Raw genomic sequence first — 57,671 nt, forward strand, 5'->3', positions numbered from 1 at the left:
GGTACGGTTCTAAAAATTTCAGCTTCTACCCGTTTTGGAATTGTTAAAGTCACACCACCTCTTTGTGCATCGACTTGTATGCCGCTGGCAAAATAATCTTCAAAACATTGTGCATCAAATTTTTTAAATAAACGGTTATGCCGCAAAGCTTGATAGGCTTCTGCATGGCTAGCCCAATGATCTCGACGCTTCATGGTCACGGCGGCAGGTGTGAGTTGATCTACATATTTCAGTTTAAATTTTTGTAAAATTTCAAATAATGCCGACTTCGATCCAATCACAAAAGGTGGATCCATAATAATCAATTGAGAAAATAAATCTGGACGCTGATAGGCACACATCAGGGTTAATAATGAACCAAAAGAATGCCCTAAACCAATCACTTGTTGCTTTGGAAACTGCTGCTCAATGTCCTGAATCACTTGATGAATCAAATAGGTCCACTTATAGGTCACAGGAAATTCTGCTTGCATACCAATCAGTGGAATTGCCTTTAAATGATAATCTGCTTCAAAACATTGAAAAAACTTTTGATAACTGGCAGAAGGAATACCATTGGCATGGGTAAAATGAATTGCAGCTTTAGTCATTTAAAATACGCTTAAAAGAAGAATATCGGGTCTGTGACTTGATCTATGCGTACGCGCTTACAGATTCAACACTTGGCACATCAATCATAGATAAAAGATCAACAGCCTTTAAACTACGCATACCACTGGGTTTTGCAAATGACCGGAATGCTGAAAAAGATGAATTATGAGTCATTTTAATGACACATAAGCACTGGTTGCTACTTTGTTTAAGTCTGTGATGTGAAAAATCTCGCACAAAATTTTTATTGCGATATTAAAAAAGCACCCGCTAAACTGCTCCGTAAAAATGAGGCGCAATGCCCAACTTAAAACGTGCAATTTAGAAGATGCCAAATATTTAAAAAAGTGATTGATTAAAACCGACTCAATACAAATACACCGTCTAGACACCTGTATTGAATGCACTCTTTATGGCTTTACCACCACCATCACCTGAATTGCTTCAGGCGTGACCGACAAACCATCTAATAATGCAACACCTTCTTTTTGCAATTTCTGTAAACGTGTAATTTCATCTTCACGAATACTTGGGTTAAATTGCTTCAAATAGCTTAAACGGTCAATTTCATATTGCCATTTTTTGCTATATACATCTTTAGCTTGTTGCTTAAATTCAGGCAATGCAGCTTTAGCCAACTCCAAAGCCTGTGTATAACGCGCTTCAATCGCGTCACGGCGTGCTTTCACCACTTGACGACAACTGTTGCCATCTAAATGATGTAAATAAGGTTTTAAAATTTCAGGGGCAATTTTTTGCGATAAATCCTGCCCTTTTTCGCTCAATAAGACACGAATGAGTTGCTGTGGCAAGCTTGATGGCAAATTCAGGGCTTTAGGTGCAATGACATCCACTTTGAACCAGACTTCGAGCAACACAGAACCTTGTGGCAAAGCGGCAGATTTTAATACCGCAACGTTGGTGCTACCAAAACCTTGTGTATTGATCATTTCCATCACGCTTTCTGTGAATGGATGCTCTAGGGTCAAATACTGTGCATCTTCACGAATTTGCGCCTGATCCCGATAGAACGTCGCGGTCATGCCTTCTTCGTCTAAGGTCAAACCTTGCACTTGCATTTGATCAGTTGGTTTAATAATCACCGTGCCATTGCTTTGTTCATCGAAGTCAATATTGGTCGATGCCATAAAGCGCTTCATAAACATAGGCAACGTGGTATTGTCGTCGTAATCTTCTAAAGCTTGTACAATTTCCTGCGCCACCACAGGACGGCAAGAGTTGTATTCCAACAAACGATCTCGACCCGCTTGAAGTTCTGCTTCCAAAGCTTCACGCTGCACACTGACTGCTTCCAGTAAATCTTCAAACTGTTGTCCTAAATCTGCCAATAAGCAGTCTTTTAAATCGACAATAAAGTTTTCCTGCAAGGTTTGTGCAGTGGGTGAAATATTGCTGAAAATATTGAGTGCTTCGTTATACCAACGGAACATACGCTCTTGCGCAGTCCCAACCAAATACGGCACATGAATTTGAATACGGTTTTCTTGACCAATACGGTCTAAACGACCGATACGTTGTTCTAACACGTCGGGATTGGCAGGTAAGTCAAACAAAATCAGGTCTGAAGCAAACTGGAAGTTACGCCCTTCTGAACCAATTTCGGAACACAATAAAATTTGTGCACCATAAGAATCTTCTGCGAAATATGCTGCCGCTTGGTCACGTTCTAACAAGCTCATGCCTTCATGGAACATTGCAGTACGAATACCTGCATGTAGGCGCAGCGCATTTTCAAGGGCTTCTACCACAGGGCCGCTACGCGCAATTAAAAGCACTTTTTTATGTTTTAAGTCGCTACGCAAACGCTCCATTAACCACATTACACGCGGGTCAGTTTCCATCCAACTGCCATCGAGCTGTGCTTCTTCTGGCCACATTTGTTCACGTAATTTACCATCTTTAGACCAGTTTTCTGGCGCAGGTAACGGCGCAGGCTGACAATCACGACCTGGGAAACCTTGAATTGCTTCACGGGTATTACGGAACAAAATACGCCCTGTACCATGACGGTCTAATAATTCGTGGATGGCACGGAAACGCTGCTCTGGGTTATCTTCAATGCGATGTCCCAACAAGCCTTCCAGTGCAACCAAATGGCTTTCTTCCAATGCGGCATCTGACATTAAGACTTCGGCAATTTTTGCCGTATGTTGATATTGCGCTTCTTCATCCAAGAAACGGTCTAGTGAACTAAAACGCTGCGGATCGAGTAAACGTAAACGCGCAAAATGGCTTTCTACACCCAGTTGCTCAGGCGTTGCTGTAAGCAATAACACCCCTGCGGTTTGTTCGGCTAATTCTTCGACCAGATCATAACGGTCATTACCACCTTCTTCTTCGCTCCACATTAAGTGATGCGCTTCATCGACCACCAGCAAATCAAAACCTGCTTCTAGGGCTTGTTCGCGTAAGTCATCGTGGTCAATCATTAAATCGACTGAAGCAATGATGCATTGTTCGGTCAAGAATGGATTCAGGTCAGGATCGTGTTCTTTAATAGATGCCGTACGGGTTAAATCAAACAAAGAGAATTGCAGATTGAAACGGCGACGCATTTCAATCATCCACTGATATTGCAGCGAATCAGGTACCAAAATCAGGATACGTTCCGCACGTCCTGTTTTGAGTTGCTGATGGATGATCAAACCTGCTTCAATGGTTTTACCTAAACCAACTTCATCTGCCAATAAGACACGTGGCGCAAAACGCTTACCGACTTCATGTGCAATATAAAGTTGATGTGGAATCAAACCTACACGCGAACCCACCAAGCCGCGCAGTGGGCTACTTTGCATATTGGCTTGCATCAACAAGGCTTCAATACGCAAGTCGTACCATTCTTTATAGTCAATTTGGCTGGCAAGCAAGCGGTCTAATGGTTTTGAAAGTTGGATACTTGCACCAATACGGGTTTCATTCAGTGATTTCTTTTCTTCACTGCCATCTTGCAAACGACGCACCACGTTATAACGCAATACGCCATGGCGGTCTTCGACCGATTCAACCGTCCACGCATTGCCTTCTTGGTCTTGAACTTCATCATTTACATTAAAAATGATACGCGATAAAGGTGCGTTATTGCGTGCATAGACACGGGTTTCATCACTTTTAGGGAATAAAATGCTGACCGATCGCTCATCTACATCAATCAGAACACCAAGTCCTAATTCCGTTTCTGTGTCTGATAACCAACGTTGACCAATAGCAAACTGCTGCAATTTTTCCACCTTTATTTAGAAGTTAGGACGTATAAATTTTTGCGCAAAACCTGCTGAGTATTTGAGCAAAAATTCAGGGCGTATAGCAATATATTTTGACATAAAGCGCACTAAAAAGAGAGCCTAAAGCACAGGCTTTGCGTAATCTTTTTCGCTTAAAATGGGACTGGGCAAGTAAACTGTACACGTTGCTCAGTTTGTGGATGCAGAAAACTTAATTCTGCTGCATGTAAACACAAACGAGGCATGAGTTGTTGCTGTTCGGGCGTGGCATACAAAGTATCACCAATAATTGGATGACCTAAATATTGCATGTGTACTCGCAGTTGATGCGAACGACCTGTGATAGGCGTCAGTTGCACACGAGTCACAATTTGCCCCTGCAATTCAAATTGCTCCAATGCACGCCAATGCGTTAACGCAGGTTTGTTATGGGTTGCATCGGCAATGTGTAATGGAGGATGTGCAGGATCATAGACCACAGGCACATCTACAGTGCCTTCACCTTGCAGTTGCCCTGCCACCAATGCCTGATAGGTTTTATCGGTTTGGCGTTCTTGAAACTGACGCGAAATTTGTTTTTGCGCCCATTTCGTGAGTGCAAATACCAAAATACCCGAAGTATCACGATCTAAGCGATGAATCAGCAAAGTGCGCGGCTCAATTTTAACTAGACGACTCATCACACAATCTTGCAAATCTGCTGTTTTACCTGGAACGGTGAGTATGCCAGCGGGTTTATGTATCACCATAAACTCATCGTCACGATGAATCAGGTGTTCGCTTAGAAAATTACTCAATTTCAATTCCGGGCCGATCGTGAAAACAAGGCGGCAATAATAAAAAGCCTGACACAGAATTACAATGCAAAATACATCAATTCCCGATGAATTTTCCGATTTACATTCCTGAATCAGACAATCTGCTGAATTTTAAATCAGCCTGCTTTTAGAAATGTGGGTTTTATAGCATGCAGGAGGCTTTGTTGCATAAATATTTTTTAAGATACTGTTTTAAAGGTTTTTAAAATTTGGATAGAAAAATACAATGAAATCATAGTGCAAGATAGTTGCACAACAAAGCCGTTCTGAAGCTATATCTTTGATGGCGGGAGCAAATGAAGTAATAGGATTCATATTTAGTTTGACCAGGCTATTTTAGTGTTTAACAAGACGCTGATCTAAGCCTTTGATATTAAATTGAAGAGTATGTCTTCAATTTAACCTAAAGCATAGATATTTTGGAGATATCTATGCCTTTTAGGACAGTGTTAAGCAGAGGTCAAATTACGCCTTCATTTCCGCAAATGTTTCTTTTGCAGCTTGAATGGTGTAGGCAATATCTTCATCACTATGCGCAGATGAAATAAAGCCTGCTTCAAAAGCAGATGGCGCCAAGTTCACACCACGTTGCAACATTCCGTGGAAGAATTTACGGAAAGCATCGACATCGCAATTCAGCATAGAATCAAAACTGGTGATGTCATCTTGGTCAGTAAAATACAAACCAAACATAGCACCGACTTGTTGCGTCTTGAACGGGATACCTGCTTCATCTGACGCAGCTTGTAAGCCTGCCAACAATTTTTCCAGTTGCGCAGTTAAATTTTCATAAAAACCTTCGGCACGTAAATGTTTAAACATTTCAATGCCCGCACGCATCGCCAACGGGTTACCAGACAAAGTACCTGCTTGATACACCTTACCTAATGGCGCAATACATTCCATGATTTCGCGTTTACCACCAAATGCACCTACTGGTAAGCCAGCACCAATAATTTTACCGAGTGTGGTCAAGTCTGGTTTAACATTATAATGCGCCTGAGCACCGCCTAAGCCAACACGGAAACCTGTCATTACTTCATCAATAATAAAGACTGAGCCGCGTTCATCGCAGACATCACGAATTGCTTGCAGGAAACCATCAATTGGTTTAACCAAGTTCATGTTGCCCGCAACTGGCTCAACAATCACCCCTGCAATTTCAGCACCAAACTTTGTAAAACATTCTTTTAAGGTGGCGATATCGTTATACGGTAAAGTCAGCGTATGTTTAGCAAAATCGGCAGGAACACCCGCAGAAGTCGCTTCACCTTCACCACTGGTTAAAAGTCCAGAGCCTGCTTTGACCAACAGCGAATCTGAGTGTCCATGATAGCAACCTTCAAATTTGACGATTTTGTCACGACCTGTATAACCACGCGCCAAACGAATTGCGGTCATGGTGGCTTCTGTACCTGAGTTGGTCATGCGAACCAACTCAATTGAAGGCATAATTTCGCAAATAATATCGGCCAAAGTCGTTTCATGCACCGTTGGCGCACCAAAACTCAAACCATCTTCAGCTGCAGCTTGCACCGCCTGAATAATAGCAGGATGGGCATGACCTAAAATCATTGGTCCCCAAGAACCTACATAGTCGACATAGCGTTTGCCATCGACATCGTACAAATAAGCACCTTTGGCTTTTTCAATAAATACAGGGGTTCCGCCTACCCCGTTAAATGCGCGTACAGGTGAATTGACACCACCTGGAATATGCTTATTGGCTTGTTTAAACAATTGTTCTTGCTTTGGAGATAAGCTCATGGAGGCACTCAACTCAAAAAATAAAATAAAAAATTAGCTGTCTGCTTTAAGTGTCTGCTTTGAAAAGTGCAGACCAATCATAAACACGCTGTGCAACAGTATGCATCGGACGTCTTAATATATCACTAATCACTGCACATAAATCTGCACCTGCTTCAATGACAGGCTGACTGTTTTCAACAGTTAAACCACCAATCGCGCAAATTGGCACATTGAGTTGTTGCTTCGCCAGTGTGAGCGTGTCTAATGTAAGTGTACTTGCCTCAGGTTTAGTTTCAGTTGCATAGACTGCACCAAAAGCAACGTAGTTTGCACCATCGGCAATGGCTTGCTCTGCCAATTCAATCGAGTTATTACAACTGCGACCAATCAATACATCTTGTGGTAAACGTGCAACCGCTTCAACAATAGAGCCATCTTCTTGACCCAAATGTACGCCAACACCATATTTCACTGCAGTTTCAAGATCATCATTAATCACAAATGGCACTTTGTATTGATCACACATCGATTTCATATATTCAATTTCGTATGCCTGCTGAGCTTGAGGCACATTTTTACGGCGATATTGCAACACCGCGACTTCATAAGTTGCCATCGCCCCTTCTAATTTTGCCAAAAGCAGTTCGATAGGATCATCATTGGTAATCAAATATAAACCGCGCATAATCTCAGCCACAAATAATACAAGGTCTGTATTATTACACATTCAGGCGGCATGTGTCAGAACCTCAGGCTCAACAAGTTTTTTTATATAGGCTCTATAAGCTTCTATTTTGTTTGGGTTTTATTGAGTCAAAAACTTAAAAATACCAAATTCTAGTGATAGCGCTAAAAGATAGATTTAGCTTTAATTGAACTGCGCAAAACAAGAACTGCAACCAGTTCAATAAGATATGGATTTTAAAATCCATACGGGTGACTACAGCGAATAACGACATATTTAGGTCGCCCATTTAGACACATGATCATTTGTGCCAGAGCGCATGTGGGGATGCGACAAATGATCATGTGTCTATATTTTTTCATGCCGCTCTATCAGTAACCTGCTTGCTCTATATCCTTGCTTAAAGATGAATGATTTCTGATTTAACACCATTCTGAATATAATTTTTCACATAAAAAAAGCCTAGAGAAAGGTCACTCTAGGCTTGGAAAGTCACAAACTTTTATCAATAAATTTGATGACACATTATTAGAATATTCACTCTATCATTTCAACAAAAAATTAATTTTATTTGTACATTTTTTATGAAAATAATCACATATCGTTTAGTTTTTGCCTAAACGGTATAACTAAGCGCTCAATTCAACTTGGAATTTTATCTTTAGCACGATCTTGCAAACTTAAATGACCACGCAAAACATCGGCAAACATCCGCCAGTCTGAAATAAAACTATACACAGGCTGTTTAAAACTGGCAGGTTTATTTTTTTCAAAAACAAAGTGCCCGACCCATGCACAAGCATAGCCTGCCAGCAAACCATAGAGTACATATTTGGCTTTTTTATGGCGTATGGCTTTACTCACACAATATAAACCGATACTACTGCCAACAACGTGCAAACGACGGCTCATAATGTTGCGGTGTTCAGTTAAATAAAAGCGATAAAATGTTGAATAATCCTGAATTGGCAATTCAAACTTGGGATCTGGTGTCGGCTCAAATTCGGGGTTTAATGCTGCGTTCATGTTCATCATCCTGATGTTTATAGGTTTGAATTATTTTTGCTACGCTCAACGACACTTTAAACTAAGCCAAAAAAAAACCAAACTCAAGGGTCTGTTGACACTTCGTCTATGTTTGCGACAACGCATATTTTTCAGCTGATATAAGGCATGAGACAGGAAATTTAGTCGTTCTAAATAACTGACTCATAACGCAATAGCAGCAAAAAATATGCTTGTCCTGAAAGGCTGTGGCTAAAACTTTCTCAGATTGCGTTATGAAACTTGGCAATAGTCTCGCTATTCCCTACGTTTCATGCCTGATCTGCTCAGTTTTAGCCTACAGCGCAAGCCATTTAGGAAATGCCAACAGACCCTAAAAAAGCCAAGGTCAAGCCTTACTTCTTGGCATATTTTAGTTACAATCAAACGCACTTTTGCAAAACCTTAGTTCTGCAATTTTCACAAATTTATAATACCAATTTGTTTGCCGCTGCTTTGGCGCAACATGCTTTACGTTCAGGATATTTTTCATGGTCGAAGTTGAATTAAAATTTCAAATTCCAGTCGCACGTCGTACTGCACTACTCAAAACTTTAGACCCGAAAAAATCGACTCAAATTCCATTAAAAGCACGCTATTTTGATACATCTGCGCACAGCTTGGCGCATCATGGCATGGCGTTAAGACTGCGTTTAGAAGGTGAGCAATGGGTACAAACTTTAAAAGCGGCAGGTCAAAGTCATTTTCATAGTTTTGAACATAACCATCCACTTGCGCCAACTGAAAATCCAGATACTCCACCACAACTTGATCTGCAAATTTATCAAAGTATTCCCGAAGCACAACAATTGCTAAATCAAGCTTTGGGACAAAATTGGGATCAGTTGCAACTACAATTTGAAACCGATATTCAACGTACCTCACGACTAATGACCGTTGAAGATACTGACATTGAAATCAGTTTAGATGTTGGTCACATTCGTTGTGCAGATGCTGAAGTTGAAGTACATGAAGTTGAGTTTGAACTGAAACAAGGTTCAATTCAGCAATTGCTGGCTTTTAGTTTTGAATGGGTGAAAAAATTTCATTTATGGCTGGATGTGCGCAATAAAGCAGAAATTGGACATTTGCTTTCTGTGCAGCAAAAAGTCAGCCCTGCGGCTCAGAGCAAAGAATTTCAATTCAGTAAAAAAGACCATGCCGACCAAAATTTACGCCTGTTAATTGCACAACAATTACAGCATTTATTGCCCAATATTGCCGCAATTTCTGCTCAAGTTGCCGAACAAAGTCATATTGATCAGGCGCAGTTCGCTTTGCAACATTTACAACTAACACTATCCTTATTTAAAGATTGGTCGAAGCATTTAGGCGATAAATGGGCAATGCAAATTGCAGCATTTAAACAACATTTTGATCACTTACAGCACTTAGAACACATGCAAGCCACACTCGGCGCGTTTTTACAGAACCCGACGACTGCAGAAAACCTAAAAAAAGATACCTTGTACGCCCAAGAAAAATTGGTCAATTTAGTCCGTTCAACGCAAAATGTGCATCACTATTTAGAATTATTGATGTTTAGTTTAGCCGCGAGCGATCACTCGGGTTTAGACTTAAAAACTGCCGCACAAAACACGTTGCAACAGCAATATAAGCAGTTGCATGAACAATTACAGCACAGTGATATTCACGATTTTGAAAGTTTAGATCAACTGGCTTTGCGTATTCAGGAGCTAAAATTCAGCTTCCCAATTTTGACGAATATTTATGATGTAAAAAATTTGCAGAAATATAGCAAATCATTGAATGATGCTCAGCTTGCAGCTCAGGAATATCAAGTGTTGGCATCCTCTGCAGGATATATTCAACAAACTGAATTGGAAGCGAGCGACTGGTTTGTTTTGGGTTGGCTAACAGCAAAACAGGAAGTGTATGCACAGCGTTTATTGGAAGCGACTGAACAATTTATGGTGAGCCGTAAATTCTTAAAATAAGTTCCCTTAATATCCTCAAAACACTCGCTAAAAATACTGCAAGACAACGGCAGCCTTTTGAATATTCCTTCGGCTGCTTTGAATTAAAAACTGAATACAAATTATTTTCTTTTTCAAGCTTTTGTTCACAGCTCTCCCCTTGTTCATTTATAGATTTACACTATAGTTAATAGAACGTATCTTTTTTCATCGAGGGAATTCCCGATGTCTGAAATAGAGTTGAAATTTCAAATTCCACATAATTATCGTGCGGCATTCGAAATAGCATTTAAAAAGAACAAACTAGTTCAACAACAACATTTATGGGCTAAATATTATGATAGTCCTGACCAGCACTTAGCCAAACAACGCATTGCCCTGCGTCAGCGTTTAGAGGGAGATATTTGGCGACAAACTTTAAAAGCGCCTAGTCCACAACATTATGAACGCTTTGAGCTTGAACATGAGTTAGGACATGATGCGCCTGAATTGTGTGATTTGGCATGTTATGAAAATCATAAACAAGCTCGGAAGATTTTAAAAAAGGCTTTGGATGGTTCAAAAGTCAATTTAACTCTGCAGTTTGAAACCGATGTTTTACGCTACAGTCAATTGGCACATTATAAAAACAGCCAAATTGAAGTTGCTTTTGATTTAGGTGAAATCCGACAAGGTAAAAATTCGATTGAAATTTACGAAGTTGAGTTTGAACTGAAACAAGGTGAAATTGCAGATTTAATTGCCTATATTCAGCCGTGGATTAAAAAATATCATTTATGGCTCGACACACGTAGTAAATCGCAGCGTGGCAATATGCTGTATAACAATGAAACCATGATTCCTGTACAGCAGCAAAGTGCTTTACAATTGCAACACCCCGAAAATATGCATGAGTTGTTGACACAAATTACTCAGAATTGTTTGGCACACTTGCTACCCAATGCAGCTGCGATTGCCAGTCAAGATTATGCCAGTGGGCATGTGCATCAAGCGCGTGTTGCCATTCGACGTTTACGCAGTGCCTTAAAAATTTTTGCTGAATATGATGCGTTGGCAAATAACAATTGGGAAAGTCAATTGGCGACACTTTTTCAGCAGTTAGATTCGACCCGCGATCAAGATGCTTTGCGCGAAAGTCTGATTCCGCAACTTGAAAATGCAGGCTCACCTATTACCGAACTACCACCTGCAGCATCTGAAAACATTGCGATTGATGCAATTTTCCGCTCACCGACCACAACCTTATTACTGTTACAACTTATGAGTTTTGCACATTCGGCTGCGATTGCAGATGCAGAATCAAAACCATTCAAAAAAGTATTACGTAAACGCTTGCAGAAAATGCATCAACAAATTTGTGATGATACAGGTCATTTCCAAACCTTGGATGTGGAATCTAAACACCGCACGCGTAAGCGTGTAAAACGTTTACGCTATACCGTGGAGTTTGTGAGTAGTTTATTTGCAGAAGATGACGTCAAAACGTATTTAAAAACCCTAAAACCATTACAGGAAACTTTAGGGCATTTTAATGATTTAATGGTGGCACAAGGTCTATATGAAAGCCATGCTCAAACTGAACCGAAAACATGGTTTGTATTGGGTTGGATTGCGTCGGAAGAACGTCATATTTCCATACAGATTGAACAGGATTTACAGCAGTTTGCTGAAAGTCAGCCTTTTTGGTCGTAGTTGAAGTTTGATCATCAATCAATGATCACATTTAAGCTCAACAGGGATTCATTTCATGTTGAGCTTATTTTTTATATCTTAGATTAGTATTTAATCTGCAAATTCCAAACTTTCTAAAAGATTAACGATATTTACCAAATACTTTCCATGTTTGGTTATCTGCCAAAGGGTCTTGATAACTGTCACTACGCTGCTTACGTGGCTTATCTCGGGCATCGACCAGTTCAAAATATGGTTCGACACTTAATACAATACCATTCACATAAAAACGGGTGCGCGTGTAGTCACTTTGCCCATGCTGAAACACATAAGTACGCAAATCAATAAACTCACGATGTGCCACCAGTGCTGCATTGTCATCACTGTCTAACCAACGCTGCATGAGCTGAATTTCCTGCGGTTCAAATTGCCCACATTTTTCGATCAGGCTGGCAATCCCCCGAAAAGTTTTCGATTCTTTGGCGCGGGTTTTATTCACTCGAATCCGATCGACATGAAAATAAAATAAGGGCAAGTTCAAATGACTGGGTAAATGCACCGCATCAATGACTGCATCTTGCATAAAAGGCTGAAATAAATCCTGTGCACGTTCAATCAACCCTGTCCATTGTTTATAGTATTCTGCTACTTCTGCGCGTGTTCCATAATAAATCGGCAAGCCTTCAACATGGGCAAGTTGCACGGGTGGCCAAATATTTTGACGTAATAAAGCAATGTCGCTTTTTAAACTTTGTACCGCAATCGCATCTTGCATCAACCACTCCAATTTTGCTTAGGCTATTTTTAGCTTAAGGCAAAGGTTTTGTTTCTGCAAGGCTTTGCCTATAATGAAACATTCAGATTTTTAGCTTAGGAAAAATTCATGGTTCAAAAGATTGAAGCAACCGATGTAACCGAAGAAGAAGCATTAAATGCGGCTTTTTTTGAACGTGCCGATGAATTTATTAAACAGGCCAATGGCTTCTGTCATTTTGAAAAAGGCTCCACAGTAAAACCTGCCGAAATTCGTGGTCAGGTGAGTGCTGCCATGTTATTTGCTACTGCACGTTTTAATACTTGGGTGGCAGCCAATAATTTTAAAGATGGCAATGAAATGCGCGATGCCAAAGACCAAGTTATGTCATATATCTTGCAGCAATTTCAAATGATGCTTGAAGATAACTATGATGAATATTGCGAACAGTTTGAAAACTATTTGCGCTTCCGTCACAACGAAGAATTTCATACCCATAAACATGATCACGACCACTCGCACGATCATTAATTTTGCATATAAACAAAGCCCTACGGGGCTTTTTTATTGCGGCTAATTTTCAAACTTGTAGATTTCGATAAATAACCCTTCCCTTTTGTAACATGATGGCTTTGAATAGTGAAATAATAGCGTCATAAAAACAGGATCATTATGCAGAATCTAGGATTTGCACTCATTGATGCACATATTCATCAGTGGGATCCGTATAACACGCCACACAGCGCACGACTTGCTGTTAAGCTTTTGGGCAAGCATCCCAATTTGCTAGATAAAACCATCCGCCTGATAAAACCGAAAACACTCATTGAAACTTTGGGACGCACCGAGCACGTCACATCGCCCTATTTACCTGAGCATTATGCCCGCGACTTAGGTTTTTATACGGCTGAAAAAGTTGTGCATATTGAAGCCAATTGGCACAACCATAAAGGCAAAGGTGTAGTTGGTGAAACCGAATTTATAGAAAGTCTGGATTTTAAAAATAATGGTTTGGCTTTGGGCGCGATTGTCGCCACTGCAGACCCGCGCGATTCTAATTTTAAGAAAATTCTAAAATTACATCACAAAGCCTCTCCAAACTTCCGTGGAATTCGTAAAATGGCAGCCGTGCATGAAGATCACGGGATTTTCTCTTGGGCAGACGAACCACATTTATATCGGAACAAAAAGTTTCTAAAAGGTTTTGAAGCTTTAGCGCAATATAATTTAAGTTTTGATGCATGGACGTATTCGACCCAATTGGGCGATGTCTTGGCGCTGGCTAAACAATTTCCAGAAACTTCTATTGTACTTGACCATTTGGGCACACCTGCAGGGCTGTTCGGGCAAGTTGGCACACATACAGGCGTGACCAAAACAGCACGGGAAAACATTCTGTTTCGTTGGCAAGAAGATATTGCCGAGTTGGCACACTGTCCAAATGTTTACAGCAAAATTTCAGGGTTATTTATGCCTGTTTTAGGACATCAATTTCACTTGCAAAAACGTGAAGCCTCAAAACAGGAAATTATAGATTTAACTGCACCACTGATTCAGCATGCCTTACAAAGCTTTGGAATATATCGGTTGATGTTTGCTTCCAATTTTCCAATGGATCGAGTGAGCACGTCTTTGGTCAATTTAATTGATGCGACTAGTGATATTGTTGCGGCCTATCATCCAAATGCTTTGCAGCAAGTGTTTCATCATAATGCCAAACAGTTTTATCGTTTATAAAGCTTTAGCCAATTGAGCATAGATAGCAAACTTGAAGACAAAAAACGCATCGAAATGGATGCGTTTTTTGTATCTGCTCAAAATTAAATTGAATCTTTATTTAGACTGCGGCTTTAACGGCAGCACCTCAACATTGGCTTGACCATATTGATCGGCGGCTACTTCAAGCAAATGTTCTAAGCGTAAATATTTCTGAATCACAGCATCTACATCGGCTTTGCTGAGTTTTGCTAACGCTTGATCACGTCGCTCACGGTAACGTAAATCACGACCTTGTTCTAATTGTGGCACTAACATACGGTGGATACTGCGTTCATCTTCCAAGGCAGTCACACGTTTTTTCAAAATATCGGCTTTTGCAGCTTCAACTTCTTGCAAGCTGACACCATCACGGCGCAATTCCTGCAACACTTTATGCACCGCCTGTGACACTTGAGCCGACTTGCCTGCACTGTATTGCGCAGAAATACTGAGCGCACCCGATTGTTCAAATTCACTTAAACTCAAACCACTACTAAAACCATAAACCAATGCATTTTTTTCACGTAATTCTTGCGCCAAACGTGAAGACAATTGCGATTCGCCCAAAATATAACTCAGCACCATCATGGCAGGTGTGTCAGGATGATTTACGCCCAAAGGCAAGGTCAATAAACTTTGATAACTGCCAAATTCGCGCTGTTCTGCCAATACATGCAACTTTTTCGCAGGATATGCCGTATAGGCTGAATCTAAGCGTTGATACACTTCCGTATTACGCGATTGCCCCAAACGCTGAACTAAAGTTTTTTTAATTTGTTTCGGATCAAACTCACCTGTAATGGCAATCTGTGCATAATTCATGGCGAAAAATTGACGATATAACTGCTGCACCTGCGCTTGGGTTGCAGCTTGCAGTTGTTGCTTCGCAAATCCAGGTTCGAAGTGATAGCGTAAATCGCCCTGCGGGTAAATTTCAATTAAACGCGCCATAGTCAAAGCAGCCACAGTTTCAGGCTCGGTATAAGGTCGTTCTAAACTGGATAAACTTTGAGAACGAATTAAATCAAACTGACTTTGCTCAAAACTTGGGTTTTGCATGACATCTAAAACAAAATTAAAAAACGCATTAAACTTTTCTTTTTTTGCCACAATTTGAATATGAATCGCATTAGCATCGGCTTGTGCAAAAGCCGAACCACCTGCAGCAATTGACTGATCGGCGATGTCTTGCAAACTATGCTCTTGAGATGCACGCAGCAACAAATACGCGGTTAAATCTAAAATTTCGCCCTGCTTAAATAAAGATTGTGCCGTACCAAAATTTACCGAAATAGTGGCATAGGTTTTATCATCACGCGTTGCAGTTGGAAATAATGCATACTTGGCACCATTTTTTAAGCTGCCACGCTGAATCTTTTTTTCATTTTGAATCAAAGCTTGTTTGGATTTTTGCACATAGTCTGTCACTTCTTGCTGATAACTTTGCACGTCTTTCAACGGTGCAACAGGTGCATCTTGCTGATCTAAAGTTTTTGCTGTTTCAGCCGCTTTCTTTGCTGTAAGTGCCTGTTTTTGATCTTCAGGGGTGGGTTGAATATCCCCTATTATGCGATGTTCTGCAGTAAAAAATTGTTTTAAATGCTGATTAAGAGTATCTACATTTAACTGCTGAATATCTTGTAAATCTTGCCAGTATTGTGTCCAATTCCCCTGATAAGCCACAGCATAATCACTCAAGCGACCACCCAAAGCCACTGCATCATTCATGACACTGTCAGCCTGATTTTGAATCAAGTTTTTAACACGTTGTAACTCGGCATCATCAAAGTTTTTTGCCTGTTCGATGCTTTGATTCAAGCCAGTTTGTACTTGCTTGGCATCATGATTGGGTGCATACAAAGCCCCCATCAACACCAAATTAAAATCTTGATCTAACCATGTGCTAGACTGCACCATGGTACTTTTGCCTGTTTCTACCAGTGCTTGATACAAATGCCCACTCGGTTGCAATGTATGTAAATATGGTGACAGCACCAAAGCGGTTTTGATCTTTTCGTCATTGCCATTTAAATACAGATTAAACTTGGCCAGTTGACTGCCCTTTTGTACCACAAAATTTCGTTGCTGAATTTTGTTACTGTCTAATCGAGGCACTTGTACTTGTTTGGGAATTTGTCGTGCTGCAATTGGACTAAAATGTTGATCAATTTGTTTTAACACCGCTGCCTGATCAAACTTGCCTGTCATCACTAAAATAGCATTATTAGGCGCGTACCATGTGCGGTAAAATTGATTTAACTCCTGCATTTTAATGGATTGCAGTTCGTTTAAATCGCCAATGGGTAAGCGTCCGAAATACTGATTACCATAGGCCGATTTCCACACCTGATCTAACAAGACTGAAAACGGTTGATCCATACGCACTTCGCGTTCACGCTTTACAATCGCAATTTCGGCAGGCACATATTTTTCCTGCATGACCAATTTATCCATGCGTTCCGCTTCAAGATAAATCATCTCATTGACGGCGCGAGTTTCAGGACGAATGATGTTGGTGTATTTAGTCGAGTAATAGTCGGTGCTGGCATTGTGCATTAAACTATATTGATCTAAACGGCGCTGAAACTCCTCGGCAGGTACGTTTTCTGTACCTTTAAATGCCAAATGTTCCAACAAGTGTGCCAAACCACCTTTGCCTTGTGGATCATTCAATGAACCCGTTAAATACACCATATTCATAAAGACTTTATTTTCTTTCTGATTGGGTGCCAAAATGACTTTTAAGCCATTATCAAGTTGATATTCTTGTATTTCTTGCTGAGATTTTACTAAAACTGGCTGGGCGAAAACCACGCCATTGAATGCCAGTACACATAAAGATAAAGTGAGGGTTTTAAAACGTAGCAACTTCTTTTTCCCGATTGATTTCATTCTATTTTTGATTTGCCATCGAAAATGGCAATTTTCAACTTGAGCTTAACAGCATACCAAGCTGCGATTAAATCAACCGTAAAAATTTGCAAAATATATGATTTAAACCAAGCAAAACTTGCAAACTACTCTCATCTCAGCTTTTTTCCAATAAAGAAAGATGAAAACTCAATATGACAAAAATAAAGCAATGATCAATCGTAAATTTGACTATGCATTTGATCATTTTTAAAGGATGAAAGAAATCTAATGCAGGACATAGTTTAAATCATGATTTCGCCCTGCAAATATAGCTGTGCATAACCTGAAATTTCGATACGACCATTAGGCAACATCTTGCAATACAGTATGCCACCTCGGGCTGAAGCCTGATAAGCCACAAGTTCAGTTTGCTGCAATTTTTCTGCCCAAAGTGGTGCAATTGCAGTATGAATTGAGCCTGTAACAGGGTCTTCTGCAATGCCCATAGCGGGTGCGAAATAACGCGACACACAGTCATACTGTGCATTTTTAGAAGCAGTAATCGCAACATCATCACTCGACTGTGCTGTGATAGCTGTACGCAATTGTCCCAATTGTTTTAATAATTCAAGATTCGGCTGTTCATCTAGCACATCTTGTACCGATTCATACTCCACAATATAAGCTTGCGCATTGATATAGACATTTTTAAATGGTTTAGTCAAAGCTTGGCGTAAAATATCGGGATAATCTTCAACTTTCTGGGCAGCGCGTATCGGGAAATTCATGCAAATTTTGCCATCTTGCTGTTGCTGAACTGTAAAAATCCCCAAATTTTTCACATGAAATTGAATTGTATTTGCCTCTGTATAATCCTTAAATAAAACAAAGCTGCTGGCAAGTGTGGCATGTCCGCAAAAATCGACTTCTGTTATGGGGGTAAACCAGCGGATTTCAAAGTTTTCTGCATCTATCATTTTGACAAAAGCGGTTTCGGACAGATTATTTTCCAATGCGATATTTTGCATTAAATCATCAGCTAACCATGTTTTACTCACAAGCACGGCGGCGGGATTGCCTTTAAACAATTCATGGCTGAAAGCATCAACTTGGTAAATTTTCATGATTAAATGGTTTGTCCTAAAAATAATGACGGCTACCTAATATGAATAGGCTTGAAACATAAATGCTAAAAATATGTCATATTTATAAAATATTAGAGCTGAGGTTAGCGTGAACTTGCTAGTAAATATAGATAAGGATTCACAGCCCCATGCCCGCGTAGATAAATGCCATAATGCAAATGTGGCGGCGTGTTTTGGGCATTGCCTGACGTGCCAACAAAACCAATAACTTCACCAGCTTCAACCCAGTCTCCCACATGAATATGTTCGGCATAATCATCAAGGTGTGCATAATAATGTTGGCTTAATGCAGGCCCAGTAATCCAAATGACTTTTCCACCTAAGCGGTCTAAACCAATTTTATGCACAACGCCATCTGTCGCCGCAATGACGGCTGTACCACGCACCGCAAAAATATCAGTCCCCTGATGCTTTCGCCCTTCACTGCGTGCTGCCCCCCAGGTATCTTGTATTTGAGCAAAATTTACACCTTTCACTGGAATTTGTAGTGGAGTCACTGCGAATTCAGTTTGTTGCAATTTCCAGTATAAATACGGGGTTTGAATTCCTGCAGACTTGCCAGACACGGGTGGCTGACATGCACTAAGCAAAGCCAGCATTGAAAAGCTAAAGAAGAGTATAAAGCACCAATGACCTTGTTGCATAACATCCTAATTTATATTCATACACGTTTATCTTAATTTTATGCATTATAGATGCCTAGTCTGTTTCTGTAGTTTAATGCACACACACAAAAATAATTGTCTTTAAGCAATACTTTCCCCTATTCTTATCGCATAATAGACCCATCTTAAACACACTGTATTTGCGATTTAATTGGAAATCGCCCGTTTTTCCTTTTAAATACTCTCAATTTTCCCAATTTGTTGAATTTAAAGAAGCACTTCTTATGAAAATCGTCATCTTAAATAAACCATATGACGTTCTCTCTCAATTCCGTGAAGATGAAAAACATCTCACCATGTCGGCTTTTGTAGATGATCCAGACTTACGTTTAGCTGGGCGTTTAGATATGGATTCGGAAGGCTTGGTATTTTTGACTGATCATGGCGGCTTGAATCAGTTTATTACCAATCCAGCCAATAAAAAATACAAAACCTATTTGGTTCAAGTCGATGGTGATGTCACTGAAGATGCCTTAGCACAATTGCGTAAAGGCGTAGAACTGAAAGATGGAATAACTTTACCTGCGCAAGCGTATAAAGTCGATGAGCCTGAATGGTTGTGGGAGCGTGATCCTCCTGTACGTTTCCGTGCTTCTGTACCTACTTCGTGGATTGAAATTTCAATTTGTGAAGGTCGCAACCGCCAAGTACGTCGTATGACGGCTGCGGTTGGTTTTCCAACTTTGCGTTTAATTCGTACCAAAATTGGTTCAATTGATTTGGTGCAATTGGGTTTACAGCCTGGTGAAACCAAAGAAATTGAACCGTTGTTGTATCCTGATTTTAAAGATGTGCCTGCTGCTGAACCGTATCGCTCGCGTTCTTATGTGAAAAAACCTGGTGGTACGGGTGGCAAGCCAATCCATCAAAAGAAAAATAAAGATGGCACTACCAAGAAAAAATCAGGTACGCCACGTATTTGGCAAATGGAAGAAAGTGAGAAACCTCGTCGTAAGACCAATGGTACTACACGCCCTAATACCAAAAGCCGTGGACGTCGGGCACGTTAATGAGTTGGTGAGTCAAAACTCAACTTGTTCAAGATACAAAAATGGATGCCGAAGCATCCATTTTTTTATAGCTGAACTTTAAATTAAACTTTAACTCAGCCTTTTAACCACTGTTCTACTTTTGCCTGATCTGTAACGCTTAATGCCACTTCTGGCAATTCAATCTGCGCAGCATTCAGTTCAAAAGTCATCAACTCATCACGGCGGAATGCATGAACAGTATAAGCTGCATCCTGTTTGGCATATTGCTCAAGTGATTTTACAGATGCCTTTAAGCCATCAATCGCAACAATCACATCAAGCGCAGAAAGTCCTGCTTTTGCCGCAGCACCTTCACGATGGGCAGCTTGTACCAACACCCCTTCAGGTTTATCTGCCAATTTTAAACCAAACGGCAAAGACTTATCCTGTTTTAGCTGATAATCAACGCCAAATTCAGGCAATAACTGATCGAGCGGCAATTCATCAGTCGTGTTAATTAAATGATGGATTTGCTCCGACCAATCATCTCCTGTCAATTCTTTACATAATTCAAAGATAGTGCGCTCATGCACTTGAATGCCCTGTTGCGCATTAGCGTACAATTTCTGCATTAAGGCATCTAAGCTTGAACCACGTAAACGCAAGCCCAAATCTAAACATAAAGCCACCAAACAGCCTTTGTTATAGTAGCTGGTTCCTGCATTGTTCGAGTTTTCATCTTGACGATAGAACTTAACCCAAGCATCAAAACTAGATTCTGCTACCGTTTGAATCGCACGACCCGGATTTTGCAAATAACGATCAATTTGTGCTTTGAGCAACTCCAAATAAGCCGCCAGATCAATTACACCACTACGCAGCAATAACAAATCATCGTAATAAGACGTAAAGCCTTCAAAAATCCATAACAGCGATGTATAACCTTCCTGATTCAGATCATAATTCACAAAGCTTTCAGGACGAATGAATTTCACCAACCAACTATGAAAATACTCATGGCTGCACAGACCTAAAAAGCGCTGATAATCTTTAGAAGGTTGTTCAGGTTCGTTAGCTTTCGGCAAATCATCACGAGGTGTAATTAAACTGGTACTGTTTGGATGCTCTAAACCGCCATAGCTATTGCCTGTTGCCATGGTCATAAAGGTATAGTTTTCAAATGGCGCAGAACCAAACATGGTAATTTGTGTAGCACAAATTTTTTCAATATCTTGCTGCATACGCGCAGCGTTCATTGCATGTTTGCCCGAAACCACAAATTCGTGTGGAATATCTGCTGCGGTAAAACTAAAACGGGTTTGTTCTGCCAATTCAAACGGTGCATCAATCAGTTCGGCATAGTTTTTGGCTTTTAAGGTATAACGCCCTTTCACCAAACTTTTTGCTGCCAAACCTGTCGCAAGCTGAAAATGCTTCAGCTCGTCTGGTAAAAATAATTCAACTTCAATAGCTTTATCTTCTTGCCCATCTAAGCCCAAACAGGCACAGGCAGGATTGACGTATAAACGGGTTTGATCGACATAAGCGCCACGCACTGACAAATCATAAGCGTAGACATCATATTCCACCGTAATCAATTCATGATCGGTGTTAAATAAGCGCCATTTATTCTTTTCAAATTTCTGAATTTTGAGGATACGCCCCGCTTCATCATAAGCACGTACCGACTCAAGATGTTTGGAAAATTCACGAATTAAATAGCTGCCTGGAATCCAAGTGGGTAGAGATAAAACCTGAGTAGGATTAGCCAAAAAACGCACGGTGACATGCATAAGATGCTGACGATAATCGTCAAATTCGATTTGATAATGCAACATAATGGGCAATACAAAATGTATAAATAAGAACTTGGCCACAAGCTTAACATTTTTTTAGCATTTGATGCGTCAAGACGAGATTTGTCTGCATTTATGGCTAGCCAACTGCGCAAAAAAGGCATAGCATTCCCTAGTCTATTGACATTGTTTTTGCTGCTTAAAACCATTGTGACACCAATGGATTGGTGTAAATAAGGAACTTCTTTGAAACGTGTTATCTATCTGATTGCGCTGCTCTGTTGGCTATACAGCGCAATCACGCATGCCGCATTATTGAATATTCAAGCTGAAAGTGTCGAAGCCGAAGCATGGGCAATTTTAGACCCACAATCTGGGCAAGTGATTGCAGAGCACAATAGTCACGTACAACGTGCACCTGCTTCACTCACTAAAATGATGGTGGCTTATATTGTGCTCAAAGATATTCAGGCAGGTAAATTAGACCGAGATGAAATCTTGACCGCAACACCTGTGGTGCAGCAAGTGATGTGGGATGAATCACAAATGTATCTAAAAGCAGGTGAGCAGATTTCGATAGATCAGCTATTGGCAGGCTTAATTATTATGTCTGCTAACGATGCTGCACTCACTTTAGGTGAACGTGTTGCAGGTGGTGTGCCGCAGTTTATTGCCCGAATGAATCAGGAAGCGCAAGCTTTGGGCATGCAAGATACACATTTTCAGAATCCGTCTGGTGTGACTATGCCTAGTCATTATTCTTCTGCGGCAGATATGGCACGTTTAGCACAAGCGATAGTGACTGAAACACCCGATTATTTGGCTTATTCAAAACAAACTAGTTTTACCTACAATCAGCACTTTCACCGTGCGACCAATATATTATTAAAACAAGACCCAAGTGTAGATGGGTTAAAAACAGGCTTCACCAAAGCTGCAGGCTACAACCTTGCCTTAACTGCAAACCGCCCAACATTGGATAGTGCTGCACCTGAGCGTCGTTTAGTGGTGGTGGTGATGGGAACCAAGAGTGCGCAAAAACGTGCTGAAGTGGCACATCAATTATTAAATTTAGCTTATAGCTATACCCGTAATGAAGTCGCGATTAAACCCAAACAAATGATTGCAGAATTGCCTGTGGTGAAATCGACCTTACGCATGTTTAAGATTGAAAGCAGTCAGCCAAAGTTTGTAACGACATCACTGTATGAACAGCCACATGCAATTAACTTGGCGCAGTTTGATCAAAGCACTCAACGTCTACAACTTACGAATGCACAAGGTGGATTAGAAACACTTGAACCTGCACAGCGTACACAAACGCATGTCAATATTGAGTTGTCTGAAAAATTGCTGACTGCGCCATTGGCACAGGTCATGAAACTGGCCACCGTACACGTTTATCAAAATAATCAATTGATTAATAGCTTTGCGATTGAGGAACAGGTCAACATTGTTGAAGCCAATATTTTTGAAAGAATCATGATGTGGTTTGGTAGTTTGTTTAATTTCTTTAGTCATCAACCTGTAGAAGATGAGAAAACTTCACTCGGTTAGAAGCCGAGGATCCTCAAGAATTAAATATCACCAAGATGGGCAATGTCCCATCTTTTTTATTGTCATCGACACATCATACAAAGGGCTTAAAATGAGCCTGCAATAAAATCTGCAAATTTATAGGTATGACGCATAAATTTGCATTGAAATTATAAAAATTGCCCCGATTAACTAAAAAATGTCATAAAAAACTCGGAAAAGTGAAGAATTTGCAGAAATGTCTATAACAAATTCCACGTTTCACTTTATGATGTACCCTTAAAAAATTGAATGGATCAATAACATGACTGCTATTGCAAATGACCTCGTGGTTTCTTTCCACTACACATTGACTAACGCAGAGGGTGAAACTCTCGACAAATCTCAAGGTGAACCACTTGCCTATTTGCATGGTGCAGGTAACATCATCCCTGGTTTAGAAAAAGCGTTAGAAGGTAAAACAGTAGGTGAAAAATTTACTGTAAACGTACCTGCAGCTGAAGGTTATGGCGAATACAACCCAGACTTAGTACAAGAAGTTCCTGCACAAATGTTCCAAGGTGTAGACAACATCCAAGCGGGCATGCAGTTCCAAGCGCAAACTGATGATGGCGTTCAAATCGTAACTGTAAAAGCAGTTGAAGGTGACAACGTAATTGTTGATGCAAACTTCCCACTTGCTGGTCAAGATTTAACGTTTGAAGTAGAAATCGTTGAAATCCGTGAAGCTTCTCAAGAAGAATTAGATCACGGTCACGTACACGGTGCGGGTGGTCATCACCACTAAGATCAGTATTGATCGAAGCAAAAGGCAAAGTATTTTTACTTTGCCTTTTTTGTTTGTCATTCTAAAATTCAGGATAAGCACATGACTGAAAGATCCTTTCAGGCAGACTATTGCGGAAAGATCATTACAGGAAAAATCAACACAGCACATTGTCGTTTTATTGGACAATTAAACCCTTCGCATTTAAGACAATTTTACCCAGTCATGCTTATAATGAAGTCACCTTTCTAGCGCTCACATCAAGCATTCTTCCCATGCAAAACTATAATTTAGTTTGGTTCCGACAAGATTTAAGAATTTCAGATCACACCGCACTTTGGCATGCTAGCCAAGCAGGAGCTTGTATTGGCGTGGTGGTTCTTTCGCCTCAGCAATATCGTTTACATCACGATGCGCCCATTAAAATTGACTTTTACTTGCGTCAATTAAATGCACTAAAAGACGAACTCGCACAACTCAATATCCCACTGATTGTTCAAATCACGCCATCTTGGGCTGACATTGCACAAACGCTGCTCCAACTATGCCATACATTGAAGGACTCTCATCCGATTCAAAATATTTATGCCAATATTGAATTGGGAGTGAATGAGCTAAAACGTGATCTTGAAGTTCAACAAACCTTGAACCAACACGGTCAGGACTTGGTGTTGTACCATGACCGCACGCTTTTTCCCGTGGGTACGGTGCGCAATCAGAGCATGAAACCGTATCAGGTATTCAGCGCATTTAAAAAATATGCCTATCAACAGTTGAATGTCAGTATTCCGCGTTGCTTTCCTCAGCCGCAACCACAACTCCCCATCCAACTTCCTGAACAATATCTCTCTACAGTACCAAGTTTAGAACACTTAGGTTTCGACCCGCTTCCAACGGCACAACAAAATTTATGGGCAGTCACGGAACAACATGCACAGCACTTGTTAGATGATTTTACACGTGAAAAAATGCAGGATTATCAGCAACAGCGTGATTTTCCTGCGTTGTCTGGTACCAGCCAATTATCTGCGTATTTAAACTGTGGCATTCTCTCCATTCGGCAATGTCTGGCTGCGGTTTTTGCGCATTCACAAGGGCATTTTCATCTCGAAAATGCAGGACAACAAACTTGGTTAGATGAATTACTTTGGCGTGAGTTTTATCAACATATTTTGTTTGATTATCCCAAAGTTTCCAAGCACCGTCCTTTTAAAGATCAGACCGCACAGGTGGCGTGGCGCAATGATCCTGCAGGTTTAGCAGCATGGCAGCACGGAAAAACAGGCATTCCCATTGTGGATGCAGGCATGCAACAACTTTTGCAAACGGGCTGGATGCATAATCGAGTCAGAATGATTTGCGCGATGTTTTTGTGTAAAAACTTATTGATTGACTGGCGCTTGGGCGAACAGTGGTTTATGCAACATTTAATTGATGGTGATTTGGCTGCCAATAACGGTGGCTGGCAATGGTGTGCCTCGACTGGTACAGATGCAGTGCCCTATTTTAGGATTTTCAACCCTGTGAGCCAATCACAAAAGTTTGACCCCAATGGTGATTATATTCGCACATGGCTACCTAAACTGGCTCATTTAGATGCCAAAAATATTCATGAACCATATGCGAAAAATCCAAATCTAAAACTGGATTATCCGCATCCAATTGTAGATTTAAAACTTAGCCGATTACGTGCCATAGAAGCCTTTAAACAGCTTTAAGAGTACAAACAGGAGATTGGTCAGTCTCGCCCCCATCTGCCATAGGTTAGCATGATGGGAGATTCAACGATTAAACCGACAGTTAGGCGGCTTGCTCGTCACGTTTAAAGACCAATTCGCCTTTTAAAGAACTGTCTGCATCGAAATAATAACCTTCACTATTGAATGCTTTTAAGTCTTCTGCGCGTTCTAATTTATTCTCGATGATAAAACGTGCCATCAAACCACGGGCTTTTTTGGCATAAAAACTGATGACTTTATATTTACCATTTTTCTGATCTAAAAATACAGGTTTAATAATTTCAGCCTGAATTTTTGCTTCCTGCACCGACTTATAATATTCATCGGAAGCTAGATTAACTAATAATGCCGACTGGTTATGTTTTAAATCTTGGTTAATTAAATTGGTGATGATATCGCCCCAGAAACGATACAAATTTTCACCGCGCGCATTATGCAACTTAGTGCCCATTTCCAAACGATACGGCATCATTAAATCTAAAGGACGCAATAAGCCATATAAGCCAGAAAGCATACGCAGGTGTTGTTGAGCAAACTCAATCTCTGCAGCAGATAAACTATAAGCATCTAAGCCTGTGTACACATCACCTTTAAAGGCAAACATGGCCTGACGTGCATTGGCAAGATCAAACTCTGCTTGCCAGTCACGAAAACGCTCGACATTCAAAGTGGCAATTTTTTCACTGACACTCATTAAACTGGCAATTTCTGTAGCAGAAAGTTTACGTGCTACATCAATTAACTCTTGTGAATGTTGAAGTAATCTAGGTTGAGTATATTCATCGCTTGGTAATGCAGTTTCATAATCTAAAGTCTTGGCTGGAGAAATTAAAGCGAGCATAAACCACCTAAATAAAAAATACTGCGCTCACTATAGCAGCAGCTTTCAACAAACTCCAATGCGTGTTTTTGTTTAACCCTATCGGAAAAACACGTTGCGTTGTATTGCTAGAAGATGATCTCTTAGATCAATCCAACGTGGAGGCTGAGGTGCTTTTATTTCAGTGTCTGCTTTAAAAAAACATTGATTCACTCTGATCAGTTGAGCTTATTTTTTTTATAGTACTTGCAACATTTCTCTAGGCAATAAAAAACCCACTTAACTCTCCCAAATTAAGCGGGTTAAATAAAAATTATTTTGTTGTATTGTTCTTGCTGCTTAATATACGGTTGCGATGTGTCATTTAGATGACATTTCAATTAAAAAATGAATAGGATCTGTTGACATTTGCTGTATAAAAAAATAGCGAGATAGTAAAATTCAATCGCCAAACCAAATTCACTACTCGCTATACCTCGTACAATGTTGAATGATCAACACTGGTCTAAGTTAAAAGCTATTCTCGCAATTTTAATATTTATCTCAAATCAAATTTGAGAAATTTTTTTGAGGCAATCCTATATCGTATTAGAACAGGACGCCCTTCAAGAGATTTACCCGAGGTTTTTGGTAATCCAAACTCAATTTTTAAAAAGTACAATCGCTGGTCTAATAAAGATAAGATAATGAAAATATTTAAAATATTCTCAGAGAACGCTGATCGTGAATGGATATTTATTGATGCTACTCATGTTAGAGCACACCAACATTCAGCAGAAATCCCTAATCAGGATATTTCAAAAAGTGTTGGGGGTAATAATTCTAAAATTCACTTAGCTGTTGACTCTCACGGTAACCCGATCGAATTTATTATTTCAGATGGAACCACCCATGATGTCAAAGTTGCCCCTATTTTAGTCGAACAATTAGATTTAACTGACACTGAAATAGTCTGTATGGATAAAGGCTATGATTCTGAAATATTAAGAGAGCAGATTAAAAATTAAAGTGCTAAAGCGAATATACCGAAGAAATCAAACACGAAATCAAGTAATGATCATATGGACTGGTATTTATATAAAATCAGACACTTAGTTGAGAATGCTTTTTGCCGTTTGAAGCAATTCCGAGGAATTGCTACACGGTTTGATAAACTAAAGCGAAACTTTCGAAGCGCAGTTGCCTTAGCTTGTATTTATCTGTGGCTGCCTTTATGAAATGTCAACAGACCCTATTTTTAATTTAAAAATCAAGTATAAATTTTAAACATCCAACGTCTTTGCAGCTTGGTTTAACCTTTCCATTCAAACTCACTAAAAGATTGGTCTTCTTTCAGAGTATTTTCTACCGCTTGCGCCAATTGATTTAATAAACTTTGCTCGGTAATTCGTTCTAGCCAGTCTTGTTCCTCATTTGGGTATGAAGTAATTTCACAAACAAGATGCCCATCTTCACCACGGCTTTGACAGTTTACTGCCAAAGGCAGCGCATGTTGATCTACACTTACAGCGACTTGTGCACCACTCTGCGGCAACGTTTGAAAGCCATAATGAGATAAGTTTTGTGAAAGTAAATTCGCCACATAATTCTGTGCCAGAGTGCAATCTTGTAACTCTTGTTTATTTTCACAATTCGCCATAAATTTTAATTTGCGCATGCTCGAACCCAAAGGCTTTTTTCTTGTATGGGTTTAGCATAAGCAATAAAACGCAAACAGCCAAGCAAAAGCTTGGCTGTTTCAGCATAAAGTCTAGGCTTTGCGACTCTTCATCGCAGCCCCTATCGTTTTGGCTTATTCTGTCACTTGAATATTCAGACCTGCCACACCTGCAAGCTCAGTAAAGGTAGGGAAACTTGTTGCTACTGTTTCTGTACCTACAATTTTAATTTCACCAGAAGTACGCAAGCCTGCCATAGAGAAACTCATGGCGATACGATGGTCATGATGTGATTCAATCTCGCCGCCTGTAAATATCGCTGACCAGTCGCCTGCTTTGCCTTTACCCTGAATGATGATGCCATCGTCAGTTGGTGTGCAGTCAATGCCCATGGTTTTTAAACCATCTGCCATCACTTGAATACGGTCTGATTCTTTTACGCGCAATTCTGCAGCACCTGTCAGTACAGTTTGACCTTCAGCACAAGCTGCAGCAATGAACAATGCAGGAAATTCATCAATTGCCAATGGCACTTGATCTTCAGGAACATGAATCCCTTTTAAAGTACGTGAACCACGAATACGAATATCTGCAATTGGTTCACCGCCTGCAATACGTTCATTTTCCACGCTCAGGTCTGCACCCATTTGTTTCAGAATTTCAATCACACCTGTACGGGTTGGGTTAATGCCCACCGCTTCTAAGGTTACATCTGAATTTTCTGTAATGGCTGCACCCACCATGAAGAATGCCGCAGATGAAATATCAGAAGGTACTTGAATATCTGTACCCACCAATTTACCGCCGCCTTGCAATGAAATACGGTTACCTTCAGTTTTCACTTCATAACCAAATGCTCGTAACATACGTTCGGTATGGTCACGCGTTGGTTCAGGCTCAGTCACTGAAGTTTCACCTTCTGCCCAAAGCCCTGCCAATAAAATACCAGATTTCACCTGTGCAGATGCCATTGGCAAATCATAGTGAATACCTTTCAGCGCTTGCGCACCTGTAATCGATACTGGCGGTGTGCCACGTTCACCCGTCGTTTGAATTTGTGCACCCATTTCACGCAATGGTTTAGCAATACGTTCCATTGGACGCTTGGTCAGTGACGCATCACCTGTCATAACAGAATCAAACTGCTGTGCAGATAACATGCCTGCCAACAAACGCATAGATGTGCCTGAGTTACCCATATAAATTGGGCCTGCAGGTGCTTTTAAACCTTGCATACCTACGCCATAAATGGTGACCTCACCATTTTTAGGGCCTTCAATGCTCACACCCATATCACGAAATGCTTGCAAAGTCGCCAATGCATCTTCACCTTCAAGGAAACCTGTCACATGCGTAGTGCCTTCGGCAATTGCACCAAACATAATTGAACGATGTGACACAGATTTGTCACCCGGTACGGTAAATTTACCTTGGAAAGTCTTAGCACCTGGCAAAATCGTAAATTGTTGTGTCACGTTATTGTTCTCCATAAAAGGTTTCTTGGCGAGCATATGATTAAAATGCTGTCGTGCCGCTTGTGCATGTCCAAGCAAGCCCATTAAAGCATGCGAGTCTTCTTGTTCAATCAGTTGGCGAATAATCGCGAGTTGACTTTCAAAGCCATCCACCGCTTTTAACAATGCAGTTTTATTGGCCAAGAAAATGTCATGCCACATTTGTGGATCGCTGGCAGCAATACGTGAGAAGTCACGAAAGCCACCTGCAGCATAGCGGAAAATGTCTAAATTATCTTCCCGATTTGCCAATTGTTCGACCAAATTAAAGGCCATTAAATGTGGAAGATGACTGGTATACGCCAATACCTCATCATGTTTTTCCACATCCATGCAAATTACTTCGGCTTTGGCGCTTTCCCACATTTGAATCAGTTTATTGACTGCCCACGGCGCACTGCTTGGCAATGGTGTCAAAATGACTTTGTGATTGGCAAATAAATCAACCTTGCCTGCATGCACGCCTGTATGCTCTGCCCCAGCAATTGGATGCCCGGGTACAAAACCTGCAGGTAAATGTTCTCCAAAAACCGCTTTGGCTGCAGCCACGACACTGCCTTTGGTGCTGCCTACATCGGTCAGAATTACATTATCTGCCAAATGTGGCTGAATTAATCGCAAGACTTTTTCTGTGGCTTGCACAGGTAGCGCCAACACCACTAAATCTGCGCCTTGTACCGCATCTACAGGATTGTTAAAGCCTTGTTCAATTAATCCTAATTCCAAAGCATCTTGCAGCGTTTTTTCAGAACGGGTCGATGCCACAATATGCCGACTTAAGTTTTCTGCCAGCATTACACGTGCCAAACTCGAGCCTATTAGCCCGAGTCCGATAAATGCAACTTTTTCAAACAATGGTTGCGCCATGTTTTATGCCTTCGCTTCCTTGCCCAATACTTTGGCTAATGCACGCAAGAACTTGGCATTTTCTGCTTCTGTGCCAATTGAAACACGTAAATGGGTCGTAATACCCACAGGACGTACAATTACACCTTCTTTCAATAAGGCATTAAAAGTTTGACCCGGATCGGCTTCTACATCTACCAAAATAAAGTTAGCACGTGAAGGCACATAATTCAGACCCAATGCTTTAAAGCCTGCTTCCAATTGCGCCATGCCTGCTTTGTTGGCAATACGTGATTTTTCGATAAAATCTTCGTCTTTTAATGCCGCAACCGCAGCCACCATTGCCAAGTGATTGACGTTAAATGGTTGACGAATACGGTTTAAATAATCGGTCACTTCTGCAGAAGCTAAAGCAAAACCAACGCGCAGCGCCGCCAAACCATAGCACTTAGATAAAGTACGGCTCACGATTAAGTTTGGATATTGCTCAAGGAATTTAAGGCTATTGAAGTTCTCTGGAAAATATTCCACATAGGCTTCATCTAATACCACAATCACCCGTGCAGGAACTTTTTGCATAAAGGCTTCAAATTCAGCCTCTTCAAACCATGTGCCTGTTGGGTTATTTGGGTTGGCAATAAAGATTAACTTGGTGTTGTCTTGAATTGCTGCCGCCATAGCATCCAAGTCATGTGAAAAACCTTTGGCAGGCACTTCAATCGCTTGAGCATTAATCGCTTGCGTTACCAAAGCATATACTGCAAAGGCATGTTGGCTGTACAACACTGAATCTTGATCTGAAACGAATGCGCGAGCAAACATTTCTAGCAAATCGTTTGAACCATTGCCCAAAGTAATACGGTCATGCGCAAAGCCAAATTGTTTTTGAATTTGGTCTTTTAAAATAAAACCACCACCATCTGGATAGCGACCAATTTCAGCAATTTCTGCTGCAACGGCTTCTTTGACTTTGTCTGAACAGCCCAATGGGTTTTCATTTGAAGCAAGTTTGACGATATCTGTAATCCCCAACTCACGCTCAAGTTCACTGATTGGTTTACCTGGTTGATAAGGCTTTAACTTCGAGATGCCTTCATTGGCTGGGACAAACGACATTTTACACTTCCAGTTGACTAGGTGGTGAATGTGGCGCGCATGACAAACATGCACACCACTAAATTAAATACGGTTATAACACGGCAGCAGGATAAGAACCCAAGACACGAATTTCTTTCACCAATGGACGGATTTCTTCAATCGCTGCACGTACATTGTCTTGCTCGACATGCCCTTCTAGGTCAATGAAGAATACATAGGCCCATTTTTCAGGCAAGGCAGGACGTGTTTCAATACTGGTCAAGCTAATATTGTGCTTCGCAAATGGTGCAAGAATCTCAAGCAATGCCCCTGCGCGGTCATGTGCAGACACCAACAATGAAGTTTTATCATTGCCACTTGGTGGAACTTTCTCACGACCAATCACCAAGAAACGTGTGGTATTTTCTGGGTTATCTTCAATATTGCTATGTAAAATTTCGAGTTCGTAAATATTGGCCGCAATTTCAGAAGCAATTGCAGCAGAATGCCATTCATTACGAATACGGCGCGCTGCTTCTGCATTGGAGCTGAGTGCCACACGTTCTACACCCGGATAATGCACATCTAACCATTTACGGCATTGTGCCAAAGTTTGCTGATGCGCATAAATTTGTTTAATGCTGTCTTTACGAGTGTTTTCTGACACAAGGAATTGGTGATGAATACGCAATTCTACTTCACCAATCACATTTAATGGCGATGATTTAAAGCAATCTAAAGTATGGTTCACCACACCTTCAGATGAGTTTTCGACAGGCACTAAACCATAGTGCGCACTACCTGCTTCCACTTCACGGAAGACTTCATCAATAGTAGGCAAAGGACGCACAATCGCGTCTTGACCAAAATGTTTAAGTACTGCGGAATGCGTATAAGTACCAATTGGCCCTAAAAACGCAATACTTTGTGGCGCTTCAAGTGCCAAACATGCCGACATAATTTCACGGAATAAACGTGCCATGGTCACATCAGACAACGGCCCTTCGTTGCGTTCCATAACATTACGTAAAACTTGCGCTTCACGTTCAGGACGGTAAAACAACGGGCTCTCTTCTGCTGCAAATTTTGCTTTCGCCACCGCTTCAGCAAGTCGTGCTCGACGGTTAATCAGCTGCTGAATCTGTTGATCTACAGAGTCAATATCTTCACGGATTTTAGCGAGATCAAGAGAAGTCGTTGTGTTCTGATCGTCTTGGATCATTGTTATGTCGCCCTTCATAAACATTTTGCAAATAGTATAACAATAGTTAGCTTTCAAATGTTGCGCAATACAACTTTCAGTGTTTCAGATTTAAAAACATACAGTTGATCAAAGCATCACCAATCTATACATTTAAGCCGCAACTTTGCACAACGTACCGCTTAAAACTGGGCAACTATGCTTTTCTTTTTTGCATCTCTAATTCTAAGCGGTGTAATTTTATTTTTAAGTGTAATTATCAATCAGCTCATTGCTTTTAAGTCTGATCAAATTCATAAAAAAAGAGCCAGCACTGGGCTGACTCTGGAGATGATCCTTGATCTTTATTCAATTGGACTTTTAGGCATTGTTTTAACGCCCCAATAAACCACGCGCGACAATTTCTTTCATAATTTCATTGGTTCCACCGTAAATTCGCTGGATTCGCGCATCGACAAAGAAACGAGAAATCGGGTATTCCGTCATATAGCCATAACCGCCAAACAGTTGCAGCAATTGATCGGCAATTTTCATTTGCATATCTGTCGCAAAGCTTTTTAAAGCGGCTGCAGTTTCGACGTCCAGTTTGCCCTGCATATACAATTCGACGTTTTGATTATAAAAAGCAGCGGTTGCCAATTCATCAATCTTAGCCTGTGCCAATACAAAACGGGTATTCTGGAACTGACCAATGGCTTGTCCAAACGCCTGACGCTCTTGCACATATTGTGTGGTCACATCAATTGAACCACGAATAGCACCCAATGCAGTAGCTGCAATCGCAGTACGTTCACGTGGCAATTCTTGCATTAAATAGGCAAAACCATGCCCTGCCTGTCCTAACAATTGATTTTTCGGCACTTTGACATTGTCAAAGAATAGCTCTGACGTGTCTTGTGAATGCAAACCAATTTTTTCCAAATTGGTGCCTTTTTTAAAGCCTTCTAAATGAGTATCGACCAACATGAGCGACACGCCTTTGGCACGTGCTTGCGGATCTGTTTTTACTGCCAAAACCACTAAGTCTGCATGCTGACCGTTAGAAATAAAGGTTTTAGAACCATTCAGTACATAATGATCATCTTGCAAAATGGCGTTGGTACGCATGGCTTGTAAGTCTGAACCCGCACCTGGCTCGGTCATGCCAATTGCACCAACCACTTCACCCGACACCATTTTAGGCAGCCAGTATTGTTTTTGTTCTTCTGTACCAATATGCAAAATGTACGGCGCAGCGATTTCAGAGTGACAGGAAATACCTGTAGAGAGTGCGCTATAACCTGCACGTGCCGACTCTTCGACCAACATTAGGGAATAATGCGTTGGAACACCATAGCCGCCATATTCTTCAGGCACATCAATACATAAAAAGCCATTTTCACCTAACAGATTCCACACGCTGCGCGGCATGATGCCCTCACGTTCCCACGCAGCATAATGCGGTGCAATATGCTCCTGCATAAAACGTCGAAAGTTATCTCTAAATAATTCTAAATCAGCATCATAAGCCAGCATATCCAATCCTTTATTTTTCAATTGTTGTTTTCAATAGTATCCATGCTATGCATTTTTATACAGGCTGTCATGTGTTATCCCTACAGATTGTCTTACTTTACAGTCAAACTTTAGTCGTCATTTCAGATATGCAATGAAACTTGTGGCAGCTCGTACAAGCTGAAGCTGTGAATAGTGCTGCAAACTGTTGCCGAAGTTTATACACTAGTATACTAACTAAAGATGTGTGTGAACTCGCTTATGCCAAATACAAACCCCAATAAAAGAAATATTTATAAAGATGCAGAACATCCATTCGCACAATTTATTCGAATTATTGGCAAAGGCAAAACAGGCGCACGTTCACTGACCTATGACGAGGCCTATCAAGCTTTTTCTATGATTTTGCGCAATGAAGTGTTGGATGTGCAATTGGGTGCTTTTTTAATGTTGCTGCGTGTGAAGGAAGAATCTGTAGAGGAGTTGGCAGGTTTTGTACAAGCTACCCGTGATCAACTGCAATTTAAACCGCTTCAGGTCGATTTAGACTGGTCATCTTATGCAGGTAAACGCAGACATTATCCGTGGTTTTTATTGGCAGCGCTGACTTTAGCAAAACATGGCTATAAAGTGGTGATGCATGGTGCTTCTGGGCATACCATCAACCGTTTATATACCGAACAAGCACTGCAATATTTAGATTATCCAATTTGCCAAAATGACCTAGACGTTGAGCAACAATTAGCGCAGCGTAATTTTGCTTATTTACCTTTAGATGTTATTTCACCGATTTTGAGTGAGTTGATTAATTTACGCAATGTGATGGGTTTACGTTCTCCTATTCATACCCTTGCCCGTTTAATCAATCCTTTTAATGCCAAAGCCACCATGCAGGCGATCTTCCACCCCGCTTATCGCAGCTCGCATCAACAAGCCGCATTTCAGTTGGGTTATCAAAACAGTGCAGTAATTAAAGGCGAAGGCGGTGAATTTGAGCGCAACCCTGATGCCAAGACATTAATTTGTGGCATCAAAAATGGCGCTTTATATGAACACGAACTGCCTAAACTGACCGATAACCGTAGCCCTGTAGAAGAAGAATTGGATTTGGCAGTATTTAAAGCCGTCTGGCTAGGTCAGCAAACTCATGAGTATGGTGAAGTCGCCATTACTGAAACCATGGGTATTGCTTTATATACCATGGGTGTTTGTGATGATTATGCGGCAGCAATGCAAAATGCACAGCAGCTTTGGCAAAATCGTCACAACTAAAACGTCATTGAAAATACAAAAAAGACACCCATCTCAGGTGTCTTTTTTATCTTTCAATTTTTCTGAAAGCTTTCTTACATCATTTAAACAAAACGAATCGGTTTAAATTCTTCATGCTTGTGATGATCGTCATCACATTGCTCGCCTTCTTCTTTAGTGCCACGGTCAATATAGCCACTACGCTCAGTTTCAGGCAGGTTTTTCATTTCCCACGCATACACTGCTTGCATACAAATTTGACGTTGCTCTTGGGTCAGCGCAACACCATTAGGCCACTTGCCAATTTCAATTGCCGTTTTTAAACGTCCAACAATTTCAGGATCGAGTACGGCAAGCATTTGTTCAATATTCATCATTCATCCTGCTGTTGCATTGATTCAAAATCTTGATTCCACCCTAACTTGGTTCGACAAGCCATATAGAAGTCATAACCTGGTGGATGTAATAAATTTAATTTATAAGGATGTTTGCGGATATGCAAACTATCTCCAACATTTAATGAAACACTATGTTGACCATCGGCACTGACCATCGGCAACACACGGTTTTCACGAATATTGATTTTAATTTCGCTGTGTCCACCCACCACAATTGGGCGTGAAGATAAGGTATGAGGATGCATAGGCACCAATGCAATTGCATCCATGCTCGGATGTACAATTGGGCCACCACCCGACAAAGCATAAGCCGTTGAACCTGTTGGGGTCGAAACGATTAAACCATCACTGTGCTGACGATAGACATATTGCCCATCAATATTCAGTTCAAAGTCAATCATGTGAACCGACTTACCCGAATGTAGCACCACATCATTTAAGGCAATCGCTTCATAAATGATTTCACCTTTAGAGCGCACTTCCATTTCCAATAAAAAACGACGGTCTGACTGAAAATGTCCTTGCAAAACCTGATCGAGTTTAAAGATTACTTCTGTCGGTTTAATATCGGTTAAAAAGCCTAAACGCCCACGGTTCACACCAATTACAGGGGTATTGTATTTAACCAAAGCGCGCGCTGCGTGCAGCAATGAACCATCCCCCCCCACCACAATCACCAAATCGACCACTTCGCCTAATAAAGCACGGCTGACTGTTTGGGTGTTGTTATAAGGTACAAGTTGAGCAGTGTCAGAATCAAAAACGGGATGCAAACCCAATCCTAAAATATGGTCGTGAATCAGACATAATGTTTCTACGACAGAATATTTGTCTGGACGGCCAATCAGTCCAATGTTCCGAAAGTTCTTATGTGAAATTTGCACCTGCGATATCGCTCCGCTACGATTCGACGCCTATCATAGCACTAACCTAGTTGATTTAAAAAAACTTTAAAACTACATTTCTGCTCAATTTTATGACGATATTTTCCCTTCAGTCACAGATTAATTATTGCAAATTCAGTAAAAGCTTCGCATGATTAGCAAAATTTATCAGGATCTTATCGCGATTTATGAAGTCTGAGCGTGGCATAGGCATAATTGCATTACTATTTTGCATCATCGTTATTGGTGGATTTATTGCATTTAGTATCTACTTGATTCGTCTGGATAATATTGTCAGAGACAAATTTGAAGGACAGCGTTGGGATATTCCAGCCAAGGTTTTTGCACGCCCGTTAGAAGTGTATAGCAATGCACCTGTCAGCCAGACCGACTTTACTCAAGAACTGAAACTGCTTGGCTATAAAAATACAGATAATTATGCTAAATCAGGCAGTTATGTCAGCGATGGTAATACTTTATTTGTGCATACCCGTGGTTTTGACTTTGGAGACAGTGTCGAACCTGAACAGGTTTTAAAAGTCAGTTTTGCCAACAATCAAATTAGTGAAGTGAGCGCCACCAAACCATCTAATACAGGTATTGCACGTTTAGAACCGATGTTGATTGGCGGAATTTATCCACAGCACAATGAAGATCGTGTGCTGATTAAACTGAATAAAGTACCTAAACCGCTGATTGAAGCCCTTATTGCCACTGAAGATCGTAATTTCTATCAACATCACGGCGTTTCAATTCGTGGTACTGCACGTGCTATTGTCAGCAACGTCACTGGTGGCAAACGTCAGGGTGGTTCTACCCTTACGCAGCAATTGGTGAAAAACTTTTATTTAAGCCCAGAACGCACCTTAAAACGTAAGGCCAATGAAGCACTCATGGCCATGCTGATTGAACTACATTACAGCAAAGATGAAATCTTAGAAGCCTATTTAAATGAGGTGAATTTAGGTCAAAACGGTAACTATTCTATTAATGGTTATGGTCTAGCTTCACAGTTTTATTTTGGTATGCCGTTGCGTGAGCTAAACATTTCACAACAAGCCTTTTTGGTCGGTTTGGTACAAGGTCCATCATTATATAATCCTTGGCGCAACCCTGAAGCTGCCAAAAAACGTCGTGACATTGTACTAAACAATATGTTGGTGATGGGTTATTTAAACCAAGAACAATATGAAAAAGAAACTGCGCGTCCCTTAAATGTCATTACAAAACCGACCATTGGCCCTGCCCGTTTCCCTGACTTTTTAGATATTGTCCGCCGTCAATTACGTACTGAATATCAAGAAGGAGATTTGACCAATCAGGGTTTGCGTATCTTCACGACGCTTGATCCGATTGCACAAACCAACGTACAAAATGCTTTTAAAGCATCGGTTGAGCGTTTAAGCAAAGCCAATCCAAAGCGTTTAAAAGAATTACAAGGCGCGGTGCTAATTTCTCATCCTGAAAATGGCGAGTTAGTGGCAGCGGTAGGTTCTACGCAAGATTTTACGGGTTTTAACCGTGCCTTGGATGCCAAACGTCAAGTTGGCTCACTGCTCAAACCAATTATTTATTTAAGTGCGATTGAGTCTGGTCGATATAACTGGGCAAGTCCTGTAGAAGACAGCCAAATCAGCATCCCAATTGATGGTAAATCTTGGACACCACGTAATTATAGCGGCAGCGATCATGGGATTGTGTCTATGTCACAAGCCCTATCTCAGTCTTATAACCTATCTGCAGTTCGTTTGGGACAGGAGTTTGGATTATCTACCTTCCGTAATCACCTCATTAAATTTGGTGTACCAAGTGATGCGGTTCCGCAATATCCATCTATTTTCTTGGGTGCAGTAGATTTATCGCCTATGCAGGTGATGGATATTTATGGCAACTTTGCCACTGGTGGTTTTAAATATCCGACCAAAGCGATTCGCACCGTAGTCGATGCCAATGGACGTTTACTGGATCGTTATGGTTTAACCGTACAACAAACCATTGATCCTTCTGCCGCCTATATTTTGAATTATGGCTTACAGCAAGTGATGAGTTCTGGTACAGGTCGTTCAGCTTACAATAGCTTATCGACAGATTTAAAATTGGCAGGCAAATCAGGTACAACCAATGATACTCGTGATTCATGGTTTGCGGGCTATTCAGGCAATTATTTAGCCGTTGTATGGCTTGGTTTGGATGATAACAAAGTCACAGGCTTAACAGGCTCGTCTGGTGCTTTGCCTGTCTGGAGTAATGTGATGCAGCAATTGCGTCAAAAACCTGTCAACTTACGTCAGACCGAACAAATTCAATGGCATTGGATTGACCGCAGTTCTGGGCATTTATCTGCACAAGGCTGTGAAGGTGCGATGTATATTCCAGTGAATCGTAATAATGTACCGCGTCAGGCAACCGCATGTGGTTTTTCACACTATCAAGTTGAACCCGTTTACCAACCCGATACTGAAACTCAGCAAACAGCTCCTGAAACCAGTGACAGTATCGAAAATTATATCCGTGAAACTGAACCCGTAACAGATGACAATACCGATGGTCGTGTCATCTCAAGTGGCAGTTATATCAATTAAACTTGAGGATATCGGTCAGTTACGCTTATGAAATTATCACGTTTAAGACAAGTTTTTTTCACCACATTCGCTATGGGTGCGATGGCAACGATTGTAGCTTGCCAGAGTTTACCTGAACCGCCTGCTCCTCAGCCTGTGCCTGAAAAACCTAAAACTGTGACGACACCAGAAGGTGTGGTGATTCGTCCTTATGAACGTGAAGAAATTAAGCGTCAATCGTTGCAAGTGGTGGTGCCACAACAAACCGTGCAACAAAAATTAGAGGATGGTCGTAGTTTGCCTGCTTTTCAAAAGTTGATGCAGCAAACCCAGACCGCTTATAAACAAGGTCAATTCAATCAGGCCGAAACAGCAGCTTTGCAAGCGCAGCGACTTGCCCCGCAAGCGGCTGAAACCTATTTATATTTGGCTTTAATTGCCAACCAAAAGAAGCAACCCGCTAATGCAGAAGCCTTGGCACGTCGTGGTTTAAGCTATGCACAAAGCGATGCTATGAAACGTCAATTATGGCTAGTCATTCAAAAAGCAGCACAGCAACAAAATAATGCCAAAAGCCTTGCGCAAGCCCAACAAGCTTTGAAAGATTTGTAAGGACGATAATTTAATAAACTAAAAATCGCTGAGTGTGATTACATCAGCGATTTTTTTATTTGCGCAAACTAGAAAAAATCAAATAAAACGTACACCTGCAATGCCATAGGCATGATGCTGCTCTGCGGTAGTTAAATCATCTTGAGTTAAGCCACCCAAAGCAAAAACAGGAATATCGACAAATTCAGCGATCTGCTGGAATTTTTCCCATCCTAAAGGTGTGGCATCATGATGCGTAGTAGTTGCTAAAACAGGGCTGAGCAAAATTGCTTCACAGCCAATTTGCTGTGCATGTTGTGCCGAAACAATGTCATGACATGCTGCAATATAACGCTGCCCGACTTTTAAATCGCCCTTTTGGAATTGCATTAGTTGCGATTGTTTCAAATGAATTGCTGCAATCGCGTGTTGCTGAATCGTATTTAATTGCTTCCACAATTCCAAATTGATAATCACTTGCCCCAGTTGCTCAATGCAATATTCTGACAATTCAACCTTGCAGGCAGCATTGGGCTCAACCCGCCAATACAGCAGTTTTTGCTTAGGCAAATTTGCTAAATGTTTTAAATCTTCACTGACTTTAATAGCCTGTTGCCACGCCAGTCGTTGCACAATTGCACGATTGGCTTGCGGAAAATTCAGCTCTAAAAGTTGCGGACGGCTAAACCATGTCCAAGGCACTTGAATATCTTTTAATAAAGCCGCAGGTACAGCAGCCTGAAAAATATGCAGATTGACAATCACATCATCATATTCATGGCAAATAATATCAAAGGCATGCCAATGCTGTATGCCAATACCAACTTCTTCAAACACCTCACGGCGGCAGGCATCTACAGGAGTTTCGCCTGCTTCCACTTTTCCACCAGGAAACTCGTGTTTATTGCCCTGATGTTGTTTGGCTTCGCGCCAACCCACTAACACTTTGTTTTGATGAAATAACAGCGCAATTGCCACATGAATATTTGGCTTGGACATGAACCCGTTTCCTTTTCTGCAATGTACGTTTAACTGCAAATTGTAGACTTTTATAAAATCAAAAATAATCCGTTGACAGGCTTATATGATAATGATTATCATTTAAAACAATTCTTACACACCACGGAGTAACTCAAAATGAACGCCCCATTTAATTTATTTTCACGTCATTCAGACACTCAGCATGCCCTACCTATGTTACATTCAAATAACTTGTTTGCGCTAGGACGCGAAATTCGTATTTTGCATGCAGGCGAAGAATATCGTTTACGCTTAACCCGTAACAATCGTCTTATTCTCACAAAATAATTAAAATAATCAACACAATAATAAACGTGGAAACAGCAGTATGAATCAGCGCATACTGCTTTTAAGTTCTGACTTGTCTAATTTTAACTTGCTTCCTAAAACCAATCATATTTACAACTGGGCTTTAGGCAACAAAATACGCACTTTTAAACCACCTTGTTCAGCACGTGAAAATTCAATTTTTCCTGCATGCAACTCTATAATTTTCTTACAAATCGACAGTCCTAAACCAGAACCTTGAGCTTTACTGCCTAAAGCACGGTAAAAGCGTTCGCCCAAACGTGCCAAAACGTCATCAGTCACTGCATGACCATTGTCGGCGATGCAAATTTCCTGCATCAATTCATGCGGTTTCGCTTCAATCCAAATACGTCCTTGAGGTGCTGCATAACGCACTGCGTTGTCAATCAAGTTGCGCAGGCAGCTAAATAGCAATTCAGGATTGCCTTGCACTTGTATCGGTTGAATATCTGACTGAATCTGAATGGCTTTTTCCTGAATAAACGGCGTCAGACTTTGTAAAACTTCCTGCACCAAGTCTGCTATAGATACCGCACTTTTATTTAACGATGCCGCATCTGTCGGGTCTAAACGTGCCAATAACAGCAAATTTTCCAATACTTGTGTACCACGACTGACATCACGCTGAATTTGCTCTAAATCTTGTGCCAACTCAGGTTGTTGTTGGTATTTACGTTTTAGCACCTGCAAACGCAATTGAATGGCAGATAAAGGAGAGCGTAATTCATGCGAAGCATCTGCTGTAAATCGCTGTTCTGCAATTAAAGACTGCTCTACTCGCCCCAACAATTTATTCAATTGCTGCAGCATGGGTTGCAGTTCTTTCAATTCAGGTTGTGTGGGGATAATTGGCGTCAAATCATGTTGATTTTTTTCTGCAATTTGTTGGGAGAGTTGCTGAATCCGCTTAAATTGACGACCAATCATAAAATGCACAATGGCCCATTGCAGCAACCACAACAGCAATAAAATAGCGGCATAACCTAAACTGGTTGCAGCAATTTCCTTGAAGCGATATTTAAGCGGCTGCGCGACAATCACATGCAAGCCATCTTCCTCTGCCACATAGCTGCGCCAAATTTGTCCATCTTGCCAGTGAAATGAAAAACCATGCTCAGATACCACGGCAAGCTGAGACAAGTGAAGCTGAGAAATGTCATGTTCATCTTCAGAGGTAGTCAAAATCAGATCATCTAATCCCAATTGATAGGCAATATGAAATTGCTCACTCAACTCATCGACCTGATTGCCTGCATGGTCACGCAAGTCTGCTCGCAGCAACCTATCGGCTATTTCATCCATAATGTCATCATGCACGCGCATGGTCTGATAACTGGCAACCGCCAATAATAAAATCAGGGCGAGTCCACCCGCCAAGACTGAACTTAAAACGGAGCTTTTAACCAGTTTGGACTGTAAAGAAATGACCTGTTTAGACATGCGGAGATCAAACTGAATTAGTTATCTTGCTGCATACGATAGCCTAAACCTCGGATGGTTTTAATGCGGCTACTGCCAATTTTTTTGCGTAATTGATAAATAAATACTTCAATCGCATTACTTTCAATTTCATCGCCCCATGCATATAAAGACTCTTCGAGCTGTTCACGAGTCACCACATGCTGCGGGTTTTGCATCAGTTTATGTAAAATCTGGAATTCCTTGGCCGTTAAATTGACCTGTTGATCATCCACTTTCACTTGTTTGCTTTGCGTATCTAAAACCAAGTTGGCAAATTCAAGCTGCTGTGTCGGATGACTTTGCGCACTGCGTAACTGACTGCGTACCCGCGCCGATAGTTCTTCAAGGCTAAACGGTTTGACCAAATAATCATTGGCACCTAAATCAAGTCCCTGTACCCGATCTTGAATACTATCGCGCGCAGTAATAAAAATAACAGGTGTGTCCTGTTGCTGCTGTCGTAAAGCGTGCAGAATTTCATCACCGCTATTTTTAGGCAACCCACGGTCTAACAACACACAATCATAATGATGCTGCTGAATGGCTAAAATGGCGTGATCGCCACGCTCGACCCAATCGACATTATAACCATCCATTTCCAGCCAGGTTTTAATACTTTCTGCTTGTGATACATCATCTTCAGCCAAGAGTAGTCGCATGCCATCCTCTGTTATTTTTGATGTACTTCAATTAAGAATCTAAGAATTATAAAACCACATCCCTCCTGTGAGGTATGTGGTTTTTCAGTGATGAATGCTGCTTGAAGTAAATCATGCGCACGCATTGAATGTTAGAAATGAACCTGATCGACATCTATTTCAATACGTTTTGCAGGCTTGTGATCAATATCCACTTCACCAATTAAGGTAACAGGCGTTTTGGCAGAAACGGCTTTGCCATTCCATAAGTCATCATCAATATCGACCGTAATAGTGCCTGTGTTATCACGGAACTGATATTTTTCATCACCAATAGATTTCACCACATAACCTTTTAACTGCACTTTGCTGTCATCTTTCAGGCTTAAAGCTTGTTTTACAGTTACATTTTGATGTAGTGCTTGGGTGTTAATGCTGTCGTTTGCCATGGTGATTGAAGCCATTGCCATTAAACCTGCCATCAACATTGCTTTCATTGTAAATTTCATTGCTTCACCTTTTTGTGTTGCTCATTTCGTTATGGTGATTAAAACAAAGCAAGATGAGCTGAATCTTAAGATTTCCATTTTTTAAAATTCATCGTAAAAAGTTTGAATCTGCTAATTTAATGGTACGACTCGCAACACTTCCTCTAAAGTGGTCATGCCTTCTAAAACTTTGCGTGCGCCTGCAATACGCAACGGTTCAATGCCCTCTTTTTTAGCTTGCTGACGTAATTCATTTAAATTGGCATTGGCACTGATGAGCTGTTTGGTGTCTAAACTTAAAGGCATAAACTCATAAATTCCGACCCGACCTTTATAGCCCGTTTGACGACATTCATCGCATCCGACAGGTTTAAACACTTGTGCAGGCATTTCCATAATGTAGTCAAAGGTCAAATGTTCCCAGTCTTTTTCATTTATTGAGCCTTCCTGCTTACAATGCGGACATAGCTTACGCACCAAACGCTGTGCCAAAACGCCTAAAATTGTGGCAGCAGTCAAAAATGGCTGCACGCCCAAATCATGCAAACGAGTCAAACTTGAAGGCGCATCATTGGTATGCAGTGTCGATAAAACTAAATGCCCCGTCAGTGCCGCTTGAATCGCCATATTTGCGGTATCCTGATCTCGAATTTCTCCGACCATAATAATGTCAGGGTCTTGACGCATTAAGGCACGCACACCATCGGCAAAACCTAAATCAATTGCAGTATTCACCTGCATTTGGTTAAAACTCGGTTCTAACATTTCAATCGGGTCTTCAATGGTGCAGACATTGACTTCATCGGTAGCCAATTGCTTTAGCGATGAATACAGCGTGGTGGTTTTACCCGAACCTGTAGGGCCTGTAACCAAAATAATGCCGTGACTATGTGCAGTCAGGGCATGCCATTCATTCAACAAACGACTATCAAAACCCAATTGCTGAAAACTGCGTACCAATACTTCTGGGTCAAAAATACGCATCACCAGTTTTTCGCCAAACGCCGTTGGTAAGGTCGATAAACGCAGTTCAGTTTCTTGTCCTTTTGGAGTTCGGGTTTTTAAACGTCCATCTTGCGGTTTACGTTTTTCGGCTACATTCATACGCCCTAAAATTTTAATCCGTGAGATGACTGCGGTAAGCGTATTGGCAGGCATGTTATAGATGGTGTGCAACACGCCATCAATACGAAAACGTACTTTGCCTGTGTCTTTACGTGGTTCGAGGTGAATATCACTTGCGCCTTGTTCAAAGGCAAATTGCAGCACCCAATCCACCAACTTCACAATATGTTGATCATTGGCATCTGGGTTTTGGGTATCGCCCAATTGCAATAAAGCCTCGACCCCTTTATTTTCACGGTCATGTGCAGAAGATTTTTGTGATGAATGTACTGCACGACTCACTTGGTAATATTCAATCAAATAGCGCTGTAATTGATCTGGGCTGAGTAAAACCCGCTGAATTTTTTTGGGCAATAAACTATGTTCTAAGTTGGCAACCCATTCTTTTTTATAAGGTTGATCTGTCGCAATTAATACCGCATCTGCAGTCACTTCCACCGCTAAAATACGGTTACGCAGCGCAAATTCCTGCGACATCACAGCAGTTAAAGCGGCAACATCGGCTTTTAACGGATCAATAATATAGAATGGCAAGCCTGATTTATCAGCCAGCCATTGGCATAAACGGTTTAAAGTTAAAGTGGTTTGGGGATGACTTTGATCGACCAAATTAAAGTTGGCAATCCATTGTAACGGATGCCATTTTAATTGATCACGTTGACGATGCGTGGTTTGTACCAAAGCCTGATCACGTTCGGTAATTTTACGATCTTTGACTAATTGTTCTAAGCACCAAGTACTGTCTATTTCAAAATTAAAATTCATTGTTATATGCCCCAAAATCTGGGTTTACTATAGCAGAGTTTGCTTTCAGGGCTGAATGACTTCTTTAATACAGTAATCTTGTATGGTTCGATTAAGCCATAATTTTAGAGTGAAAATAGATTCATAAATGGCGATAAGCACAATTCAAATATATGATGTTTAAAATAACACCTTGTATTTGGAATGTTGCTGTGGATTTTCTGACTCCTCCATCTTTGGTTACAACCAATTTTCCCGAACTGCTCACCATGTTTGCAGCAGCACTTGGCTGTGGCTTACTGATTGGATTAGAGCGTGAACGCAGTAAAAAAAATGGACAACATCACCGTTTTGCAGGCGTACGTACCTTTGGAATTTGCGCATTATTAGGTGCCATTTGCTTCTTATTGGGCACGAGCATTGCCATTGTGGGTGCGTTGATTGTTGGGGGAATTGGCTTATATTCCCTCAAAAATCAAACGGAAGATGACCCCGGCGCTACCACCGAACTTGCCTTCGTGATGACCTATTTTATTGGTGCATTGTGTTTATGGAATATTCCATTGGCAGCAGGTTTATCGGTTATTTTGACAGGTTTACTCATGACCAAGCACACCATGCATGGCATTGTCAGTCAGTGGATTACCGAAGCTGAACTACGTGATGGCTTGTTTTTACTGGCTTTGGTGTTAATTGCCTTGCCACTGACGCCTAATACTGCACTATGGGGCAATGTGCTTAATCCTTATGTGATTTTAAAATTATTGATTTTAATTCTAAGTGTGCAGGCTTTGGCGCATATCGCCAAGCGTTTACTCTCAAGCAGCAACGCCCTCATATTATCTGCAATTGCTTCAGGTTTTGTATCAAGCACCGCAACCATTGCCAGTTTAGGCATGGAAGTACGCGCAGGTCGTGGCGACGCACGTGCCAATGCAGGTGCAGCGCTGATGTCTTGCGTGGCGACTTTAGCGCAAATGTTGATTATTGTGGCGGGTGTCAATCTGATTTGGTTTAAGTTATTAATTATTCCAAGTTTGGTCGGAATCGCGATTTTGGTTGTAGCGGGTGTCTGGTTGCTCAAAAAACATAAAAGTACGACAACAGCAAAACCTGAAGCCGACACCCGTATGTTTAGCCTTAAAGAAGCCGCTATTATTGTGGCGACCTTAACCGCAATTCAAGCGATGGTATACGGCTTGGAACAAACCCTTGGGGATGCAGGTTTAATCATTGGTACCCTGCTCGCCTCGTTATTTGAGGTTCATGCCGCAATTGCAACCGTGGTGATGCAAGGTCCACCGAGCCAGCAGGTACTTTTGTATGCCTTAATTTTAGGTGTGGTGGCACATGCGATTGCCAAATGCGTCAATGCCGCGCTCATTGGTGGTTTGCGCTTTGCACTGTATTTCGCCCCTGCCCAAATTCTGCACATGCTGGCGTTGGTGGCTATTTTATATATGCTGGTTTAATCGACAGCGATTAAAACAATTTTTAGGATATGCACTGCGTGCTGATCAACACGGAAACTGACATCAAAATCTGCAAAATTCATGGTGTAAATTCGTTCAGCATCATCCTGATATGCAGGTCGTGGATCTAAAGACAAGACCTGTTCCAATTCCTGCACAATTTGTGGTTGCAATACGCCTGAGCCGAGTAACTGATTTTTTTGCGCTTCTGCTGTGTCCATCCATAGCACTGTTTTTCTTATGGGTTCATCTTGCGCATAACCACTTTGTGCATCAGGCACAGCATCTGAATATTGGATATAAGGTTTAATATCCAAAATAGGCGTGCCATGCAGTAAATCTGCCCCTGTCACATAAACTCGCAGTGACTTACCCACTTTTTTGACCTGTTTAAATTGCACCACAGACAAACCAATGGGTGCAGGTCGATACATGCTGCGCGTCGCAAACACACCTATTTTTTGATTACCACCCAAACGTGGCGGACGCACTTGTGCACGAAAACAGGGGTTTTGCTGTTTCTGTACGGTTGGATGAGCATCGGTTTGGTTTTTATTGTCGTGAAATTGCCAGATTAACCATAAGTGACTAAACGCTTCGATCCCTTCAAATGCCAACACATCGTTATAAGGCGCCTGCATTTCAATATACGATTCGACTTGTACCAGATTCGGTTGACGAGGAATACCAAATTTTTCTCGGTAGGGAGAGTGCATAAATCCGATTATTGGCATTTTTAGATCAGTCTTCATCACTTTTTCTGATAAGCTCAATTAAATATATTCAGTTTATAGAGAATGATTTTAGATTAGAATAGCAAGCTGTTCTAATTTGATAATTTATTGAGACCTTTAATGGCTGCTTTCAACGTCGAAAAGATTACTCACGTACACCACTGGAATGACACTTTATTCAGTTTTAAAACGACTCGCGATACCGCACTACGTTTTAAAAACGGTCAATTTGTGATGATTGGTCTGGAAGTAAATGGCAAGCCTTTAATGCGCGCTTACTCGATTGCCAGTGCTAACTATGAAGAAGAGCTAGAATTCTTCTCAATTAAAGTACCTGATGGCCCTTTAACGTCTATTTTACAAAAAGTAAAAGTGGGCGATGAATTGCTGGTTTCTAAAAAACCTACAGGCACTTTGGTACTGGATGATTTAAATCCTGGTAAAAACCTATACTTACTTTCTTCAGGTACAGGTCTAGCTCCATTTTTGGCAACCATCCGCGACCCTGAAACTTATGAACGCTTTGAAAAAGTGATTGTGGTTCACGGTACACGTTTCATTTCTGAATTGGCTTATCAAGATTTAATTCTAAATGAATTACCAAATCACGAGTTTTTCCAAGAACTTGGTATTCGTGAAAAACTGGTATATTACCCAACCGTTACACGTGAAGAATATCCAAACCAAGGACGTGTGACCACGGCAATTGAATCGGGTGAAATCTTTGAAAAAATTGGTTTACCACGTTTTAACCCTGAAACTGACCGTGCCATGTTATGTGGTAGCCCTGCATTCTTAAAAGATGTTGCAGCATTACTTGACCAACATGGTTTAAAAGAATCACCACGTATGGGTGAATTGGGCGATTACGTGATTGAACGTGCTTTCGTTGAAAAATAAAAGCTGTTGAATCTAAAAAAACCGAGCTAAATAGCTCGGTTTTTTGTCATTAGCATCAATTAACGTACACTGCGACCTTCTTGGTTAGCACGTCCTTCACAGTGTGCACCACCACCAATTACAAACCCACGCTCTGCCTGACATGAACCAATCATACGACCACTCGAATCATAAGTTGTCACTTTTGAAGCACAACCTGTCATCAAAATAGCCGCTGTTAATGCGATTAAACTAGAAATTTTCATTGTATTACCCCTCTAAAAAATTAGTCTTGTTGCAGTGAAATCTGCGAATTATTTGGTATGGTTGGCAATAAACCCGTGCGCTCATCTACTTTAGAATAGTTAATGCCTTGTATGTTGGCACCACCATAACACACAGCTTTAGCCCCCAAAAGAAAGCCCTGTGTAGCGACACATGAACCAATCACTTGCCCTGCAGTATCATAAGTCACCACTTTAGAACTACAGCCAGCCAAAGCAATCAGGCTTGCTATAGAAAATAATTTAATTAGTTTCATTTAACCCTCAATTTAAAAAAAATTAAATATTATTCATCGTGTAAATTATTTTTAAATACATCAATTTATTTTTAATTTTAGTTATATATTATTTTTTGTAAATAGCAATTTGGAATAACTTATCGTTATTTTTACTTCAAATTTTAAAATTATTGCGACTACAAAAAATTAAAAGCACTCCATCTAAATCACTCAAATCAGATGGAGTGCTTTTTACGTTTATTCTTTATTCTGGTACATTCATTCTTCGTTCAGCCAAAGCTTGCTGAATCACATGATATCCCGCTGTTAAGCCCAAACTCGCCATAATCACGGCTACCACAAGATCTGGAATCAAACTACCCGTACCAAATACACCCACTGCCGCCAAAATAACTGCGAAATTACCAATCGCATCATTACGGCTACATAACCACACCGATTTCATATTCGAATCACCATCTCGAAATGCATATAAAATCAATGCAGTAACCACATTGGCTAATAAGGCGATGATCCCAATAATACCCATGGTTATGGCTTCAGGTGGAATACCCTGTATATAGGCATAGATAACCTTGCCCATCACCACCACACCAAACAAGGCCATCGTGATGCCTTTGACCAAAGCCACAGTAGCACGCCAATACAAACTTGCACTTAACACCGCAAGTGAAATCCCGTAATTGACAGCATCTCCAAAGAAATCCAGTGAATCTGCCCATAGGGATGATGAATGGGCATAGGCACCACCTATCAACTCGATAAAAAACATGCTGAGATTGATCACCAATGCAATCCATAACGCGGTTCTAAATTTACTATTCGGTTTGATTGGCGCAGGTTCATGACTACACGTACATGCCATAGACACACCTTCTTTCAAAATGAAACTGTTTCGATTATGCTCATTTAAAACTATAGACTTAGTCCAAGGTCAAGTATGGCACAATATTTAATTCATGAATTAGCTAAAAAAGTTGGAGTCAGCACAGATACAATTCGTTTTTATGAAAAGAAACACTTACTCACCCCAAGCTTTCGTGCCGAAAATAATTATCGCTATTACAACGATGAGGCACTCAAGCGTTTGATTTTTATTAAGCGTTGCCGTGCTTTAGATATGAACTTAAAAGAAATTGAAGCCTTAATTGAATTAGAAAAACAGCCGAAACAAAACTGCTGCGCTGTGAATGAATTGATTGATGAACATTTAAGGCATGTAGAAGATAAAATTGCCGAGTTGCAGCATTTTCAGCTACAACTTCAGCAACTTAGACAAGCCTGCACCACGCAAACAACCATTGATGATTGTCAGATTTTAAAGCGACTTGAAGCCGAATAATCGCTCTCTAAGCCTTTTGTAATGCAGTATTTACGTATCTAAAATTGGATTATAAACACTTCTGATTAACACGCTTCGATAGCTGCTCGGCAGTTTCCACACGTTCAGAATAACGATCTACCAAATATGCTGCTTGCCCGCGAGTCAGCAAAGTAAATTTATATAACTCTTCCATCACATCGACAATACGGTCGTAATAGCTAGACGCTTTCATGCGGCCATCTTCCTCAAACTCTAAAAAGGCTTTAGGAATAGAAGACTGATTGGGAATGGTGATCATCCGCATCCAACGTCCTAAAATACGTAATTGATTGACGCTGTTAAATGACTGCGACCCGCCACACACTTGCACTAAAGCAAGCGTTTTACCTTGTGTGGCACGAATTGCGCCCGCGGCAAGCGGAATCCAGTCAATTTGTGCTTTGAAAATCGAACTCATTGAACCATGACGTTCTGGGCTACACCAAACCATACCTTCTGCCCACGCCAACAATTCATGCAGCTCTTGAACTTTGGGATGTGAAGTATCGCCATCTTCAGGTAAAGGCAAACCTTTGGGATGGAAAATTTTTACCTCAGCGCCAAAGTGCTCCAAAATTCTGCCCGCTTCCTGTACCGCCAAACGACTATAAGAACGCTCACGGTTTGAACCGTACATCAATAAAATACGTGGCGGATGGTTCAACGGCTTTGCCTGCACCTGTTCAAAACTTGGTGTAGGCAATAAATCTAAATCAATATTGGGTAATACCATGCTGCATACTCTTAAAACTAAAATGGGCAACGCATGCCCATGTTTTTATCTTAAACCTCAAAATGAAGAAAATTACTTTGAACTGACAATCGACTCATTTTGATAAAACTTTTTACGCAGCCATAAAGACACACTCACCAAAGCAATCAACACAGGCACTTCAACCAAAGGGCCAATAATCGTGGTAAATGCAACGGGAGAAGCCAAGCCAAACGTTGCAATGGCAACAGCAAGTGCTAATTCAAAATTATTCCCTGCTGCGGTAAAGGAAATGGCGGTCGTCCGTGGATAATCATTGCCCATCCATTTGCTCATAAAGAAGCTAATAAAGAACATGGCAGCGAAGTAAATAATCAATGGAATGGAAATGCGTAAAACATCCATCGGCAAGCTCAGTACTTCTGCGCCTTTTAGTGCGAACATCGCCACAATGGTAAATAGCAATGCCAACAGACTAAATGGGCTAATTTTGGGTAAAAAAGACGTTTGATACCAATCTAAGCCTTTGCTTTTCACTAAAATCAAGCGTGTTAAAAAGCCCATCAAAAAAGGAATACCCAAATAGATTAAAACAGCTTGGGTGATTGTCCAAAAACCAACATCAATCACTTGTCCTGCCACGCCAAAATACGGCGGCAAGAAACTCAGAAACAGCCATGCATAAGTACTAAAGAATATAATCTGAAAAATACTGTTAAACGCAACTAATGCAGCCACGTATTGGTTATCACCACAAGCCAAGTTGTTCCAGACCAAGACCATCGCGATACAGCGTGCCAGACCAATTAAAATCAAACCTGTCATATATTCAGGATAGTTTTGCAAGAAAATAATCGCCAAAGCGAACATCAAACACGGAGCAATCAACCAGTTTTGTACCAAAGACAACAACAAGGTTCGGCGGTCTTTAAACACTTCTGGCAAAGCTGCGTAATCGACTTTTGCCAATGGTGGATACATCATCAAAATCAAACCAATCGCAATGGGAAGGTTGACTGTGCCCACGCTCATTTGATCTAAGCTTGCCGATACTGCAGGAAATACCACGCCAATCGCAACACCTAGCCCCATGGCAATAAAAATCCATAAGGTCAAATTACGATCTAAAAAAGAAAGTTTGGACTGTGCCATGTGCTTACTCGCAATGTGTTGCAATTGTAGGGTTGATACGTGTCATCGGGCTGACATCTTGCTGCGCAATAATATTCAAAACAGCAAGCGCCCATTCGGGTAAATCAGGGTTCAAACGGTAATACACCCACTGCCCCTGACGTTGATCTAGCAAAATAGATAAATTCCGTAACAACGCCAAATGACGTGATATTTTCGGTTGATTTAACTGCAATTGTTCTGTCAATTCGCATACACAAATATTGTGTTGAGCCATCACCAATTTCAGAATGTCCAGTCGGGTTGGGTCTGACAAACATTTAAAAAAATCAGTTTGATTCATTTTTTATCTGCACTTCAATATTAACTATTGCGAATATACGCATATCCATATATAAATGCAATATTGAATTTTTATCGGACTAAAACGGGTCACTACACATGAGCAACAGCATCAAAATTTTTCATAACCCTGCCTGTGGAACGTCACGCAATACTTTAGAATTAATTCGTAATACAGGACAAGAACCTGAAATTATTGAATATTTAAAAACCCCACCTACACAAGCTGAACTTACTAGCATGATTCAACAAACAGGTTTAAGCGTGCGCGATGCAATCCGCAAAAATGTAGAACCATACGAACAGTTGCAACTTGAAGGTAGTTCACACAGCGATGCGGAATTAATTGCATTGATGGTCGAGCATCCGATTTTAATTAATCGTCCATTTGTCGTGACCGAGTTAGGTGTGAAATTGTGCCGCCCTTCTGAACTGGTCTTAGACTTGCTCACTCAACCACAACTAAAAAGCTTCAGCAAAGAAGATGGTGAGGTGGTCATTGATGAACATGGGCAACGAGTACGTTAACACGCTTTTATCCATCAGAAATTGATTATAGGCAATGAGTCAAATTGGTATGAAAGTCCCTTCTCTTAGATTCTGTATGGCTCAGGATGAGGAACTTTCTATATCAAGATCATTTACAACAGATGCTCTCCATGTGATGGATAAAACATGCTTTCTAATTTCAGATCAAAACGACCTTGCAAAACCACTGATTGAATTTTTATCTCCCTTCCCAAGCAGCACGAGTTTTCTTCTGAATCCCGAGCTATTTACTAGGTTGAATCCTAAATTTAGATTCATACAATAAAGCCATATTTCTGCTATTGCTTTTTGATCATGACCATTTCCCACGTCACCGAACTTCTCTCTCCTGCTGGTTCTTTAAAAAACATGCGCTATGCCTTTGCTTATGGTGCAGATGCAGTCTATGCAGGTCAGCCGCGTTATAGTTTGCGCGTGCGTAATAACGAATTTGATCATGACAATTTGGCAATTGGTATTCAAGAAGCGCATGAATTAGGCAAAAAGTTTTATGTGGTGGTGAACATCCAGCCGCATAACAGCAAACTCAAAAACTTTATTCGTGACCTAGAGCCAGTGGTTGCTATGCAACCCGATGCACTGATCATGTCTGACCCTGGTCTGATTATGATGGTGCGTGAAAACTTCCCCGATATGCCTGTACATTTATCGGTACAAGCCAATGCAGTGAACTGGGCAACGGTGAAATTCTGGCAAAATATGGGTTTAACCCGTGTCATTCTTTCGCGTGAATTGTCGATTGATGAAATTGAAGAAATTAAAAACAACGTGCCTGGCATGGAAATTGAAGTATTTGTGCATGGTGCGCTGTGCATGGCCTATTCAGGTCGTTGCATGCTTTCAGGCTATATGAATAAACGTGATGCCAACCAAGGCGCATGTACCAATGCCTGCCGTTGGGAATATAAAATTCACGATGCAAAAGAAGATGAAACAGGTGACGTAATTCCTGTCAAAAATCTTTCTGAAACTGCCGATGCAGATGAACAACACATGCAGGCACAGCATCAATTTAACGAGCCTGTGTTATTACAACGTAATGACGAAGATATGTTTGCTGCCGAAGAAGATGAACACGGCACTTATTTTATGAATTCTAAAGATTTACGCGCAGTGCAGCACGTTGACCGTTTAACTAAAATGGGCATCCATTCACTAAAAATTGAAGGTCGCACCAAATCTTATTTCTACTGCGCACGTACTGCACAAATTTACCGTAAAGCGATTGATGATGCGCTTGCAGGCAAACCATTTGACCCTGCATTAATGACTCAATTAGAAGGTCTAGCTAACCGTGGTTATACCGAAGGTTTCTTGCGTCGTCATGTGCACAGCGAATACCAAAACTACGAAACAGGTTCATCAAGTTTTGATCATCAGCAATTTTGTGGTGAAGTCTTAGAACGCAATGGTGACTACATTAAAATTGATGTAAAAAACCGTTTTGTAGTGGGCGATTCTTTAGAATTGATGACGCCACAAGGCAATATCTATTTCACTTTAACTGAAATTAAAGATAAAAAAGGCAATCTGATTGAAGATGCCAAAGGTTCAGGGCATATTGTAGAAATCCCTATACCTGCAGATGTCGATATGCGTTATGCCCTGCTGATTCGCAACTTACCAAATTCGACTGCAGATATTTCTGCCTCATCGTTGGCTTATCAAGCCAACTAAGTGGCAATAAACTAAGCGAGTATTGCGATGGCACTCCTGATTACCGACCAATGCATCAATTGCGATATGTGCTTACCCGAATGCCCGAATGAAGCAATTTATGAGGGTGAAAAGGTGTATGAAATTGATGTGGCGCGTTGCACAGAATGTGTTGGGTTTTATGACTATCAAACCTGCGTTTCAGTCTGCCCAATTGAATGTATTATTCCGCATCCTGAGCATGTCGAAACCAAAGAGCAGCTACAGGAAAAGTTTAATCAGTTGAATTTATTTGGACAAAATAATAAGGCTAATTAGACTGAAATGAATCTAACTGCTGTAAATCAAACTGGATGTTAAAAATAAAAAAAGAACTGAGTTGTTAGCCGACTCAGTTCTTAAAACCAAAAATAGAATAAATAAACTTTTAATACTGTGCGATAACGCACTTTACTGAACATAGCGCCTGAGTATTGGGGAACTCAGGCGCTATCTTTTTAGCGAATACAATTTAAGGATGGTTAATCCGCGTATTCAGATGTATTCGTTCAGACTTATTGACCTGAACGGATGATGTAATCAAATGCTGAAAGTGATGCTTTCGCGCCTTCACCTGTTGCAATGATGATTTGCTTGTACGGTACAGTTGTACAGTCACCTGCCGCAAATACACCTTTTACATTGGTTTCATTGCGCTCATTTATCACAATCTCACCACGATTCGTCAGCTCTACTTTTGACTCTTTTAAGAAGTCCGTATTTGGTAATAAACCAATTTGTACGAAAATTCCTGCAAGTTCAACAGTATGCTCAACATCTGTCGCACGGTCTTTATATTTCAATGCAGTCACTTGTGCGCCATCACCAATCACCTCAGTCGATAATGCATTGGTAATTACAGTAGTATTTGGCAAGCTGTTCAATTTGTTTTGCAAGACTTGGTCTGCACGTAATTTAGTATCAAACTCTACCAAAGTCACATGCTCTACAATCCCTGCAAGGTCAATCGCTGCTTCTACACCTGAGTTACCACCACCAATCACTGCAACACGTTTGCCTTTAAACAACGGGCCATCACAGTGTGGGCAGTATGCCACGCCGCGGGTACGGTATTCTGCTTCACCAGGTACATTCATCTCTCTCCAACGTGCACCTGTAGACAAGATCACCGTTTTCGATTCAAGTGTTGCGCCATTTTCCAAAGTCACTTCGACCAAACCATTGGCAGTTTCATCAGCACCTTTAATGGCAGATACTTTTTGTAGATTCATAATATCGACATCGTATTCACGCACATGCGCTTCCATTTCTGCCGCAAACTTTGGACCTTGTGTTTTTTGGATAGAAGTGAAGTTTTCAATATCCATGGTATCCATCACCTGACCGCCCATCCGCTCAGCCACAATACCTGTACGAATACCTTTACGTGCTGCATAGATTGCAGATGTATTCCCTGCAGGGCCGCCACCAATTACCAAGACATCAAACGCCTCTTTGGCATTCAGTTTCGCTGCATCTTTGCTCGCAGAATCTGTATCTAATTTAGCTACAATTTCTTCCAAAGTCATACGACCTTGACCAATGTGGTTGCCATCTTGGAATACCATCGGCACAGCCATAATTTTGCGCTGCTCAACTTCTTCTTGGAAGAATGCACCATCAATCATGGTTGCTGTTGTGCCAGGGTTGTAAATCGCAATGAGGTTCAAAGCTTGTACTACATCTGGACAGTTGTGGCAGCTCAACGATACAAACACATCAAAGTGAGATGAAAGATTCAATTCTTTGATTTGCGTTAATACTTCATCCGATACTTTTGGTGCATAACCAGAAGTTTGCAATAAAGCCAAAATTAATGAAGTGAACTCGTGCCCCATTGGTAAACCTGCGAAGAATACGCGCGGTTGCTCACCTACTTTTGCAATCCCAAAACTTGGTGCACGTGCGTTGTTACCGTCAAAACGTGCAGTAACTTGTGGCGAAAGTGCTGCAATTTCTTCAACCAATTCTTTAATTTTGGCAGATTTATCAGAACCATCTAAAGTCGCGACAAGCTCGATTGGGCTTTCAAGACGTTCTAATAAAGTTTTAAGTTGTGTAGAAGTATTTTGGTCTAACATGGCTAACGTCTCCAAGGGAGTAAATTTATTTGTTGATGTCATCTTACGAAAAATAGTTACATAGGGGAAACGGTTTATTTTTATATTTATGATCGTTTTTTTAAATGATAGTGAGTTTCAAGCTTACTATTTCATTTAAAATACCTAAAGCTATTCAATTTAGACATTAACATAAAAACTGAATGTCTGCCTTAAGCAATTGAGCCTAATCATTTTTTATTCAAGTTGTTGTTGAATCCGCAGAATACGCTGCTGTAAATGTCGCGATAAAAACCAGAGTACCGCAGACAGTATTAACATAAGCGCCATAACCGCGAGATTCATATAATAAACCAGCGTATTTAATTGCTGTGCTTGCTGCACTTGCTTATGTACGCTTTGCGCCATAGG

At 40.9% G+C, this 57,671-nt stretch carries 51 protein-coding genes and 1 pseudogene (2 of these 52 running past the window's edge); 19 read left to right on the forward strand and 33 right to left on the reverse strand.

Annotated features, from left to right (window positions below):
* The 6 genes from FTT78_RS06520 to FTT78_RS06545 form a co-directional block, all read right to left on the reverse strand.
* On the reverse strand, positions 1-590 hold the 5' portion of the coding sequence (locus FTT78_RS06520) for an alpha/beta fold hydrolase (protein ID WP_104852176.1). 220 nt of this gene lie to the left of the window's left edge; only the first 590 of its 810 coding nucleotides appear in the window; its start codon is at positions 588-590; its stop codon lies beyond the left edge, outside the window.
* Positions 591-1,001: 411 nt separating this feature from the next.
* Positions 1,002-3,839: an RNA polymerase-associated protein RapA gene (gene rapA / locus FTT78_RS06525; RefSeq protein ID WP_180043816.1), complete on the reverse strand. Its 2,838-nt coding sequence runs from the start codon at positions 3,837-3,839 to the stop codon at positions 1,002-1,004.
* 146 nt (positions 3,840-3,985) lie between these two features.
* The gene (locus FTT78_RS06530) at positions 3,986-4,630 is read right to left on the reverse strand and encodes an RluA family pseudouridine synthase (protein WP_004973024.1); all 645 of its coding nucleotides are present in this window, start codon (positions 4,628-4,630) and stop codon (positions 3,986-3,988) included.
* 486 nt (positions 4,631-5,116) lie between these two features.
* A complete protein-coding gene (gene hemL / locus FTT78_RS06535; RefSeq protein WP_180037635.1) occupies positions 5,117-6,418 on the reverse strand; it encodes a glutamate-1-semialdehyde 2,1-aminomutase in 1,302 nt (433 codons plus the stop codon).
* Between the two features lie 46 nt (positions 6,419-6,464).
* Positions 6,465-7,085, reverse strand: coding sequence for a thiamine phosphate synthase (gene thiE, locus FTT78_RS06540; RefSeq protein ID WP_096900945.1), 621 nt, complete (start codon positions 7,083-7,085; stop codon positions 6,465-6,467).
* Positions 7,086-7,727: 642 nt separating this feature from the next.
* Positions 7,728-8,117, reverse strand: coding sequence for an Mpo1-like protein (locus FTT78_RS06545; RefSeq protein WP_373682974.1), 390 nt, complete (start codon positions 8,115-8,117; stop codon positions 7,728-7,730).
* Positions 8,118-8,620: 503 nt separating this feature from the next.
* Between FTT78_RS06545 and FTT78_RS06550 the strand changes: the two genes are divergently transcribed.
* Both FTT78_RS06550 and FTT78_RS06555 read left to right on the forward strand, forming a co-directional pair.
* Entirely contained in the window at positions 8,621-10,087 is a 1,467-nt protein-coding gene (locus FTT78_RS06550; protein WP_180043814.1) for a CYTH domain-containing protein, read from the forward strand.
* 204 nt (positions 10,088-10,291) lie between these two features.
* Positions 10,292-11,758 carry a CYTH and CHAD domain-containing protein gene (locus FTT78_RS06555; RefSeq protein ID WP_180043812.1) on the forward strand — a complete coding sequence of 489 codons (1,467 nt, stop codon included), beginning with the start codon at positions 10,292-10,294 and terminating at the stop codon, positions 11,756-11,758.
* A 121-nt stretch (positions 11,759-11,879) separates the two neighbouring features.
* On the opposite strand, the gene FTT78_RS06560 is transcribed toward FTT78_RS06555, so the two are convergent.
* The gene (locus tag FTT78_RS06560) at positions 11,880-12,512 is read right to left on the reverse strand and encodes a hypothetical protein (protein WP_167846097.1); all 633 of its coding nucleotides are present in this window, start codon (positions 12,510-12,512) and stop codon (positions 11,880-11,882) included.
* 108 nt (positions 12,513-12,620) lie between these two features.
* On the opposite strand from FTT78_RS06560, the gene FTT78_RS06565 reads away from it, so the two are divergent.
* Complete coding sequence (locus FTT78_RS06565) at positions 12,621-13,022, forward strand: DUF3144 domain-containing protein (protein WP_004973007.1); 402 nt, start codon at positions 12,621-12,623, stop codon at positions 13,020-13,022.
* Positions 13,023-13,163: 141 nt separating this feature from the next.
* Positions 13,164-14,228 (forward strand): amidohydrolase, encoded by a 1,065-nt coding sequence (locus tag FTT78_RS06570; RefSeq protein ID WP_096901876.1) that lies wholly within the window; start codon positions 13,164-13,166, stop codon positions 14,226-14,228.
* 96 nt (positions 14,229-14,324) lie between these two features.
* Here the strand turns inward: FTT78_RS06570 and FTT78_RS06575 are convergent, their stop codons facing one another.
* The 3 genes from FTT78_RS06575 to FTT78_RS06585 form a co-directional block, all read right to left on the reverse strand.
* The gene (locus FTT78_RS06575) at positions 14,325-17,141 is read right to left on the reverse strand and encodes a pitrilysin family protein (RefSeq protein WP_180043810.1); all 2,817 of its coding nucleotides are present in this window, start codon (positions 17,139-17,141) and stop codon (positions 14,325-14,327) included.
* 263 nt (positions 17,142-17,404) lie between these two features.
* Positions 17,405-18,226, reverse strand: coding sequence for a PhzF family phenazine biosynthesis protein (locus FTT78_RS06580; protein WP_004973001.1), 822 nt, complete (start codon positions 18,224-18,226; stop codon positions 17,405-17,407).
* Between the two features lie 104 nt (positions 18,227-18,330).
* Positions 18,331-18,891: a M23 family metallopeptidase gene (locus FTT78_RS06585; protein WP_180043808.1), complete on the reverse strand. Its 561-nt coding sequence runs from the start codon at positions 18,889-18,891 to the stop codon at positions 18,331-18,333.
* A gap of 245 nt (positions 18,892-19,136) precedes the next feature.
* On the opposite strand from FTT78_RS06585, the gene FTT78_RS06590 reads away from it, so the two are divergent.
* Positions 19,137-19,922, forward strand: coding sequence for an rRNA large subunit pseudouridine synthase E (locus FTT78_RS06590; protein WP_180043807.1), 786 nt, complete (start codon positions 19,137-19,139; stop codon positions 19,920-19,922).
* A gap of 95 nt (positions 19,923-20,017) precedes the next feature.
* Here FTT78_RS06590 and FTT78_RS06595 read toward each other — a convergent pair whose 3' ends face one another.
* Entirely contained in the window at positions 20,018-21,721 is a 1,704-nt protein-coding gene (locus FTT78_RS06595; RefSeq protein ID WP_180043805.1) for a M61 family metallopeptidase, read from the reverse strand.
* 204 nt (positions 21,722-21,925) lie between these two features.
* On the opposite strand from FTT78_RS06595, the gene FTT78_RS06600 reads away from it, so the two are divergent.
* The 3 genes from FTT78_RS06600 (at position 21,926) to FTT78_RS06610 (ending at position 25,699) form a co-directional block, all read left to right on the forward strand.
* Positions 21,926-23,236: a D-alanyl-D-alanine carboxypeptidase family protein gene (locus FTT78_RS06600; RefSeq protein WP_180043803.1), complete on the forward strand. Its 1,311-nt coding sequence runs from the start codon at positions 21,926-21,928 to the stop codon at positions 23,234-23,236.
* A gap of 283 nt (positions 23,237-23,519) precedes the next feature.
* Positions 23,520-24,002, forward strand: a complete 483-nt coding sequence (slyD, locus tag FTT78_RS06605) for a peptidylprolyl isomerase (protein WP_004972992.1) — start codon at positions 23,520-23,522, stop codon at positions 24,000-24,002.
* 254 nt (positions 24,003-24,256) lie between these two features.
* Positions 24,257-25,699 (forward strand): deoxyribodipyrimidine photo-lyase, encoded by a 1,443-nt coding sequence (locus FTT78_RS06610; protein WP_180043801.1) that lies wholly within the window; start codon positions 24,257-24,259, stop codon positions 25,697-25,699.
* A gap of 82 nt (positions 25,700-25,781) precedes the next feature.
* On the opposite strand, the gene yaaA is transcribed toward FTT78_RS06610, so the two are convergent.
* Positions 25,782-26,561 carry a peroxide stress protein YaaA gene (gene yaaA / locus FTT78_RS06615; protein ID WP_179990676.1) on the reverse strand — a complete coding sequence of 260 codons (780 nt, stop codon included), beginning with the start codon at positions 26,559-26,561 and terminating at the stop codon, positions 25,782-25,784.
* 450 nt (positions 26,562-27,011) lie between these two features.
* On the opposite strand from yaaA, the pseudogene FTT78_RS06620 reads away from it, so the two are divergent.
* Positions 27,012-27,757: pseudogene (locus tag FTT78_RS06620) on the forward strand (IS5 family transposase).
* Between the two features lie 74 nt (positions 27,758-27,831).
* On the opposite strand, the gene FTT78_RS06625 reads toward FTT78_RS06620, so the two are convergent.
* The 5 genes from FTT78_RS06625 to FTT78_RS06645 all read right to left on the reverse strand — a co-directional run bounded on the left by FTT78_RS06625 (position 27,832) and on the right by FTT78_RS06645 (position 34,351).
* The gene (locus FTT78_RS06625) at positions 27,832-28,197 is read right to left on the reverse strand and encodes a hypothetical protein (protein WP_004972981.1); all 366 of its coding nucleotides are present in this window, start codon (positions 28,195-28,197) and stop codon (positions 27,832-27,834) included.
* Between the two features lie 135 nt (positions 28,198-28,332).
* The gene (locus FTT78_RS06630; protein WP_154320591.1) at positions 28,333-30,579 is read right to left on the reverse strand and encodes a bifunctional prephenate dehydrogenase/3-phosphoshikimate 1-carboxyvinyltransferase; all 2,247 of its coding nucleotides are present in this window, start codon (positions 30,577-30,579) and stop codon (positions 28,333-28,335) included.
* Between the two features lie 3 nt (positions 30,580-30,582).
* On the reverse strand, positions 30,583-31,674 hold the full coding sequence (gene hisC / locus FTT78_RS06635) for a histidinol-phosphate transaminase (protein WP_004972978.1): 1,092 nt from the start codon (positions 31,672-31,674) through the stop codon (positions 30,583-30,585).
* A gap of 73 nt (positions 31,675-31,747) precedes the next feature.
* Entirely contained in the window at positions 31,748-32,857 is a 1,110-nt protein-coding gene (pheA, locus tag FTT78_RS06640) for a prephenate dehydratase (RefSeq protein ID WP_004972976.1), read from the reverse strand.
* A gap of 351 nt (positions 32,858-33,208) precedes the next feature.
* Positions 33,209-34,351 carry an acyl-CoA dehydrogenase family protein gene (locus FTT78_RS06645; RefSeq protein WP_096901859.1) on the reverse strand — a complete coding sequence of 381 codons (1,143 nt, stop codon included), beginning with the start codon at positions 34,349-34,351 and terminating at the stop codon, positions 33,209-33,211.
* Positions 34,352-34,591: 240 nt separating this feature from the next.
* Between FTT78_RS06645 and FTT78_RS06650 the strand changes: the two genes are divergently transcribed.
* Complete coding sequence (locus FTT78_RS06650; RefSeq protein ID WP_096901857.1) at positions 34,592-35,602, forward strand: glycosyl transferase family protein; 1,011 nt, start codon at positions 34,592-34,594, stop codon at positions 35,600-35,602.
* 83 nt (positions 35,603-35,685) lie between these two features.
* Here the strand turns inward: FTT78_RS06650 and FTT78_RS06655 are convergent, their stop codons facing one another.
* Positions 35,686-35,955 (reverse strand): YeaC family protein, encoded by a 270-nt coding sequence (locus FTT78_RS06655; RefSeq protein WP_004972971.1) that lies wholly within the window; start codon positions 35,953-35,955, stop codon positions 35,686-35,688.
* Positions 35,955-36,872, reverse strand: a complete 918-nt coding sequence (locus FTT78_RS06660; RefSeq protein WP_207973958.1) for an NAD(+) kinase — start codon at positions 36,870-36,872, stop codon at positions 35,955-35,957. Before FTT78_RS06660 ends, FTT78_RS06655 begins: the two co-directional genes overlap by 1 nt.
* Before the next feature lie 179 nt (positions 36,873-37,051).
* Between FTT78_RS06660 and mrcB the strand changes: the two genes are divergently transcribed.
* Together mrcB and FTT78_RS06670 are read left to right on the forward strand one after the other, a co-directional pair.
* Positions 37,052-39,445, forward strand: a complete 2,394-nt coding sequence (mrcB, locus tag FTT78_RS06665; protein ID WP_096901853.1) for a penicillin-binding protein 1B — start codon at positions 37,052-37,054, stop codon at positions 39,443-39,445.
* A 72-nt stretch (positions 39,446-39,517) separates the two neighbouring features.
* Positions 39,518-40,036 (forward strand): hypothetical protein, encoded by a 519-nt coding sequence (locus FTT78_RS06670; protein WP_096901888.1) that lies wholly within the window; start codon positions 39,518-39,520, stop codon positions 40,034-40,036.
* Positions 40,037-40,114: 78 nt separating this feature from the next.
* Here the strand turns inward: FTT78_RS06670 and FTT78_RS06675 are convergent, their stop codons facing one another.
* Positions 40,115-41,014 (reverse strand): NUDIX domain-containing protein, encoded by a 900-nt coding sequence (locus FTT78_RS06675; protein WP_180043799.1) that lies wholly within the window; start codon positions 41,012-41,014, stop codon positions 40,115-40,117.
* A gap of 138 nt (positions 41,015-41,152) precedes the next feature.
* Between FTT78_RS06675 and hemP the strand changes: the two genes are divergently transcribed.
* On the forward strand, positions 41,153-41,323 hold the full coding sequence (hemP, locus tag FTT78_RS06680) for a hemin uptake protein HemP (RefSeq protein ID WP_004972965.1): 171 nt from the start codon (positions 41,153-41,155) through the stop codon (positions 41,321-41,323).
* A 111-nt stretch (positions 41,324-41,434) separates the two neighbouring features.
* Here hemP and FTT78_RS06685 read toward each other — a convergent pair whose 3' ends face one another.
* The 4 genes from FTT78_RS06685 to FTT78_RS06700 all read right to left on the reverse strand — a co-directional run bounded on the left by FTT78_RS06685 (position 41,435) and on the right by FTT78_RS06700 (position 45,821).
* Positions 41,435-42,784 carry a HAMP domain-containing sensor histidine kinase gene (locus FTT78_RS06685; protein WP_180043797.1) on the reverse strand — a complete coding sequence of 450 codons (1,350 nt, stop codon included), beginning with the start codon at positions 42,782-42,784 and terminating at the stop codon, positions 41,435-41,437.
* A gap of 17 nt (positions 42,785-42,801) precedes the next feature.
* Complete coding sequence (locus FTT78_RS06690; RefSeq protein ID WP_004972960.1) at positions 42,802-43,464, reverse strand: response regulator transcription factor; 663 nt, start codon at positions 43,462-43,464, stop codon at positions 42,802-42,804.
* A gap of 131 nt (positions 43,465-43,595) precedes the next feature.
* Positions 43,596-43,952, reverse strand: a complete 357-nt coding sequence (locus FTT78_RS06695) for a NirD/YgiW/YdeI family stress tolerance protein (RefSeq protein WP_154320586.1) — start codon at positions 43,950-43,952, stop codon at positions 43,596-43,598.
* A gap of 111 nt (positions 43,953-44,063) precedes the next feature.
* Positions 44,064-45,821, reverse strand: coding sequence for a GspE/PulE family protein (locus FTT78_RS06700; protein ID WP_179990673.1), 1,758 nt, complete (start codon positions 45,819-45,821; stop codon positions 44,064-44,066).
* A gap of 248 nt (positions 45,822-46,069) precedes the next feature.
* Between FTT78_RS06700 and FTT78_RS06705 the strand changes: the two genes are divergently transcribed.
* Positions 46,070-47,272 carry a DUF4010 domain-containing protein gene (locus FTT78_RS06705; protein WP_179990682.1) on the forward strand — a complete coding sequence of 401 codons (1,203 nt, stop codon included), beginning with the start codon at positions 46,070-46,072 and terminating at the stop codon, positions 47,270-47,272.
* Here FTT78_RS06705 and tsaA read toward each other — a convergent pair.
* The gene (gene tsaA, locus FTT78_RS06710) at positions 47,269-48,024 is read right to left on the reverse strand and encodes a tRNA (N6-threonylcarbamoyladenosine(37)-N6)-methyltransferase TrmO (RefSeq protein WP_035310989.1); all 756 of its coding nucleotides are present in this window, start codon (positions 48,022-48,024) and stop codon (positions 47,269-47,271) included. The genes FTT78_RS06705 and tsaA overlap by 4 nt on opposite strands.
* A gap of 102 nt (positions 48,025-48,126) precedes the next feature.
* Here tsaA and FTT78_RS06715 point away from each other — a divergent pair, with 102 nt between their 5' ends.
* Positions 48,127-48,906, forward strand: a complete 780-nt coding sequence (locus FTT78_RS06715; RefSeq protein ID WP_004972950.1) for a ferredoxin--NADP reductase — start codon at positions 48,127-48,129, stop codon at positions 48,904-48,906.
* A gap of 59 nt (positions 48,907-48,965) precedes the next feature.
* On the opposite strand, the gene FTT78_RS06720 is transcribed toward FTT78_RS06715, so the two are convergent.
* From FTT78_RS06720 to FTT78_RS06730, 3 genes are all read right to left on the reverse strand, one after another.
* Positions 48,966-49,151, reverse strand: a complete 186-nt coding sequence (locus FTT78_RS06720; RefSeq protein ID WP_004972947.1) for a hypothetical protein — start codon at positions 49,149-49,151, stop codon at positions 48,966-48,968.
* 20 nt (positions 49,152-49,171) lie between these two features.
* Complete coding sequence (locus tag FTT78_RS06725) at positions 49,172-49,426, reverse strand: hypothetical protein (protein WP_179991052.1); 255 nt, start codon at positions 49,424-49,426, stop codon at positions 49,172-49,174.
* Positions 49,427-49,652: 226 nt separating this feature from the next.
* Complete coding sequence (locus FTT78_RS06730; protein WP_096901843.1) at positions 49,653-50,273, reverse strand: cation transporter; 621 nt, start codon at positions 50,271-50,273, stop codon at positions 49,653-49,655.
* 75 nt (positions 50,274-50,348) lie between these two features.
* On the opposite strand from FTT78_RS06730, the gene cadR reads away from it, so the two are divergent.
* On the forward strand, positions 50,349-50,750 hold the full coding sequence (gene cadR / locus FTT78_RS06735) for a Cd(II)/Pb(II)-responsive transcriptional regulator (protein WP_004972941.1): 402 nt from the start codon (positions 50,349-50,351) through the stop codon (positions 50,748-50,750).
* Between the two features lie 49 nt (positions 50,751-50,799).
* On the opposite strand, the gene arsH is transcribed toward cadR, so the two are convergent.
* From arsH to FTT78_RS06750, 3 genes are all read right to left on the reverse strand, one after another.
* On the reverse strand, positions 50,800-51,504 hold the full coding sequence (gene arsH / locus FTT78_RS06740; RefSeq protein ID WP_179988822.1) for an arsenical resistance protein ArsH: 705 nt from the start codon (positions 51,502-51,504) through the stop codon (positions 50,800-50,802).
* Between the two features lie 72 nt (positions 51,505-51,576).
* The gene (gene arsB / locus FTT78_RS06745; protein ID WP_136144349.1) at positions 51,577-52,635 is read right to left on the reverse strand and encodes an ACR3 family arsenite efflux transporter; all 1,059 of its coding nucleotides are present in this window, start codon (positions 52,633-52,635) and stop codon (positions 51,577-51,579) included.
* Between the two features lie 4 nt (positions 52,636-52,639).
* Positions 52,640-52,957: a metalloregulator ArsR/SmtB family transcription factor gene (locus tag FTT78_RS06750; protein ID WP_019836657.1), complete on the reverse strand. Its 318-nt coding sequence runs from the start codon at positions 52,955-52,957 to the stop codon at positions 52,640-52,642.
* Positions 52,958-53,055: 98 nt separating this feature from the next.
* Between FTT78_RS06750 and arsC the strand changes: the two genes are divergently transcribed.
* The 3 genes from arsC (at position 53,056) to FTT78_RS06765 (ending at position 55,479) form a co-directional block, all read left to right on the forward strand.
* Entirely contained in the window at positions 53,056-53,484 is a 429-nt protein-coding gene (gene arsC, locus FTT78_RS06755) for an arsenate reductase (glutaredoxin) (RefSeq protein WP_180043795.1), read from the forward strand.
* Positions 53,485-53,799: 315 nt separating this feature from the next.
* Positions 53,800-55,182, forward strand: a complete 1,383-nt coding sequence (yegQ, locus tag FTT78_RS06760) for a tRNA 5-hydroxyuridine modification protein YegQ (protein ID WP_136144203.1) — start codon at positions 53,800-53,802, stop codon at positions 55,180-55,182.
* Positions 55,183-55,209: 27 nt separating this feature from the next.
* Entirely contained in the window at positions 55,210-55,479 is a 270-nt protein-coding gene (locus tag FTT78_RS06765) for a YfhL family 4Fe-4S dicluster ferredoxin (RefSeq protein WP_004972931.1), read from the forward strand.
* A 236-nt stretch (positions 55,480-55,715) separates the two neighbouring features.
* On the opposite strand, the gene ahpF is transcribed toward FTT78_RS06765, so the two are convergent.
* The gene (gene ahpF, locus FTT78_RS06770) at positions 55,716-57,281 is read right to left on the reverse strand and encodes an alkyl hydroperoxide reductase subunit F (protein ID WP_096901839.1); all 1,566 of its coding nucleotides are present in this window, start codon (positions 57,279-57,281) and stop codon (positions 55,716-55,718) included.
* Positions 57,282-57,497: 216 nt separating this feature from the next.
* Positions 57,498-57,671: the 3' portion of a hypothetical protein gene (locus tag FTT78_RS06775; RefSeq protein ID WP_131261786.1), read on the reverse strand. 744 nt of this gene lie beyond the right edge of the window; 174 of the gene's 918 nt are visible here — the last part of the coding sequence; the start codon falls outside the window, past its right edge — the gene reads right to left on this strand; the stop codon is at positions 57,498-57,500.

The sequence above is a fragment of the Acinetobacter sp. YH01011 genome (assembly GCF_013420785.1).
Lineage (GTDB): Bacteria > Pseudomonadota > Gammaproteobacteria > Pseudomonadales > Moraxellaceae > Acinetobacter > Acinetobacter towneri.

Bases quoted from the DNA above. Each gene is read 5' to 3' on its own strand.
- hemL (WP_180037635.1), bottom strand. From the start codon at position 6,418: ATGAGCTTATCTCCAAAGCAAGAACAATTGTTTAAACAAGCCAATAAG.
- thiE (WP_096900945.1), bottom strand. From the start codon at position 7,085: ATGCGCGGTTTATATTTGATTACCAATGATGATCCTATCGAACTGCTT.
- FTT78_RS06545 (WP_373682974.1), bottom strand. From the start codon at position 8,117: ATGAACATGAACGCAGCATTAAACCCCGAATTTGAGCCGACACCAGAT.
- FTT78_RS06550 (WP_180043814.1), top strand. From the start codon at position 8,621: ATGGTCGAAGTTGAATTAAAATTTCAAATTCCAGTCGCACGTCGTACT.
- FTT78_RS06555 (WP_180043812.1), top strand. From the start codon at position 10,292: ATGTCTGAAATAGAGTTGAAATTTCAAATTCCACATAATTATCGTGCG.
- FTT78_RS06560 (WP_167846097.1), bottom strand. From the start codon at position 12,512: ATGCAAGATGCGATTGCGGTACAAAGTTTAAAAAGCGACATTGCTTTA.
- FTT78_RS06565 (WP_004973007.1), top strand. From the start codon at position 12,621: ATGGTTCAAAAGATTGAAGCAACCGATGTAACCGAAGAAGAAGCATTA.
- FTT78_RS06570 (WP_096901876.1), top strand. From the start codon at position 13,164: ATGCAGAATCTAGGATTTGCACTCATTGATGCACATATTCATCAGTGG.
- FTT78_RS06575 (WP_180043810.1), bottom strand. From the start codon at position 17,141: ATGAAATCAATCGGGAAAAAGAAGTTGCTACGTTTTAAAACCCTCACT.
- FTT78_RS06580 (WP_004973001.1), bottom strand. From the start codon at position 18,226: ATGAAAATTTACCAAGTTGATGCTTTCAGCCATGAATTGTTTAAAGGC.
- FTT78_RS06585 (WP_180043808.1), bottom strand. From the start codon at position 18,891: ATGCAACAAGGTCATTGGTGCTTTATACTCTTCTTTAGCTTTTCAATG.
- FTT78_RS06590 (WP_180043807.1), top strand. From the start codon at position 19,137: ATGAAAATCGTCATCTTAAATAAACCATATGACGTTCTCTCTCAATTC.
- FTT78_RS06595 (WP_180043805.1), bottom strand. From the start codon at position 21,721: ATGTTGCATTATCAAATCGAATTTGACGATTATCGTCAGCATCTTATG.
- slyD (WP_004972992.1), top strand. From the start codon at position 23,520: ATGACTGCTATTGCAAATGACCTCGTGGTTTCTTTCCACTACACATTG.
- FTT78_RS06610 (WP_180043801.1), top strand. From the start codon at position 24,257: ATGCAAAACTATAATTTAGTTTGGTTCCGACAAGATTTAAGAATTTCA.
- yaaA (WP_179990676.1), bottom strand. From the start codon at position 26,561: ATGCTCGCTTTAATTTCTCCAGCCAAGACTTTAGATTATGAAACTGCA.
- FTT78_RS06625 (WP_004972981.1), bottom strand. From the start codon at position 28,197: ATGCGCAAATTAAAATTTATGGCGAATTGTGAAAATAAACAAGAGTTA.
- FTT78_RS06630 (WP_154320591.1), bottom strand. From the start codon at position 30,579: ATGGCGCAACCATTGTTTGAAAAAGTTGCATTTATCGGACTCGGGCTA.
- hisC (WP_004972978.1), bottom strand. From the start codon at position 31,674: ATGTCGTTTGTCCCAGCCAATGAAGGCATCTCGAAGTTAAAGCCTTAT.
- pheA (WP_004972976.1), bottom strand. From the start codon at position 32,857: ATGATCCAAGACGATCAGAACACAACGACTTCTCTTGATCTCGCTAAA.
- FTT78_RS06645 (WP_096901859.1), bottom strand. From the start codon at position 34,351: ATGCTGGCTTATGATGCTGATTTAGAATTATTTAGAGATAACTTTCGA.
- FTT78_RS06650 (WP_096901857.1), top strand. From the start codon at position 34,592: ATGCCAAATACAAACCCCAATAAAAGAAATATTTATAAAGATGCAGAA.
- FTT78_RS06655 (WP_004972971.1), bottom strand. From the start codon at position 35,955: ATGAATATTGAACAAATGCTTGCCGTACTCGATCCTGAAATTGTTGGA.
- mrcB (WP_096901853.1), top strand. From the start codon at position 37,052: ATGAAGTCTGAGCGTGGCATAGGCATAATTGCATTACTATTTTGCATC.
- FTT78_RS06670 (WP_096901888.1), top strand. From the start codon at position 39,518: ATGGGTGCGATGGCAACGATTGTAGCTTGCCAGAGTTTACCTGAACCG.
- FTT78_RS06675 (WP_180043799.1), bottom strand. From the start codon at position 41,014: ATGTCCAAGCCAAATATTCATGTGGCAATTGCGCTGTTATTTCATCAA.
- hemP (WP_004972965.1), top strand. From the start codon at position 41,153: ATGAACGCCCCATTTAATTTATTTTCACGTCATTCAGACACTCAGCAT.
- FTT78_RS06685 (WP_180043797.1), bottom strand. From the start codon at position 42,784: ATGTCTAAACAGGTCATTTCTTTACAGTCCAAACTGGTTAAAAGCTCC.
- FTT78_RS06690 (WP_004972960.1), bottom strand. From the start codon at position 43,464: ATGCGACTACTCTTGGCTGAAGATGATGTATCACAAGCAGAAAGTATT.
- FTT78_RS06695 (WP_154320586.1), bottom strand. From the start codon at position 43,952: ATGAAATTTACAATGAAAGCAATGTTGATGGCAGGTTTAATGGCAATG.
- FTT78_RS06700 (WP_179990673.1), bottom strand. From the start codon at position 45,821: ATGAATTTTAATTTTGAAATAGACAGTACTTGGTGCTTAGAACAATTA.
- FTT78_RS06705 (WP_179990682.1), top strand. From the start codon at position 46,070: ATGTTTGCAGCAGCACTTGGCTGTGGCTTACTGATTGGATTAGAGCGT.
- tsaA (WP_035310989.1), bottom strand. From the start codon at position 48,024: ATGAAGACTGATCTAAAAATGCCAATAATCGGATTTATGCACTCTCCC.
- FTT78_RS06715 (WP_004972950.1), top strand. From the start codon at position 48,127: ATGGCTGCTTTCAACGTCGAAAAGATTACTCACGTACACCACTGGAAT.
- FTT78_RS06720 (WP_004972947.1), bottom strand. From the start codon at position 49,151: ATGAAAATTTCTAGTTTAATCGCATTAACAGCGGCTATTTTGATGACA.
- FTT78_RS06725 (WP_179991052.1), bottom strand. From the start codon at position 49,426: ATGAAACTAATTAAATTATTTTCTATAGCAAGCCTGATTGCTTTGGCT.
- FTT78_RS06730 (WP_096901843.1), bottom strand. From the start codon at position 50,273: ATGGCATGTACGTGTAGTCATGAACCTGCGCCAATCAAACCGAATAGT.
- cadR (WP_004972941.1), top strand. From the start codon at position 50,349: ATGGCACAATATTTAATTCATGAATTAGCTAAAAAAGTTGGAGTCAGC.
- arsH (WP_179988822.1), bottom strand. From the start codon at position 51,504: ATGGTATTACCCAATATTGATTTAGATTTATTGCCTACACCAAGTTTT.
- arsB (WP_136144349.1), bottom strand. From the start codon at position 52,635: ATGGCACAGTCCAAACTTTCTTTTTTAGATCGTAATTTGACCTTATGG.
- FTT78_RS06750 (WP_019836657.1), bottom strand. From the start codon at position 52,957: ATGAATCAAACTGATTTTTTTAAATGTTTGTCAGACCCAACCCGACTG.
- arsC (WP_180043795.1), top strand. From the start codon at position 53,056: ATGAGCAACAGCATCAAAATTTTTCATAACCCTGCCTGTGGAACGTCA.
- yegQ (WP_136144203.1), top strand. From the start codon at position 53,800: ATGACCATTTCCCACGTCACCGAACTTCTCTCTCCTGCTGGTTCTTTA.
- FTT78_RS06765 (WP_004972931.1), top strand. From the start codon at position 55,210: ATGGCACTCCTGATTACCGACCAATGCATCAATTGCGATATGTGCTTA.
- ahpF (WP_096901839.1), bottom strand. From the start codon at position 57,281: ATGTTAGACCAAAATACTTCTACACAACTTAAAACTTTATTAGAACGT.